Raw genomic sequence first — 57,671 nt, forward strand, 5'->3', positions numbered from 1 at the left:
AAAAAATTTGGCTGTGGTTTATATGATGAAGGCCAAAATACATAACGGACCGGAGCGAAAAGACAGAGAGAGCAGGCAGATTCCTGCAATATTTCAAATAGTAATTACACTTAATGGGATCGCAGCCACAGAGCTACAGCTTGCTTTGTTAATTTTTTGTGCTGAGTGGTATAAGTCACCTTGACGTACAAGCTCAGCCTGACAGCATAAGATGAGTTCTAACATGATGAAATTTGCATTAACGCCGCTGATGACAGGATGTGTTTTTTTAGCGACGAGCGGTTGCTCCAGCGTAATGAGCCATACAGGTGGCGATACCGGATATTATTCAGGCGCACGCGCTGATGTAAATATGATAAAAAGTGATGAAACCAGCTGGGCGATGACGCCGCTGCTGTTAATTGATTTGCCGTTCAGCGCAGTGCTGGATACGGTATTGCTGCCTTATGATTATTTTCGTAGCGGAAAAGTGACGACGCGGGATCGCGTCAAAGCCAGTGAAGAACACAATATTGCGTTGAGCAACGGTGTCGATATTGATCACATCCCGCCCATGACCACCACCGATCGCGGTCACAAGTCTTCGGCGCATAAAAAATAAGCGTAAAAAAACCGGCCAACATTATGGGACCGTTTCAAACCCTGGCCGGTTTACTAAAAGAGCTACTGAGCGTCGGTAACAAAAATCTGAGCGAATTCCCCACACTGGCGCATAAACGCCACTTTGCTGCCATCCGGTGAATACACGACCGCATCGGCGCAAGGCGTAATCTCCGTTCTCTGCGTTAACCGCTGCATTTCTCCGCTTTTAACATCAAGACGCATCACGCTGTTATCGCATACCAGTGCCAGCGATTTTCCATCAGGACTCCAGCTGAACGCAGACTGAACCCCCTGCCCGGTATGGCTGATTTGCACCGGTTCGCCCCCGTTCGGTGAAACCGTCCAGACCTGCACGACCCCGTTTTGGTCTTTCATCAGAAACGCAATCTGTTCGCCATCCGGCGATGTGCGTAGCCAGTGGCGTGGCTGGGTAGCGATGCCGTTTTCAGTAAAGGTGATGCGCCTTTGCTTTACGCCTGAAGGGGGAGCGGGCAACATTTCCGGCGTGCCCTGCAAAGGTTTATCACCCGACTGACGGTAATCCTGATCATGGTGTGGCAAATCCACCACATAGACTTCAGGATGCTTTTCGCCGCGGGCGGAAAGAGTATCGCCGATAAAGGCCAGTGCCCATCGCTGACGGCTGCCATCCGGTTTCAGATAGCCTTCATGCCCGATCCAGCCCTCTTCATAAGCCCGGTTGATTTCATCGCTGCCGGGCTGAGGACAGGGCGTGGTTTCGCTAACCAGAACGCTGAAATGGCTTCCATCGTATTCACGCGGGTGATGTTTTGGAGAAACTACCGGATAACCTGAAACAGCGACGCCAACATTACGCAGGTCGAGTGCCGGCGCACGTTCATGCAACACATGGTCATTATAGGTAAAACTCAGACGCGAACCGTCCGGGCTGAATACGTGAACATGTGAGCCACCGCGCAGGGCTCCGGCGGTAAAAGGGGCGGTGATGTCCATCGCATCCAGCGTCACGGCCTTTTCGCCTGCAGGCTCTGAAACGATGACACCGCGACGGTGATGAAAATCATACTGCCAGCTTTCATCCGGATTTTCCGGGCCATGAATAAACGCATAACGGGCAGGCAGATCCGGGCTGACGGTTACCACACCCACATGTGCGCCGTGATGTGCCTGATAAAGCACTTGTACCTCAGCCGTTTCGACATTCACCCGCTCAATGGTTGAGCCGGTAAAAGAACCACCATGCGGGCGCACGTCATACGCCAGCCACTGGCTGTCCGGCGTCCAGACGTTAATGTTAGTCAGCTGATGCCCGCGGGCATCAGAAGTTAATTGTTTTTCCATGGCCACGTGGCTCCTTCTGCCTTACAGGTTCAGACGTTCAGAACGAACTTCTCGATTGCAAACGCCACACCGTCTTCGGTGTTCGTTTTGGTGACGAACTGGCTGACGGCTTTTACGCTGTCCAGCGCATTTCCCATCGCAACGCCAATCCCGGCATATTCCAGCATCGCAATGTCATTTTCCTGGTCGCCGAGCGTCATCACACTCGCACGCGCAATACCCAGTTTTTCTGCCAGTGCCTTCACGCCTTCGCCTTTATTCACGCGCTTATCAAGGATTTCAAGGAAATACGGCGAGCTTTTCATGATGGTGTAGCGTTCTTTTGCCTCAGCAGGAAGCTGGCTGATAGCGCGGTCCAGCAGTTGCGGATCATCAATCATCATCACTTTCGGGAACGTGAGCGCCGGATCCATTTCCTCTGCCGGACAGAATTGCAGCGGAATGCCGGTGGTGTAGGATTCATGTACGCTGTATTTGCTGATATGGCGGTTAGCGGTAAACAGATCATTTTTTGTCAGGGCATGGAAATGCACACCAAGCTGACGGGCGAGCTGTTCGAAGTAATGATAATCATCAATTCTGAGGGCTATTTCGGCGATCACGCTGCCATCTTTGGCATTATGCACCAGCGCGCCATTATTGGTGATGCAATAACAACCGTCCTGCTGTAAATCCAGTTCCATCAGATAGCGCTGTACACCGATAAAAGGACGGCCGGTCGCCAGAACGATTTGCACACCTTTCGCCCGTGCTTCTGACAACGCTTTTTTAACGGCGGGTGTCACTTCATGCTGCGGATTGAGCAACGTCCCGTCCATATCAATTGCAATTAATTCAATAGCCATAGCATCCTCAGAGTTTAAGAAATCTTGCTCAATGCTAACGCGATTACCCGCTGTAAAGCCAGCCGGAATGCGGGGTGCGTCAGACGAAAAAAAAGTCCGAAACGGTTTCCCGGTTCGGACTTTTTATCAGCTCATGCCTTGATCAGATATCAATATTGGCCGCTTTCAGGGCGTTCTCTTCGATAAAGGCGCGACGCGGTTCAACCGCATCGCCCATCAGCGTGGTGAACAACTGGTCAGCCGCGATGGCATCTTTCACCGTCACACGTAACATGCGACGTTGCTCAGGATCCATGGTGGTTTCCCACAGCTGATCAGGGTTCATCTCGCCCAGACCTTTGTATCGCTGAATCGACAGGCCACGACGGGACTCTTTCACCAGCCATTCCAGGGCCTGCTCGAAGCTGGTCACTGGCTGACGGCGTTCGCCACGTTCGATGAAGGCATCTTCTTCGATCAGGCCGCGAAGCTGTTCGCCCAGTGCACAGATTTTGCGGTATTCGCCGCCCTGGATGAAGTCAGCATCCAGATCGTAATCCGTATCGACACCGTGCGTACGGATACGCAGAACCGGTTCGAACAGCTGATGTTCGCGGTTTTCACGCACGATCGCGCTGTAAGAACTGCCGTGCTGCTCTTTCTCATTGAGACGCGCGACCAGCGATTCCATCCAGGCCTGAACTTTCGCCTGATCAGTCAGATCAGACCCCGGCAGCGTTGGCTGATAGATCAGGTTATTCAGCAGAGCACGCGGATAACGACGTTCCATACGGCCAATCATTTTCTGCACGCTGTGATGTTCAGCCACCAGTTTCTCCAGCGGTTCACCCGCCAGGGCCGGTGCATGGGCGTTGGCATGTAACGTTGCCCCGTCCATCGCGATGGAAATCTGATACTGATCCATGGCTTCGTCATCTTTAATATACTGTTCCTGCTTACCTTTTTTCACTTTGTACAACGGCGGTTGTGCGATAAACACATGGCCACGTTCTACAATTTCAGGCATCTGACGGTAGAAGAAAGTCAGCAGCAGAGTACGGATGTGTGAACCATCGACGTCGGCATCGGTCATGATGATGATGCTGTGATAGCGCAGTTTGTCCGGATTGTATTCGTCACGACCAATGCCGCAACCGAGCGCAGTAATCAGTGTCGCGACTTCCTGCGAAGAGAGCATTTTGTCGAAGCGCGCTTTCTCTACGTTGAGGATTTTACCTTTCAACGGCAGAATCGCCTGGTTCTTACGGTTACGGCCTTGTTTTGCAGAGCCGCCCGCAGAGTCCCCTTCCACTAAGTACAGTTCGGAATGAGCCGGGTCACGTTCCTGACAATCCGCCAGTTTGCCTGGCAAGCCAGCCAGATCCAGCGCGCCTTTACGGCGGGTCATTTCACGCGCTTTGCGGGCCGCTTCACGGGCGCGCGCCGCATCAATGATTTTACCGACAACGATTTTGGCGTCTGACGGGTTTTCCATCAGGTAATCCACCAGCTTTTCGTTCATCAGCGTTTCAACAGCCGTTTTCACTTCTGAAGAAACCAGTTTGTCTTTGGTCTGTGAAGAGAACTTAGGATCAGGCACCTTAACAGAAACAACAGCAATCAGGCCTTCACGGGCATCGTCACCGGTGGCACTGATTTTGGATTTCTTGCTGTAACCTTCTTTATCCATGTAGGCGTTCAGGGTACGGGTCATCGCCGAACGGAAACCGGCTAAGTGAGTCCCGCCATCACGCTGTGGAATATTGTTGGTGAAGCAGTAAATGTTTTCCTGGAAACCGTCATTCCACTGCAATGCAATCTCAACACCAATATCGTCCTTCACCGTAGAGAAATAGAATACGGTCGGGTGGATTGGGGTTTTGTTCTTGTTCAGGTATTCCACGAAGGCTTTGATACCGCCCTCATAATGGAAATGATCATTCTTACCATCACGTTTATCCAGCAAACGGATTGCCACACCGGAGTTCAGGAATGACAGTTCACGCAGGCGTTTTGCCAGGATGTCATACTCGAATTCAGTGTGATTCGTGAAGGTCTGGAAACTCGGCCAGAAACGTACCGTGGTACCGGTTACGTCAGTATCGCCAATGACTTTCAGCGGATCCTGAGGCTCGCCATGCACATAAGTCTGGGTGTGCACTTTGCCTTCACGGCGGATAACCAGTTCCAGTTTTTCTGACAAGGCGTTAACGACGGAAACACCCACGCCATGCAGGCCGCCGGAGACTTTATACGAGTTATCGTCGAATTTACCGCCAGCATGAAGCACGGTCATGATGACCTGAGCAGCAGAAACGCCCTCTTCTTCATGAATGCCGGTCGGAATACCACGACCATCATCCTGTACGGAAACAGAGTTATCCGCATGGATCGTGACCTGAATCTCTTTACAGTGGCCCGCGAGGGCTTCGTCGATAGCGTTGTCCACAACCTCGAATACCATGTGGTGCAGACCAGTGCCGTCATCGGTATCGCCGATATACATGCCGGGGCGCTTACGCACCGCGTCCAGCCCTTTTAATACCTTGATACTTGAGGAGTCATAAGAATTCGACATCAACGTTTCTCGCTCATTTTTAGTCCTGTGATAGAACGGCTATTTTACCTTGTTCCACGCGGAACATCTTGCCCTTTTCACCCATCATATCGGTCACTTGCTCAGCGCTTATCGCACTGACAAAAACCTGTGCCCGGGTGGCTTTCAGGCGATCGGCCAGCAACCGACGTCGGTCGGCGTCCAGCTCGGAGGCAAAATCGTCAAGAAGATACAGGCAACGCCGCCCGCTCTGTCGGGTGAGGAACTCACCCTGCGCCAGTCTCAGCGCACACATCAGTAATTTCAGCTGCCCGCGGGACAGTAAATCTTCCACCGGCGTGCCGTCGGCACGAATGCGGAAATCCGCTTTATGCGGGCCTGATGCGGTATAGGTTAAGGCTCTGTCGCGTTCAAAATTACGCTCCAGCAACTCGCCGTACTCAGTTTCCTTGTCCCATCCACGCTGGAAAGAAAAACTGAGGGCAAATTCAGGCAGGAATTGCGCGCAGGTCGCGCTGATATCAGCTGCGATCGCGTCGCTGTAAGCCGCCCGCCATTCGCTAATGCGTTCGGCTAACGGGATCAGTTCCTGATCCCAGGCACGAATTTGCGCATAACGACTCACCTGTCGCAGCGCGGCGTTGCGCTGCTTGAGTAACCGTCGCAGGTTGCTCCAGGCGATAAAAAAACCGGGGTCGTGATGAAAACAACCCCAGTCAATAAACGCCCGCCGGTACTTCGGCCCGCCATTAAGCAGGGTAAAGCCTTCGGGTGTGATAAGTTGCATGGGCAGCATCTGGGCCAGTTCCGACACTTTGTGGCCGTCACTGCCATCAATGCGCACTTTACTGTCGCCCTGACGACTTTTGCTCAGGCCAATCGACAATTCGCGATCACCGCCGTCATCCACACGCGCATGGAGCACAAACTCCGGCTGCTCGTGACGGATAACACGTCCTGCCTGCAAACTGCGAAAAGCGCGGCCATGCCCCAGCGTATATACCGCTTCGAGCACACTGGTTTTACCGCTGCCATTGGGACCAACCAGAAAGTTAAAACCGGACGACGGATCCAAATCCGCCGCCTCGATGTTGCGGAAATCTTTTATCAGTAAGCGCGTTAAGGCCATCTACATCCATTCCAGGGCGTCATCGTCGCTGTCAGTTTGCGTGCGGACAGCGCACAGCAAGCGGAGCGTACTCAGGTACGTGAGCATTGCGAGCACTGCCCAAGCGCAAAATGACAAGTAAGACAGCCCGATCAGAGCCTCATTGGCATGACGACGTAGGCGGCCGACTGGCTCGCAGCGTCTTCGATCTGCACGCTGGAGACAGAGTCCGTCAGCAGCAGATTCACATCTTCGCACTTGAGGGCGTTGAGCACATCCAGTACGTAACTGACGTTGAAACCGATTTCCATTTCGGTGCCTTCATAGCCGACATCCAGAATTTCTTCTGCTTCTTCCTGTTCCGGGTTATTCGCGGTGATTTTCAGCTGGTTATGGCTGACATACAAACGCACGCCACGGAATTTTTCATTAGAAAGAATCGCTGCGCGGGCAAACGCCTGTTTCAGTAAATCACAGCCGGCTTGCAGCGTTTTGTCCGGATTCTTCGGCAATACGCGGCGATAATCCGGGAAGCGACCGTCAACCAGCTTAGAGGTAAAGATAAAATCGCCAACGTGAGCACGGATATTATTGCTGCCGATTTGCAGCTGCAATGTGGTGTCACCGCCGTCAAGCAGACGCACCAGTTCCATCACGCCTTTACGAGGCACGATCACCGAATGCGACGGCAGGGACTGGCCGATTGACATAGAACACACCGCCAGACGGTGACCGTCGGTCGCAACAGTACGCAGCTCTTCACCTTCGGTTTCAAACAGCATGCCGTTTAAATAATAACGAACGTCCTGATGTGCCATGGAGAACTGCGTGGCTTCGATCAGGCGTTTCAGCGTAGCCTGCGGCAGGGTGAATTCTACTTCGCTTTGCCAGTCATCCAGATTTGGGAAATCTGTGGCTGGCAGAGTCGACAGCGAGAAACGGCTGCGGCCTGATTTTACCAGCATGCGATCGCCGTCGAGAGCGACGGAAATTTCCGCGCCTTCCGGCAATCCACGGCAAATATCAAAGAATTTACGTGCCGGCACCGTGGTGGCGCCCGCTTCATGTGGCTGAGACAGCGCGACTTTCGCCACCATCTCCATTTCCAAATCCGTCCCGGTCAGCGACAGCGCGCCATCCGTTACCTGTAATAACAGGTTACCCAGAATAGGCAACGTTGGTCGTCCACCCAGCGGGCTACTGACCTGTTGCAGTGGTTTCAGCAAATGCTCACGTTCAACAATAAATTTCATAGCGCTAGGAAGATAATGTTCTGATTAAGTTGGAGAAATCTTCTTTGATGTCGTGACTTTCTTCACGTAACTGCTCGATTTTACGGCAGGCGTGCAACACCGTGGTATGGTCCCGACCACCGAACGCATCGCCGATTTCTGGCAGGCTGTGGTTGGTCAGCTCTTTCGCCAGCGCCATCGCCATCTGGCGTGGGCGGGCTACCGAACGGGAACGCCGTTTGGAAAGCAGGTCAGCGACCTTGATTTTATAATATTCGGCCACTGTTTTCTGAATATTATCGATAGTGACCAGCTTCTCCTGAAGCGCTAACAAATCGCGCAACGCTTCACGAACGAAGTCGATAGTGATCGCACGGCCGGTAAAGTTGGCGTTGGCAATCACGCGGTTCAGTGCGCCTTCAAGCTCACGCACATTAGAGCGCAGACGTTTAGCAATAAAGAAGGCGACTTCACCCGGCAGCCGGATATCGTTCTCGTCCGCCTTTTTCATCAGGATCGCCACGCGGGTCTCTAATTCCGGCGGCTCGATCGCCACCGTCAGTCCCCAGCCGAAACGCGATTTCAGACGATCTTCAACCCCGTTGATCTCTTTCGGATAACGATCCGAGGTCAGGATGATCTGCTGATTGCCTTCCAGCAGGGCATTAAAGGTGTGGAAAAACTCTTCCTGAGAACGTTCTTTATTAGCAAAGAACTGAATGTCATCGATGAGCAACGCATCGACAGAACGGTAGTACCGTTTGAACTCTTCGATGGCGTTGTTTTGCAGGGCTTTGACCATGTCCTGTACAAAACGCTCGGAATGCATGTACACCACTTTAGCATTGGCTTTACGCGCCATGATGCCGTTACCGACCGCATGCAATAAGTGGGTTTTACCCAGACCGGTGCCACCATAAAGGAAAAGCGGGTTGTACGCGCCTCCCGGATTATCTGCCACCTGACGCGCCGCCGCGCGGGCCAGCTGGTTAGATTTACCTTCTACGAAGTTATCAAAGGTATGTTTCGGGTTGACGTTAGAACGATAGGACAGCTCGGGCTGAGCCGGTGAGCTATCCCAGCTTGGACGGGAAGGTGCCAGACGCGGAATGGCAGGCGCAGCCTGGGAACTGACACTGGCGGCGACAGGCTGACTGACACGCTGGATCACCGGCTTGCTGCCGACTTCAAAACGCAGCAACGGTGCATCCGGGCCACAGAAATCATTAAGCAAGCCGTTAATATTGTTTAGGTATTTGTCACGAACCCAATCCAGGACAAAACGATTCGGGGCATACAGCGCCAACGTATTGTCGTTGAGTTCCGCCTGCAGGGGGCGTATCCACATACTGAATTCTGTGGCAGGTAGTTCATCCTGCAAACGGGCAAGACATTGCTGCCAAAGCGAAAGTGACACGGCGGACTCCACTCGAACAAGTATCAAAAAAGAAAAGGATCAGGATGTTTTTTAAATCATGATTTTTGGCACACGTTCCGCCCGTCAATGGGGGAAATTTCTCTTACCACCCTGTCAGTGGCGTAAAGTCACGTGCGAACCGCTTTTTGCGATTTTTGTCGAAAGCATCCCAGCCGGGATCGCGATCGGAATGGCGGATCATAACGCAATCCGGCACAGAGATCCTCCCCTTCCTGACAGTTTAGATCCTTTTTATCCACAGGCAGCAATCGGCAAGTGGGTAAGCTTAGCCGATCCTTTTTAAATTAGGCGATGTAATCATCACTCTGCTGAAAAAATAGGAGTCCGCTGAGCTAAATTTCAACACTCTGCGAGGAAGATCTCACGCCTGTGGATAAGGATCAGCCGAGGATCCTTGCGATTTATGGCAGAGTCCGTATAATCCTCAGCCCTACGTGTGAAGCCTGTGTTCCTGATGGTCATAACCAGATGGATATTGCGGTGTGACCACGGGCAATTCTGGTAAACACTTGAACCATTTCTGGCAATGTAAATTGACTCAGGACTGTACAGTTATTACAATCCCGCTTCTTTATATGTTGCGACAAAGGCACCGGTCGTTTTTTCGCCGAAATGTCTTCGCGTTTACTGATCAGTAATAATTTAAGTTTAGGTAGAAATCGCCATGAAACGCACTTTCCAACCGTCCGTATTGAAGCGCAACCGTAGCCACGGCTTCCGTGCTCGTATGGCCACCAAAAATGGTCGTCAGGTTCTGGCTCGCCGTCGTGCGAAAGGCCGTACCCGTCTGTCAGCTTCTAAGTAATAAAAGCTAACCTATTTAGTGGTTAAGCTCGCTTTTCCCAGGGAGTTACGTTTGTTAACTCCCCGTCATTTCACTTTCGTCTTCCAGCAGCCACAACGGGCTGGCACGCCGCAAATCACGATACTCGGCCGCCTGAACGAGCTGGGGCATCCCCGCATCGGTCTCACCGTCGCAAAAAAACACGTCAAACGCGCACATGAACGCAATCGGATCAAACGCCTCACCCGCGAAAGTTTCCGCTTGAATCAGCATACGCTGCCGTCGATGGATTTTGTGGTAGTAGCCAAAAAGGGTGTCGCCGATTTAGATAATCGCGCGCTGACGGAAGCGTTGGAGAAATTATGGCGTCGACATTGCCGACAGGCTCCCGCATCCTGATAAAGCTGATACGTGGTTATCAGTTATTCATCAGTCCGTTGCTCGGGCCACATTGCCGCTTTCGACCAACCTGCTCTCAATACGGTATTGAAGCAATTGGTCGTTTTGGCATGTTAAAAGGCAGTTGGTTGACTTTGAAACGCGTATTAAAATGCCATCCTTTGAACCCAGGTGGTGATGACCCCGTACCGCCGAAAACCGACAATAACAGAGAACACTAACGATGGATTCGCAACGCAATCTTTTCCTCATCGCTCTGCTGTTCGTGTCTTTCATGATCTGGCAGGCATGGCAAACGGACCACGCTCCGCAACCGGCCAACCAGACCACGCAACAGACTGCGAACACTGCAAACGGTGATGCTGCTAATCAGGCTGTTCCTGATAGCGGACAGGGCAAATTAATTACAGTTAACAGTGATGTGCTGTCATTAACGATCAACACCCGTGGTGGCGACATTGAGCAGGCTCTGCTGAAGGCTTACCCGACGTCTTTGGGTTCTGACCAGCCTTTCCAGTTATTAGAAACGACTCCTAATTTCCTCTATCAGGCACAAAGTGGCCTGACAGGCAAAAACGGTCCAGACAATCCGGCTAACGGCGAACGCCCTCTGTTCCAGGCGAGCTCCGATACCTTCACGATGGCTGAAGGTCAGTCTGAACTGCGCATTCCGATGACTTACACGGCGGCAAACGGTGCAATTTATACCAAAACCTTCGTGATCAAACGTGGCTCTTACGCGGTAAACGTTGAATACAATATCAACAACACCACGGCAACCCCGCTTGACCTGACTATGTTCGGTCAGCTGAAACAAACCACCGAATTGCCTAAGCACCGTGATACCGGCAGTAATAACTTTGCCCTTCACACTTTCCGCGGCGCGGCATATTCCTCAAGCGATGACAAATATCAGAAGTATGCGTTCGATAAGAGCGATGCACTGAATGTCACGACTCAGGGCGGTTGGGTTGCAATGTTGCAGCAGTACTTTGCAACGGCGTGGATCCCATCAGCGAAAGACACCAACACTTTCTTCACGACCACCAATAACGGTATTTCAACGATTGGCTTTAAAGGCACACCGTTTACCGTTGCACCGGGCGCACAGCAACAAGTTGCTTCGATCCTGTGGGTTGGCCCGGAAATTCAGGACAAGATGGCTGCAATCGCGCCACACCTTGACCTGACGGTTGACTACGGTTGGTTGTGGTTCATCTCTCAGCCACTGTTCAAGCTGTTGAAATTCATTCAAGGGTTTGTCGGTAACTGGGGCTTCTCGATCATCGTTATCACCTTTATTGTCCGCGGTATCATGTATCCCCTGACCCGCGCACAGTACACGTCGATGGCGAAAATGCGTATGTTGCAGCCTAAACTGGCCGCCATGCGTGAGCGTATCGGGGATGACAAACAGCGCATGAGTCAGGAAATGATGGCGCTGTATAAGTCCGAGAAAGTGAACCCGCTGGGGGGCTGTCTGCCGCTGGTTATTCAGATGCCAATCTTCCTGGCACTGTATTACATGCTGTCTGGTTCCATTGAATTGCGTCATGCGCCATTCATCCTGTGGATCCATGACCTGTCAGCACAAGACCCGTACTACATTCTGCCGGTTCTGATGGGTATCACGATGTTCTTCATCCAGAAGATGTCGCCGACCACCGTAACCGACCCGATGCAGCAGAAGATCATGACCTTCATGCCGGTCATCTTCACCGTGTTCTTCCTGTGGTTCCCGTCCGGTCTGGTGGTGTACTACATCGTCAGTAACCTGGTAACCATTCTCCAGCAACAGCTGATTTATCGCGGGCTGGAAAAACGTGGCCTGCACAGCCGCGACAAGAAAAAGTCATAAGTGAAAGTCAGGACGGGTTTCGTCCTGACAGCTAAACTTGATGATAAAAAACAAAGGCGATCATTTGATCGCCTTTTGCATATCCGTAAAAAGACCAAAAGAGATGAATATGAGCACCTCAGATACCATCATTGCCCAGGCAACGCCCCCCGGCCGCGGTGGTGTAGGCATTTTACGCGTTTCCGGCCGCGCGGCGCGTGATGTGGCACAGGCTGTCTTAGGCAAACTGCCCAAGCCGCGTTATGCCGATTATCTGCCGTTTCAGGATGCCGATGGCAGTACGCTGGATCAGGGCATCGCGCTGTGGTTCCCCGGCCCGAATTCCTTTACCGGTGAAGACGTACTTGAGCTGCAAGGTCACGGCGGGCCGGTGATCCTGGATTTGCTGCTTAAACGCATCATTGCGCTTGAAAATGTACGTATTGCGCGTCCGGGCGAATTCTCTGAACGTGCATTCCTCAATGATAAACTCGATCTGGCGCAGGCTGAGGCCATTGCTGACCTGATTGATGCCAGTTCTGAGCAGGCGGCACGTTCAGCCGTTAATTCATTACAGGGCGCTTTCTCGAACCGTATTCATCATCTGGTGGAAGCACTCACTCACCTGCGGATCTTTGTCGAAGCGGCTATTGACTTCCCCGACGAGGAAATCGACTTCCTGTCTGACGGCAAAATCGAAGCCAAACTCAATACGGTGATGGGCGATCTTGATGCGGTGCGTGCTGAAGCGCGTCAGGGCAGTCTGCTGCGTGAAGGAATGAAAGTGGTGATTGCCGGGCGTCCGAATGCCGGGAAATCCAGCCTGCTGAATGCACTGGCAGGTCGTGAAGCCGCGATCGTGACCGATATTGCCGGCACTACCCGTGACGTTTTACGCGAACACATTCACTTAGACGGCATGCCTTTGCATATTATCGACACCGCCGGGTTGCGCGAAGCCAGCGACGAAGTTGAGCGTATCGGTATCGAACGTGCATGGAATGAGATCGAACAAGCTGATTTGGTACTGTTTATGGTCGACGGCACCACAACGGCCGCCACGGAACCTGCACAAATCTGGCCTGAATTTATGGCCCGCCTGCCAGCCTCTTTGCCTATCGTGGTTGTGCGTAATAAAGCCGATATCACTGGCGAAGCGCTGGGGCAGACACAAGTGAATGGTCACTCACTTATTCGCCTTTCCGCCCGTACCGGTGACGGCGTTGACCTGCTGCGCGATCATCTGAAACAGGTGATGGGCTTTAATCACAATATGGAAGGTGGATTCCTTGCCCGTCGCCGTCACTTACAGGCGCTGGAACAGGCTGCACAGCATCTGGTTCAGGGTAAAGATCAGCTGCTTGGTGCATGGGCGGGGGAATTACTGGCAGAAGAACTGCGTCTGGCACAGCAATCGCTGAGTGAAATCACCGGTGAATTTACATCCGATGATTTGCTGGGCCGTATTTTCTCCAGTTTCTGCATCGGCAAATAATCTGTCATGCGCAATAAAAACCCGCATTTTAACATGCGGGTTTTTATTGGCTTCAGAAGGTCGGCCTTACCAGACTTTATAAATCCGCCCGTTCTGTGCACCTTCCACACTGCGGCGGTACGCTTTTGCCACACGTGCTGCCGGGGCCGCTTCAAAGCCAGGGAAGAACGGGCCATAGCCTGCAAGGGATTCTTCTACCACTGTCGGGCTGACGGCGTTAATACGCATCCCGCGTGGTAACTCAATCGATGCACCACGTACAAAGCCCTCGACTGCCGCATTCACCGTGGTGGCGTTGGCCCCCTGACGGATGGGCTCATCAGCAATAATCCCGCTGGTCAGCGTGATGGAACCACCATCATTGAGAAATGCCTGACCGATCAGCGCAATGCGTACCTGCCCGAGCAGTTTATCCTGTAAACCAATATTGAATTGTTCTGCAGTCATTTCTGTCAGCGGGCCGAAATGCAGGCTCCCTGTGGTTGTGATAATCGCATCGAGTTTACCCGTACGTTGGAAAAGCGTTTTTACGCTGTTTTCGTCGGTGATATCTACCTGAAAATCCCCCTGTGTTTTACCTGCCGTGATCACCTCATGCTCACCTGCAAACTCACGCACTACGGCTTTACCCAATGTACCCGTCCCGCCAATCACTAAAATTTTCATCACAGACTCCTCAATAATGTTTGTGGGTTCATCTTTCACCAAACTGAGGGTTAGATATAGACTCGAATTATTCGTTCTGTTCTAACTCAGGGTTTGTAATATGGATAAGCTGCGGAATATCGAAGTCTTTGTCAGCGTAGTAGAAACCGGAAATTTCAGCACCGCGGCAGAAAAACTGGGGATCTCCGCAGTGATGGTTGGCAAGCACATTCAGCAGTTAGAAAAGTATCTGAATGCCCGCCTGTTGCAACGCACCACCCGCAGGCAAAGCCTGACCGATGCCGGTGAAGTATTTTATGAGAATGGAAAACGGGTGCTGGAACAGATGAAATTTACGGAAAGCGCGATGGAAAGCCTGCAAAGCGTACCGACCGGGCTGCTGCGGGTCAGCGCGCCGGTGTCACTCGGCTCCAGCGTGGTAGCGCCGATGCTGGCCCGTTATCTGCAAAAACACCCTAAAATTAATGTGGAGCTGATACTGAGCAATGCCCGGGTGGATTTGCTCGCAGAGGGTTTTGACGCGGCGATTCGCATTGGCGAAACAGGTGATGACCGGCTGGTCGCGAAGCCGCTGGCCCCCTATGAAATGGTGATCTGTGCTTCTCCGGAATATTTGCAGCGTTTTGGTATGCCCGCTTCGCCTGAAGATTTGAAAACGCACCCGTGCCTGGTGCATACCGTCTGGAATCAGAGCGAAGGCTGGCATCTGGCGAATGCAGAGCACACCACGTCAGCGTGGCCTGTCCATAGCCGTTATGTATCAAACGACGGCCATGCATTACGCGCCGCTGCGCTGGAAGGCGCCGGTTTGCTGTTGCAGCCCAAAGTTCTTCTGGCCAGTGATATTGCCAGCGGAAAACTGATCCCTGTGCTTGAGTCTTTTATCCCGAAGCCACGTCCGGTACATCTGGTGTATCTGCCCGATTTCAGACCACGCGCCAAACTCACCAGCCTGATTAATTTTATGACTGAACACACCTTTTACTGAGGCACTGTTCAAAATAAAAAGCGGTGAGTGATCACTCACTCACCGCCTGATTTAACTTTCTGTAGCAAACGTGATCAGAGCTTAAAGCCTGCAACCACGGTCTCCAGCTGAACGGTCTGATCCTGCATCGCCTGTGCGGCAGCCGAAACCTGCTCAACCAGCGCGGCATTCTGCTGCGTCGCATTATCCAGCTGAGTGATCGCGACGTTAACCTGCTCAATGCCCAGACTTTGTTCCTGACTGGAAGACATGATTTCGTTCATCAGTGTCGCAACATTATTTACGCCGCCCATGACTTCATCCATCGTCGTCCCGGCGGTCGCCACCAGTTCGCTGCCGGTGGAGATATCTGCCACCGAATCCTCGATCAGTTTTTTGATTTCACGCGCCGAAGTGGCCGAGCGCTGTGCCAGACTGCGTACCTCGGATGCCACAACGGCGAAGCCACGCCCCTGTTCACCGGCACGCGCCGCTTCAACCGCCGCATTCAGCGCCAGAATGTTAGTCTGGAAAGCGATGCCGTCGATCACGCTGATGATATCGACGATTTTATGAGAAGAACGGGTGATCGAACCCATGGTCTCAACCACTTGTTTCACCACCTCCGAGCCCTTCTCAGCAACTGCAGAGGCATCACGCGCCAGCTGGTTAGCCCCTTCCGCATTGGCAGCGTTTTGTTTCACGGTGCTGGTCAGTTGTTCCATTGAGGCTGCCGTTTCGACAATCGAACTGGCCTGCTCTTCGGTTCGTGCTGACAAGTCCAGGTTACCGCTGGCAATCTGACGCGAGGCCGAGGTGATCGCCAGACTACTGTCGCCGACCTGACGCAGAATCGACTGCAGGAAAGACAGGAAACCGTTGAAATTCTGGTTGATCTGATTGAACTCAGGGCTTCGGCTTTCCGGCAAACGACGGGTTAAGTCGGCACCGCCGGCGGAAAGCTGGGCGATATTTCTATTCAATGCTGCCAGCTGGCGCATGAAAATTTTAATTGCGGCGATCAGAACGATCAGTAACAACAAGACCATCGGGATTTGAACCAGTCCGAGGCTCGCCAGAATGCTGTGGCTGCGCGCCAGTAACTGGCTGGTCGGCATATCGGTGGCGATAAACCAGGGTCCCTGAATGTTACTCATGAATAGGGTGTGCGACGTGCCGTCATTGTCGTAGTCAGCGATCAGACTCGCCTGTCCGTTGATCTGATCCAGACTTTTGCGGATCTGCATCGCCAGTGGAGAAGTCTCACCCAGTGAAGCCAGTTTCGGCAATTTTTCATCGGTAGAATGGCTGGTACCGACAATTGTGCCGTCTTTTTCCACGATATAAATTTTCGCATGAACCTTTTTCTCCATCTCCGTCACCAGTTGGTTAAAGAAACCCAGTGTGACGTCAATGGTTGCGACACCCCATTGTTTATCGCCTTTGTAAATCGGCATCGCACAGTTAGTCCGCGGCTGCGTGCTGGCGTCATCGAAATAAGCAGGCGCCCAGACACACTGGCCCTTTTCACCTTTTGAAGCCGCCAGATACCACGACTGATCGAAATAGTTGGGAGATTCAGCGCTGTTCCAGAAGGTATTGACCGTCAGCTGATTATTATTATTACGGGCAAAGAAAGTGCTGAATTTGATTTTGGCCGGATCGCGTTGATTCGGCAGTGGCCAGATCCCGCCGCCAAATACCGCAGCGTCACCGTACTGATCAACCAGTGCCGGAAGTAAACGATCGATACTGTCGCTGTCCATTTGTGCGACAGTCTGGGTAATGGTCCGTACCTGAGACTCAACTTTATTCAAGCGGTCATTAATTGCCACTGCAACGTCATCCACCTGATTAGCCACCAGATTACTTTCTGTCTGCTTCAGCTGGGGAGCGATATACACCTGGATCACGATAAGCGTAACGATGACCAGCGCAATAAAAAACAAGCTGATCAATGCGATAAAGCGGGATTGCGTTGTTTTTAACATTTTTGGGCACTCACAGGCAAAGCAGCGAGATCGCTGCTTAATTAGTAACGGCATTTTCTGACGTTTCTTTATGTTGCTATAGTAGATATATCTGGCGTGAGAAGGGTATGCGTAAAAAACCAGAACATCATTCCAATGATATTCTTTCTCAATAAGGGACTTAGGCTGTGATGGCTTTCACTTTATGATGATGAAATATTGTCGGAAAAGGGAAAAAAGTGTGCAGTGCTGCGGGTTTTAAGCGGTTTTTAATGATTTCTCTTAATGTTATTCTTTAGCACAATTGAGAAAATGCGGTCGAACCATTAATCATGGAGTGAACAATGGCGTGCCATTTTGCAAGATGGGCAATGACGGATGCAGAACCGGATACACACCGGTTGCCCAAAGAGATCATATTATTCGCCAGACACCTTTCCGAAAAACAGCGCAAGCGTTTCTTAAACGGCCGCGTTCTGCTGGCTGAAATGATTTTCTATCTTTACGGCATCGCTGAGCTTCCCAACGTTATTACGCTGCCGAGCGGTCGTCCAAGTTTTGAATCCCCTGATCTGCCGGATTTCAGTCTGGCGTATGCCGGAAGTACCGTCGGTGTTTTAATCAGCAGCGAAGGAAAAGTCGGCCTCGATCTCGAAATCATTCATGCCCGCAGTGCGCTGGTGAATCCGCAACAGCAATTACAGCTTTCTGCCGTGGAGAAAACCTGGATTGCCATGCAATCGGATCCGGTGGAATCCTCGCTTCAACTGTGGTGTATCCGCCAGAGTATGCTGAAAATGTCCGGCCTGAACGATCAGAGCCCGCTTACGCTCAGCCTGAATCCTGCTTCGGGTCGTTTGCGGTCTACCATAACGCCCGAGGCGCAGGTGATGAGTGACATTGAAGGCTCAATTACCTGGGCCTGTGCGCAATCTCCCTCAATTATCCGTTTGCAATGCTGGCGTTATGAACCTGAAAACGGCTTTACCCGCACGCAAACCCTGTCAGTCGATCAGCAATCTGAATCACCACACTTCATGAAGTTCATCAGCCTGCCACCCGCTAAATAAAACTACACGTTTGTTTACGCCAGTTGTGATGTTTTCGTTTATGGTTACAGGCAATTCCTTTCGAAAAGTCACCCATAACAGGAGTTACCCATGTCAGCTCAACCACTGAAGTTTGTCACACTGTTAGGCAGTCTTCGTAAAGCGTCTTATAACGGAATGGTCGCCCGTACTTTGCCGAAAGTGGCACCAGAGGGCATCAGTATTGAGGCGTTGCCTTCCATCGGTACACTGCCGCTTTATGATGCAGATATTCAGCAGGAAGAGGGTTTTCCGGCCGATATAGAAGCCATAGCAGAGCAAATCCGTCAGGCTGACGGCGTGATCATTGTGACGCCGGAATATAACTATTCTGTGCCAGGCGGCCTTAAAAATGCCATCGACTGGATTTCCCGTTTGCCGAATCAGCCACTGGCGGGTAAACCGGTGCTGATCCAGACCAGCTCAATGGGCCCGGTCGGCGGCGCACGTTGCCAGTATCACCTGCGTCAGATTCTGGTGTTCCTGGATGCGATGGTGATGAATAAACCTGAATTTATGGGCGGCGTGATCCAGAACAAAGTGGATGAGCAGATTGGTGAAGTGATTGATCAGGGCACGCTCGATTTCCTGCGCGGTCAGCTTACGGCATTTGCCGACTATACGCGTCGCGTCAGCAAGTAATCTACAGCCTCAGAAATGCAAACAGCCCGCAAAATTGCAGGCTGTTTTTTTTGCCGTCACGAAAATCAATGTCCGTCAACAAATGCGATTTTCAGCACAAACAGCAGGGCGACAACGACCACACACGGACTGATTTCTTTCCAGCGACCGGTACCCAGTTTCATTACCACGTAAGAGATGAAACCCAGCGCGATACCTTCGGTGATCGAGAAGCTGAACGGCATCATCACCGCCGTCACGAATGCCGGAACGGCTTCGGTCAGATCATCCCATGAAACGCGTGCGAGACTGGAGGTCATCAGCACGCCCACATAAATCAGGGCACCGGCAGCCGCGTATTCCGGCACCATACCTGCGAGCGGAGAAATGAAGATAACCAGCAGGAACAGCAAACCGGTGACGACTGCCGTCAGACCGGTACGCCCCCCGACAGAAACGCCGGAAGTGCTTTCAATGTAAGCGCCAACCGAAGAGGTGCCGATAAAAGCGCCTGCGACAGACGAGATGCTGTCGACATACAAGGCCTGTTTCATCTGCGGGAATTTACCTTGCGCATCCGCCAGACCCGCTTTGTCCGTCACACCGATGAGCGTGCCGGAGGAGTCAAACAGGTTCACCAGCATGAAGGAGAAAATGACGCCTGCCAGTCCGATATTCAGCGCACCTTTCAAATCCACCTGGCCGACGACCGTAGTGATGCTCGGCGGCATCGACCAGAAACCGGTGTAATGCACGTCGCCGATCATCAGACCAATGACTGTCGTGACAATAATCGACACCAGTACCGAGGCGTGAAAATTGCGCGATGCCAGCACGGCAATAATGAAGAAGCCCAACACGCCGAGCAGCACGTTGTGTGAGGTCAGGTTTCCGATGGTCACGATGGTGTCAGGGTTCGGGACGATAATACCGGCGTTTTTCAGCCCCATCATGCCAATAAACAGCCCGATACCGGCGGTGATACCCACGCGCAGACTGACCGGGATGTTTGCAATCATCCAGTAACGGATGCGGAAAATGGTCAGCAGCAGCAAACCCACGGCACCCCAGAAAATCGCGCCCATCCCGATCTGCCAGGAAACGCCCATCGCGCCCACCACCACAAAAGCAAAAAACGCATTCAGGCCCATCGCTGGCGCCAGTGCCACCGGTAAGTTGGCGATAACACCCATCAGGATGCTGCCGAACGCAGCGATCAGACAGGTGGTCACAAAGACGGCCTGTTTATCCATGCCCGCGACGCCGAGAATTTGCGGGTTCACGAAAACAATGTAGACCATGGTCAGAAAGGTGGTTAAACCGGCGATAGTTTCGGTGCGTACGGTGGTGCCGTGCTGCGTCAGTTTAAACAGACGTTCGGCCAGTCCTTTACCCGCAGTCGCATTGCTCTGTGGTGTGCTCATTGGTGAGTTCCAAAATAGGGGAAAACAATCGGGGGGTATCCTAAGGATTTTAGCCCTAAAGCGCCAGCACTGGATGTATGGGATTAAATCTATCGTTGGGGTAGAGTGCCTGAATGCTTACCAATAGATGAAGTGTTCACAGGGAGAAAGTATGTCACAGGTTGAATGCGTCTTTTTTGATTGCGACGGTACGCTGGTAGACAGTGAATTATTGTGCTGCGAAGCCTATGTTGAGATGTTCGCGCATTTTGGCGTGACGGTTTCATTCGACGAAATGTATAGGAAATACAAGGGCGTTAAACTTTACGAAATCGTGGCTATCGTCAATAAAGAACACGGTATCGATGTGCCGAAAGAAGAGATGGAAGTGGTGTTCCGCCAGCATGTTGCGCGGCTTTTCGACAGCAAACTTGAGCCGGTTGTCGGCGCGCATGAGTTACTCGAACAAATTACCGTGCCGATGTGCGTTGTCTCCAACGGCCCGGTCACCAAAATGCAGCACTCTCTCGGGCTGACCGGCCTGCTCCCTTTTATGGGTGATAAACTGTTCAGCGGCTACGATTTGCAGCGCTGGAAACCTGATCCTGCCGTATTGTACAAAGCCGCAGAAGTCATGAAAGTGCCGGTTGAAAACTGCATTCTGGTGGAAGACTCCGTGGCGGGTGCCCAGGCCGGGATCACTGCCGGTATTCCGGTCTTTTATTACTGCGCCGATCCGCATAATCCTCCGCTCGATCACCCGCTGGTCATCACTTTTCACGACATGAACGAACTGCCGGAGATCTGGCGTCAGATGGGATATAAGATCACGCGCTGAAAGGCTTATTCAGACATTGCATAAAGCTTGCGTGGGTGGTCAGTCCGAGCAGTTGCGCACTCTCGCAACCGTTCAGTGCATCAGCAAGATGGCTGAACATTTTTAATTCCTGCCGCCCTCTTGCATTCACACATACCACCAGGACGTTCTGTACCCGCTGACTTTCAATCAGCAGCGGGTTTTGCAGATGCACAAAAATGCCGATAAAGGGCTGCTCGCGCTGTCCCGAACAGTGCGGCACAGCCAGATGATTGATGATCAGGTTTTCGCCCTGCGCTTCCCGCGCCACAATAAGCTCTGCCTCGGCGATTGTCAGCGCGTCACGACGGACGAGATGCTGGCAGATTTCGCCGATCACTGTTTGCCAGTTATCCTGCGGCGCATTCGCATAGGTAAAAGACAGGTGTTGCGGAAAACACACGGCGCTGTGCTGGTACAGCATCAGTCCAGCCAGCCTGATGCGCAGTTGCTCCAGTTCACGCTGTCCCACCAGTTCACTGACCGACCATACCGCCGTCGCATTCTCCATCGCCGGATATTGACGGTGATTATTGAGTACCAGCGCAACAGGCTGATGAAGCAGGCTGGCAAGTAGCTGTTCCGGATGCGTGGCGATAATCACATTCACACCGCTGATCTCCCGCTCGATAATTTCTTTATTAAGCGTCGCCATAGACAAATATTCACTGTAAACCACCAGATTCAGCACGGCAGATTGCGTCCGTTCCAGCGCACAGGCGAAATATAATCCTGCCCAGTCGTCATCATAAAACTCGATCTTCAGGCTCTGATTCAATTCGCGTACAAAAGACAAACTGAGGTCAAATGCCTGAGGATAGGTCGTTTTGATTTTACGAAAATCATGCAACGGCGCGACAGGCAGAATCGTCGGGCAGGCCACCGAGCGCTTAATATGGTCGGTCAGCTGACCAACCAGTTCCTCATCGATAAGCCCCGGCAACGGCGTTGCGACGCGCGTTAACACCGTGCGGATAGCCTCGGGTGTAATGCCGGAAAGCTTGTGCCGCAAGGGTTGCAGAATCTTCACCACCGAAAGATGGGTTGCGGGCAGATATTCCACCGCCAGCCCCAGCGCCGCCAGAAAGAGCGGCGTACCGAAAGGATAATCCAGTGTGGTTAACAGTGAGCGGGCAGACACAATGCGCGCACTGAAGGCATGCGCGCAATGTTCGCCACAACAGGCGGGGTTGCGGATAATCAGGTTCGCCAGCAATAAAACTTTTTGCCGGCCGTCGAGCAGAAGCGAATGACCATGTTTTGGCCGTGAGCCTATCAGCGGCTGCGTTCGGGATTTCTTGCGCACTGCGCTGATGAGATCGATGACGGCGGATTTACTCAGACGGAGTTTATCAGCCAGTGCTCCCAGTGGCAGACAGGCATTAAAGATCAGAGCCAGAAAGAGCGCGTCCTCCGCATTCCCCAGCAGACGCTCTATGTCACGCCCTTCTTCGACTAAAAGCTGATAACCCTCTGCGCCGGAGATAATTTTACCGGCTGCGCCCAGCCGGTAATTAATGTAGTCAATATCCCGCAACAGGGTACGCACGGAAATACGTGCGCACCTTGCCAGTGCCTGACCGCTGATCCGCTGGTGGCTGAGCGCGGATAAAATCTCTTTCTGTCGTGGATTCAACATCCCTGAGTTCTCCACAGCCCGTCAGCCGATAAATTGCGTCACCTGCTGATGAACGTCCTGTCCGTAATGATTTACCAGTGAAACGACCAGACGGATCAGCATGTTATAATCCGCAGCACAAATCACTGAGGCGTTTGCATGCAGATAGCGTGTCGGCAGACACAATGCAATCACCGGCCTTCCGCCGCCCATAACGTTATAACGCCCGCCATCCGTTGCGCCGGTTTTGAGTGTGCAAAACTGCAAATCAATACCCATTTCTGCTGCGGTATTCTTCACAAGCTGCGTTAATTTACGGTGAGCAATGTAACGCTTATCGAATAAAGAAATGGCTGGCCCTGCGCCGAGTTTCAGGGGAAAGGCGACAGGACAGAGGCCCGGTGTATCACCCGCCACCAGGGTGTCTATCACAATCGCGATATCAGGTTTCACGGCTTCCGCTGACGTCTGCGCACCGCGCAACCCAACTTCCTCCTGCACCGTCGCCACGGCATAAAGCTGGATATCCGGGTTCTGGCACTGGCGGAAAATCTCCGCCACTACGGCGCAGCCCGCACGGTTATCCAATGCTTTTGCCATAATGCCGACATCACCAAACGTGCTGAAGAAGGGCTCAGGGCAAATAAAATCTCCCACCGCCACGCCACGCTCTCTGACCTGTTCTGCCGACGCCGCGCCAATATCAATGAACATTTTTTCTATTTTCACGGGATGGCATTTATCTTCCTCCGTCAGTGCATGAGGTGAGACCGAGCCGATAATGCCGGGGATTTTTTCCCCGCTGGCGGTTTTTATTTCCACACGCTGATTGAGCATACTCTGGTTCCACCACGAACCGACGGTATCAAAGTAAATGAAGCCTTCCGCATTGATATGCTTAACAATAAATCCCACTTCGTCCATGTGCGCAATCAGCGCGATTTTCGGGCCACGGCTGCCTTTGCGGGCGATAAAACTTCCCAAACCGTCAAAGGTGATTTCCTCTGCATGAGGTTTAACCGCCTGATACAGGATTTCACGGATTTCCTGTTCGTCACCGCTGACACCGGAAGCCAGCGTCAATTTTTCCAGTAAACCGTCTTTTAAAATGTCAGATCGCATCAGCAGTTGTCCTTAACGTCTGGCGTTTCATCCACCAGTTTTTGAAAATAACGATGAAGGCCACGTTGAGCAGCAGCCCGATACCCAGCACCAGATAGAAGCTGTACCACGGCGACATCAGGCCAATAAGCGGATCGAAAACCCCAAGTCCGGGTGCCAGCCGCCGGAGACCAAAGACCATCACCAGCATTCCGGCAATGCCGCCGCTCAGCGTGTTGGCGGTGATCATCGGCAGAGGAGCCGCAAGTGCATAGGGAATAGCCGGTTCGGTGGCTACCGTGGCGCCTACCACCAGCGTGCTGACCGCAGCACCCCGCTCCTGTTCGGTAAACAGACGAGGGGCGAGAAATGTCGCCAGTGCGGCAGACATCGGCGGCATCAGCGCGACCACACCGACAATGGCATACCAGTCATAAATGCCTTTATCGAGCAGTGAAAAACAGAAAAACCACGCTGTTTTGTTGACCGGCCCGCCCATGTCAAACGCCAGCATCGCGCCGACCAGACAGGCTGCGCCGAGTTTCATCGACATCGGGATGGTATTGAGCAGATGCAGCAGGAGTTCCATCATGCCGGCCATGACGGGCCCGATCAGGTAGTAAGTCAGCAGGCCAAACAGCGCCAATGTCACGAACGGGATCAGCATTGAGCCGAGCAATGGCTGAAGTGAATTTCCAAGTCGGACTTTACGCAATGCACGGACGAAATAGCCGATGCTTAACCCGAGGACCACCGCGCCGAGAAAACCTGCGCCGGAACTGGTGCCCAGCATCGCGCTGTCATTGGCCAGATAACTGACCAGGAAGGCCGGGGCAAACGCCGGTTTATCGCCTACCGAACTGGCAATGTACGCACCCATTACCGGGATCATGAATTTGAACCCCAGATAACCGATGGATTCCACAATCCAGGTAAAGGATGGCGAAACGTCATTGCCCTGCGCAATATATGGCAACCCCATCTGCACCAGCATATTGGCCAGCGCCACCAGCAATCCCCCGCCGATCACAAACGGTAAAGCTGCTGAGACACCCGCCATCAGATGATTCATGATGCTGTCGGCTTTCACCGGCTGCTGACCAAGCCTGACGCCGGATGCCTCCTTCATTAACATTGCTTTTTCTTCCAGCGTGTTGAAGACAAGCGGAATGTTTTTCAGCGCGTCAGAAATTTTCATTTCCAGTACGCGTTTTCCGGCAAAGCGACGGCGATCGTCTTCACTGAGGGTTCTGCCCAGCGCCAGAATGACAAAATCTGCGGCCTCAATCTCCTGTGCGGTCAGTGTATTTTCCACGCCGCTGGCGCCCTGCGTTTCAACTTTAATATCGTGTCCCAGCGAACGGGCTTTTCTTTCCAGTGCCTCAGCCACCATATAAGTATGCGCAATACCCGCCGGGCAGTTGGTCACGGCGACCAGTTTCCAATTGTTTTCCATTGCCGACGTCCTGTCAGGAAATAGCGTTGAAAATCAGCTCAACAATGCCGTGTTCATCACGGGTTTTGAGTGCTGCGATAAAATCAGGATTGACCATTTTCCGACACAGTTTAGACAGTAACAACGTGTCGGCGTCTGAACCATTTTCGGGGATCATCAGACACAGCCAGCAGGAAACCGGCTCATCATCTGAGGCATTCCATGTGACCGGATGCGCAGTTCTGGCTACCAGAATACCGGGGGATGTGACACAGGCAGAACGGGTATGCGGCAGCGCGACGCCGTCACCAAATCCAGTAGAGCCATGTAATTCACGCACGGTGAGTGCCTGCGCAAAAATTTTAGGATTGTTAATTTTTCCAAGGCCAGCGGCCATTTCGGCCAGCTCATGGAGGATTTCAGCCTGTGTACGGCCGCGAAGGGAAAGGTTTATCGCCTGAGAAGAGAAAAGCGTCATGATGAAAACATCCATGTGAGAACAGGGTTTTCAGTATAAACAAAGCGCAGTGGGCGAATGATCGCCAATATGTCACGTCAGGAATGACATATTGGCAATGAATCAGTTTTCAGAGGCGGACGGATCGTAAGCCTGCATCCGCTTTTCCAGCTCAGTCAGGGAGCGCAGGCCATCGGCCAGTGGCAAGGTTTTATCATTAAAGATTTCCAGTGACCACGGGCCCGTGAAACCTTTACGGTTCAGCGTGCTGACGAAATCTACCAGCGGTAAATCACCCTGGCCGGGATAACAGCGGTAACTGCGGCTCCACTGCTGCACGTTCATGTCCTTAAACGGCGCATCGGCCAGTTGCAGGAAACTGATTTTTTCCAGCGGCACTTCATCCAGACGGTCCAGATTGTCACCCACCGCTAAAATATGAAAACTGTCGAGCACAATACCCAGCGCCGGGCTATTCACCTCGCGCACCCGATCCCACGCCTGACGGTAGCGGTTGATATGCTTCCCCCATGCCAGTGCTTCATAGCCAATGCGGATAGCATACGGCTGCGCCATTGCGGCCAGCGCCGCGAGATCGGCAATCTGTACCTCGCGCTCCGGCGAACTGGCGGGATCAGTATTGCTGCACACCAGTAAATGGTCGCATCCCAGTTCGCTCATCAGATCGAACTGACGGCGTGCGCTGGCAAGTTTTTCAACCCGCTTCTCCGCAGGCACCCCTTCGAAATCACGGAAAGGTTGCAGCAGGAAAATGCGCAGGCCGAGGGAATCGGCCAGGTTACGGATAGCCGCCGGTTTGACCGGACTTTTAAGTAAATCATCTTCGAATATCTCTACACCATCAAACCCTGCCGCCGCAATAGCAGTGAGTTTTTCTGGCAAAGTTCCTGGTACTGAAACTGTCGCAATAGAATGTAACCGGGTTGTTGCAGGCAAAATGGCGTCCTTTAATTCAGGCTTCGATACTTACAGTAGTGAACCCTCATGCCACGTTCGTCAAGTGCGGCGAAGTTGTATGAACGCACAGATTGTATCTGGACGAAGCAATGGTTAATCTCTGTGGCGAGAATGGGGTTAATGAAGAGGATAAGACGCTGAGCAGCCAAAATTCCCCGGCGCCGGGACGTAAAAATGATCCGATAGGGCTCAGGCAGCGCATTTTCGACAGTGCTCTGGCTGAATTCGCTGAATCCGGTCTGATGGGCGCGCGCATGGAAAACATTGCCTCCAATGCCCGTACTACGAAACGTATGGTGGTCTATCACTATAAGACCAAAGAAGCCCTGTATATGCTGGTGCTGGAGCACGTTTATCGCGGTATTCGTCAGCATGAACTGGAACTGGACTTATCTTCCCTGCCACCGGCGGAAGCGATCGTTAAACTGGTGGAAGCCAGCTTTGATTTCCATGTCTCTCATCCGGAATTCATCCGTATTGTGTCCACGGAAAACATGCTGCGTGGCCGGTTTATCCGCCAGTCCACCAGCATCCGTGAAATTAACAAAACGGCATTAACGCTGCTGGAAGATATCCTTGAACGTGGTAAACAAAGCCATCTGTTTAAGGATGATGCGCAGGCGCGTGACGTTCACCGCCTCATCAGCAGCCTGTGTGTGCACCAGGTCGCTAACCAATATACGTTCGGCGCTTTGTTTGAAAATCCGGATGAAGGGGATTTACAGACCGCCCATTATCGCCAGCTGGCTGTCATGGTTGCCCTGCGATATGTGATGAAATAATTGTGTTGATCGGACGCTGGTATCGATCTGAAAGCAAAAAGGCCTCGTCTGAGGCCTTTTTTGTGCGGCAATCTCAGCAAACCGTTATTCTTTCGGCGCGTCTTTGCCGTCTGTCAGTAATTTATCCAGTGCGTCGCCGCCGACATGACGGAAATCCTGACCTTTCACGAAGTAGAAAATGAACTCGCAAATGTTCTGGCAGCGGTCACCGATACGCTCGATAGAACGGGCGCAGAACAGCGCGGTCAGCACGCTTGGAATCGTCCGCGGATCTTCCATCATGTAAGTCATCAGCTGGCGCACGATGCCTTCATATTCCTGATCCACTTTTTTGTCTTCACGGTAAATACGCACCGCTTCGTCAAGATCCATACGTGCAAAAGCATCCAGCACATCATGCAGCATCTCTACGGTATGACGCCCCAGCGATTCCAGGCTGACCAGCAACGGCTGGTGCAAATGTGAGAATTTTTCCAGCGCCGTGCGGCAGATTTTATCGGCCACATCACCGATACGCTCGAGTTCAGAAATGGTTTTGATAATCGCCATCACCAGACGTAAATCGCTGGCGGTTGGCTGGCGCTTGGCAATGATGCGCACACAAGCTTCGTCGATCGCCACTTCCATCAGGTTAACTTTGTCATCGCCTTTGATAACGCGTTGCGCCAGTTCGGCATCCTGATTGTGCATCGCAGTGATGGCATCAGTCAGTTGTTGCTCAACCAGGCCACCCATCGCCAGAACCTGTGTGCGGATGTGCTCAAGCTCTGCATTAAACTGGCCAGAAATGTGTTTGTTTAAGTTCAGGTTATCCATTCTTTTTACCTCAACCGTAGCGGCCAGTAATGTAATCTTCAGTCTGTTTGCGCGCTGGTGAAGTGAACAGCGAGTCAGTGTCGCTGTATTCGATCAGTTCGCCCAGATACATAAACGCAGTGCGATCTGAACAACGCGCAGCCTGCTGCATGTTGTGAGTCACAATCACCACGGTGTAATCAGATTTTAGCTCGGTGATCAGTTCTTCGATACGACCGGTAGAAATTGGATCGAGCGCGGAGCAAGGTTCATCGAGCAATAAAACGTCAGGGCGGATCGCAATACCACGCGCGATACACAGACGCTGTTGCTGACCGCCGGACAGGCTATAACCGCTCTGGTGCAGCTTGTCTTTGGATTCATTCCACAGCGCGGCTTTAGTCAGCGCCCATTGCACGCGCTCATCCATGTCCGTGCGGGACAACTTCTCAAACAGGCGGACACCAAACGCAATGTTGTCATAAATTGACATCGGAAACGGCGTCGGTTTCTGGAAGACCATGCCAACTTTGGCACGCAGCAGCGCGATATCTTGCTTATCAACCAGTATGTTTTCGCCATCAAGCAGGATTTCACCTTCAGCATGCTGTTCCGGATACAACTGGTACATTTTGTTAAACGTACGCAGCAGCGTGGATTTGCCACAACCTGAAGGGCCGATGAATGCCGTGACTTCGTTCTTAGCAATATCCAGGGAAATATTTTTCAGCGCGTGGAATTTGCCGTAATAAAAGTTCAGATCACGAACCTGAATTTTGCTGTTGGATGCGTCAGTCATTCGACTCATTAAGACATCTCTCTTTTTCGTGCGCCGCATGGCGACGCCGGGTAAACAGTGACAGCAGCCGTTATCGCCTGCCATCAATAATGAATTAACTTATTGCTTTTTCGGGGCAAAAATCACACGCGCCAGGATGTTCAGTAACAGCACACAAACCGTAATCAGCAGCACGCCCGCCCAGGCCAGTTGTTGCCATTCGCCGAACGGGCTCATCGCAAACTTAAAGATGGTGACCGGCAGGTTAGCAATCGGCTGCATCATGTCGGTGCTCCAGAACTGATTGGAGAGCGAGGTGAACAGCAGCGGCGCGGTTTCACCGGCAATACGGGCAATCGCCAACAGTATCCCGGTAATAATGCCGGAAACAGAGGCTTTCAGCGTGATGGCTGAGATCATTTTCCACTTCGGCGTACCCAGCGCATAAGCCGCTTCACGCAGGCTGTCCGGCACCAGTTTCAGCATATTTTCCGTGGTGCGGATAACAATCGGGATCTGTAACAGCGCCAGCGCCAGCACACCCGCCCATCCGGAGAAATGCCCCATTTTTGCCACCATGATGGTGTACACAAACAAGCCCACCACAATCGATGGCGCAGAGAGCAGGATGTCGTTAATAAAACGGATGAATTCCGCCAGCCAGGATTTACGACCATATTCGGCGAGATAAATCCCGGCCATGACGCCCAGTGGCGTACCAATCAACGTGGCCCATAAAATCAGTAATCCGCTGCCTGCAATGGCATTAGCCAGACCACCGCCTGCCGTATTCGGTGGCGGGGTGTTCTGCGTGAACAGCGCCAGCGACATTCCGTCAACACCTTTAACGATAGTGGTGAACAGGATCCACACCAGCCAGAACAGGCCAAACGCCATGGTCAGCATGGAGATCATCAGTGCCAGACGGTTTTTCTGACGGCGCCACGCCTGACGTTTTCGACGCGATTCCAGCAGCGCCGGGGTACTTTGCATGTCGAGTGTCGTCATCTTAACGGCCCTCTTTCTTAGCCAGACGCAGGATCATCATTTTCGACAGCGCCAGAACAATAAAGGTAATGACGAACAGGATCAGTCCCAGTTCCATCAGTGCAGAGGTGTGCAATCCGGCTTCCGCTTCGGCAAATTCGTTCGCCAGTGCGGAGGTAATACTGTTGCCCGGCGCGTACAGCGATGCGCTGTCGAGCTGGTAGGTGTTACCGATAATGAAGGTCACCGCCATGGTCTCGCCAAGTGCGCGTCCCAGGCCTAACATCACGCCACCAATCACACCATTTTTGGTGAACGGCAGCACGATGCGCCAGATCACCTCCCATGTGGTGCAACCAATGCCGTAAGCAGATTCTTTCATCATCACCGGCGTTTGTTCGAATACATCACGCATAACGGAAGCTATGTACGGGATGATCATAATGGCGAGAATGACACCTGCCGCCAGAATACCGATACCGAAACCCGGGCCAGCAAACAGTTCGCCAACAATCGGGATACCGGAAAGCACGTCGCCCACTGGCGTCTGGAAATATTGCGCAAACAGCGGGGCGAAAACGAACAGACCCCACATGCCATAAACAATACTGGGGATAGCCGCCAGCAGTTCAATAGCAATCCCCAGCGGGCGCTTCATCCAGTTAGGTGCAAGCTCGGTGAGAAATAATGCGATGCCAAAGCTCACCGGAACAGCAATCAGCAGGGCAATAATGGAGGTTACAACCGTGCCATAAATCGGCACCAGTGCACCAAATTGTTGGTTCGGCGCATCCCAGGTTTTCGTCCACAGGAAGGATAATCCGAACTTTTCAATGCTCGGCAGAGAAGCAATAAACAGCGAGACGATAATGCCGCCCAGCATAAATAGCACTATCAGCGCTGCCAGTTTAACCAGCGCGCCGAAGATGATGTCACCGTTTTTGCCAGGTGCCTTGATAGCCGGCTTGTATTCAGCCATACCACTCTCTTTTAATTCAGATTTAATTCCCTCCCCGGCCGGAGAGGGAATGAAGCAGAGTTACTATACCCAAAATAATTGGAGTTGCACCAAGGCAGCAAGCAAGTGAATCCCGATGAGCTTACTCAAGTAAGTGATTCGGGTGAACGAGCGCAGCTAACGCCGGTGCAGCTTCAGGTATGACGGGTATTCCTAGTACAGTGCTTTACCGCTGCTGTCTTTGATGTTGGTCTTCCATGCTGCACGGATCTGCTCTACAACAGAGGCTGGCAGTGCGGCATAGTCCAAATCAGTTGTCAGTTTGGTGCCATTTTTGTAGGCCCAGTCGAAGAACTTCAGCACTTCTGCGCCCTTCGCTGCATCTTGCTGATCTTTGTAAACCAGGATGAAAGTGGTGGAGCTGATTGGCCACGCATTATCACCTTTCTGATTGGTCAGGTCCTGAGCGAAGGTTTTGCTCCAGTCAGCGCCTTTAGCAGCTGCACTGAAGGAGGCTTCCGTCGGGCTGATAGCTTTGCCGTCTGCATCGACCAGCTTGGTATAAGCCAGGTTATTTTGCTTAGCATAAGCATATTCAACGTAACCGATTGAACCTGGCAGACGCTGTACGAATGCGGCCACACCGTCATTGCCTTTGCCACCGAGACCCGTTGGCCAGTTCACCGTTGAACCTGCACCGATTTTGTCTTTCCACTCGCTGTTGACTTTCGCCAGATAGCTGGTGAATACGAACGAAGTACCGGAACCGTCAGCACGACGCACCACTGCGATGTTGGTGTCTGGCAATTTCACACCCGGGTTCAGCTTAGTGATCGCTGCGTCGTTCCACTTTTTGATTTTACCGAGGTAAATGTCACCCAGCGTTGCGCCATCGAGTGTCAGCTGACCAGATTTGATGCCAGGGATGTTAACAGCCAGCACCACGCCACCGATCACGGTAGGGAACTGGAACAGGCCATTTTTATTCAGATCTTCTTCTTTCATCGGTGCATCAGATGCGCCGAAATCAACGGTCTTGGCGATGATTTGTTTTACACCGCCGGAAGAACCGATGCCCTGGTAGTTCACCTGAGTACCGGTTGCTTTCTGATATGCGTCAGCCCACTTAGCATAGACAGGTGCGGGGAAGGTGCCGCCAGCGCCAGTCAGGTTAGTGGCAGCGAAAGCAGACATTGCTGTGAGGGAGAAAGTCGCTGCTACAAAACCGGCGACGGTGTTACGCATCAATTTCATGTTCCACTCCTGGTGGTTTTAAACTTCCCGACTGATGTCGACGTTAATTAAAGTGTTTGGCACAGGAGGAAAATAGGACAGTTTAGTGACAGTAAAATGTACGTTATATGACAGTTTTATGACACCGTTCACAATTCGAACCACCCGGGCAATATGAAGGTGTTTTAAGCGGGAAAAGCCGGTTATTACACCGGCAGATAATGAAAAACAGGTAAATTAACGCCCTTTTTTCTTACGACCAGGCTGGGCAAAACGCTTGCGGGATGCAGAATTAGCTTCAGGTTTTTCGGTATTTTTTGTTTTTGTGGCAGCCGGTTTTGTGACAACCGCTTTTTTAGCCTGAGTATGCTTTGCCTGCGTTTTTTTCGCCGGTTTATCTTCAGACGAGGAGTTTTCAATCAGCCTGAATAACTCGATCAATTCATCATCGGTTAAATCCCGCCATTCTCCCGGTGGAACACCTTTCAGGTTGATGTTCATAATACGCACGCGCTCAAGCTTAGTGACTTCATAACCGAAGTGCTTACACATACGGCGGATCTGTCGGTTAAGCCCCTGTACCAGCGTAATACGAAACACCATGGGTGCTTCTTTCTTTACTTTGCATTTCTTGGTCACCGTGCCAAGCATCGGCACGCCAGCGCCCATACCTGCAATAAATTCGTCAGTGATCGGTTTATTAACGGTCACGATGTACTCTTTTTCGTGATCATTACCGGCACGCAGGATTTTATTGACCAGATCGCCATGGTTAGTCAGTAAAATCAGCCCCTGGGAATCTTTATCCAGACGGCCAATCGGGAAGACACGCTTGCTGTGATTGACGAAATCACGGATATTGTCCCGCTCCCCCTCTTCCATCGTGGTGATAATACCTACCGGCTTGTTCAGCGCGATAAGCACCAGATCTTCTTCATCACGTGGCTCGATAAGCTGACCGTTAACTTTCACCACGTCTGTGGCAAACACCTGAGCCCCCACTGCGGCACGCCTGCCGTTGATGAAAACATTTCCCTGTTCGATGTAACGATCGGCATCGCGGCGTGAGCAGATACCGCTCTCGCTAATGTATTTGTTAAGACGAATGGAGGAATTGGTCAGCATTCAGCGGGGTACCTTCAGAAAAACGCGAACTATACCTTATCCGGGGCGGGTTACGAAGCCTGAGAGGGGAGAATCGTGATCGGCTGCCGGGAAAGTGGGGAATCAGGCAAAAACATTCTGAAAATAGAAAAGCGCCCCGGGAGGCGCTTATATATCGCATAGCTGAAACCGGACAGTCTTATTCGACAGTCACAGATTTCGCCAGGTTACGTGGCTGGTCAACGTCGGTACCTTTAATCAGGGCAACGTAGTAGGACAGCAACTGTAGCGGAACGGTATAGAAAATAGGTGCGACAATTTCCTCAACGTGTGGCAGCTGGATAATCTTCATGCCTTCACTGTCGGTAAAACCGGCATCCTGATCGGCAAAGACATACAGCAAACCGCCACGGGCGCGCACTTCTTCGATATTCGATTTCAGTTTTTCCAGCAATTCGTTATTTGGTGCCACCACGATCACCGGCATATCTGCGTCAATCAGCGCCAGCGGACCATGCTTCAGCTCACCCGCCGCATAGGCTTCCGCGTGAATATAAGAAATCTCTTTCAGCTTCAGCGCACCTTCCATCGCAATCGGATACTGATCACCACGGCCAAGGAACAGAGCGTGATGTTTATCAGAAAAACCTTCGGCCAGCGTTTCGATGGTTTTATCCAGCGACAACATTTGTTCGATACGCGCAGGCAACGCCTGGAGCGCGTGAACAATATCGTGCTCAACTTGCGGATTCATCCCTTTCAGGCGCCCCATACGCGCCACCAGCATCAGCAGAACGGTCAGTTGTGTGGTGAACGCTTTGGTTGATGCCACGCCGATTTCAGTGCCTGCTTTGGTCATCAGCGCCAGATCGGATTCACGCACCAGTGAAGAACCGGCTACGTTACACACTGCCAGAGAACCGAGATAACCCAGCTCTTTCGACAAACGCAGCGCGGCCAGCGTATCTGCCGTTTCACCAGACTGAGACAGTGTAATGATCAGGCTGCCCGGACGAACGGCAGATTTGCGATAGCGAAACTCTGAAGCGATCTCAACATCACAAGGCATGCCAGCCAGTGACTCAAACCAGTAACGCGCCACCATTCCCGAGTTATATGACGTGCCACAGGCGATAATCTGCACATGTTGAACACGCGATAAGATTTCGTCCGCTTTTTCGCCCAGCTCGCTGAGGTTCACTTCACCGTGGCTGAAACGCCCTTCCAGGGTGTTTTTGATTGCCAGCGGCTGTTCGTAGATCTCTTTTTGCATATAGTGACGGTATACGCCTTTATCACCGGCGTCGTACTGCACTTTAGATTCAATTTCTTCACGCTCAACGGCATGGCCGGTTTTATCATAAACGCTGACAGAACGGCGTTTAATTTCAGCCACATCCCCTTCTTCAAGGAACAGGAAGCGACGGGTCACAGGTAACAGTGCCAACTGGTCGGAAGCAATGAAGTTTTCCCCAACGCCACGACCAATCACCAGCGGGCTACCGGAACGGGCGGCCACCAGGACAGACGGGTCGCGCCTGTCCATCACCACAGTACCGTAAGCGCCACGCAGTTGCGGGATCACACGCTGTACGACTTCCAGCAGCGTACCGCCCTGAAGTTGTTCCCAATGCACCAGATGTGCGATCACTTCAGTATCCGTTTCAGAATCAAAACGGTAGCCGCGTTCAGTCAGTAATTCACGCAGAGGTTCGTGGTTTTCGATAATACCGTTATGCACGACGGCAATGTAATCAGATACATGCGGGTGAGCATTCGCTTCAGAAGGTTCGCCATGAGTGGCCCATCGCGTGTGAGCAATACCGGTGCCGCCCTGCAAAGGATGTTCGTCCAGTGCATCAGCCAGCATCTGGACTTTACCCAGACGACGTAAGCGGCCCATTTTTCCCGCAGCATCAATGACAGCCAGCCCGGCGGAGTCATAACCGCGGTATTCGAGACGACGTAAACCTTCCAACAGAATTTCAGCAATATCGCGTTGCGCTACTGCGCCTACAATTCCACACATCAGTTTTATTCCTATTGAAGGTCTTTTCGGGACCTTTTTTGATGCCTGACCTGATTTATCCACAAGCCCCGTTTTCCGGTGTACTTGCGGTTCCCCGAGCCTTGTAGAGAGTGGGGAATTATTATGAACAGCTTATTTTTTCTTTACCGGTTTCTGCCAGTCTGGTTTATGTAACTGAGGCACCCGGCTTAACACTAAACCCTTGTCCGGCACGTCGCGGGTGACCGTTGTACCGGCGGCGATGGTCACGTTATTCCCCACTGTCACGGGCGCGACCAGTTGAGAATCTGAACCCACAAAGACATCGTTACCGATGATGGTCTTATGCTTGTTTACACCGTCGTAGTTACAGGTGATGGTACCCGCGCCGATATTAACGTTATCCCCTATATCAGCATCACCAAGATAGGAGAGATGGCCCGCTTTTGAGCCTTTGCCGAGACGCGCTTTTTTGATTTCAACGAAATTGCCAACATGCGCACCTTCTGCCAGTTCAGCGCCGGGACGCAGACGGGCAAAAGGCCCGACCGTACAGCCGCTTTCCAGCACTGCATCTTCGAATACGCTGTACGGACTGACTTCGCAATCGTCGCCGATAACGCAATTTTTCAGCACACAGCCTGCGCCGATCTTGACGCGGTCACCCAGTTTTACGTGACCTTCGATAATGACATTGGTATCTATCAGTACGTCGATACCATGCGACAGTTCGCCACGCAGATCAAACCGCGCCGGATCCATCAGCATTACGCCTTCAAGCAACAGACGTTCTGCCTGTTCACTCTGATATACGCGTTCAAGACGGGACAGTTGCAGGCGGTTATTCACACCATCCACCTCACTGTTACGCGCCGGATGCACCGTCGCGATGATATGTCCTTCGGCGTGCGCCATCGCAATAATGTCAGTGATGTAGTATTCACCCTGCGCATTGTTGTTGCTCAGTTGGCTGAGCCAGCGTTTTAATGACGCGCCATTGGCGACCAGGATGCCGGTGTTAATTTCACGGATTTTCAGCTGTTCTTCGCTGGCATCTTTTTGCTCAATGATGCCGGTAACGATGCCATTCTCACGAACGATACGCCCATAGCCAGTGGGATCATCCAGCACCACCGTCAGTAAACCTATGCCACCTTCCGGTTTGGCTTGCAGTAAATTATTCAGCGTATCGACGGAAATCAGCGGAACATCGCCGTACAGCATCAGGATATCTTCGTCATCGGCAAAATAAGGCGCCGCCTGCTGCATCGCATGACCGGTCCCCAGTTGCTCTGCCTGCAATACCCAGTTCAGATCACTGCCCGCCAGATTTTTCTTCAATAAATCGCCACCGTGACCATAGACCAGATGCACGTTGCGGGCGCCGACCTGCGTAGCCGCATCAATAACGTGCTGGACCATTGGCTTGCCCGCCAAGGAATGAAGAACTTTTGGAAGGTTGGAATACATGCGTGTTCCCTTGCCCGCGGCAAGGATCACCACACTCAGTGTGCTGTTCGACATAGGTAACCTGACAAATCCAATTTGAGTGACAAATGTAATCCGTTCAATGGACGGATTACTACATATTTCGCTTCAAAAACCACCCGAAAGCCGCAGCCAGCAAGGGTTGAACACGACATAGACTACAGCAAAAAAACGGAGGGTAAAGCGTCCACTAATCGTCCAAGTATTCCACTAAAATCGAAAATTAACCTTGGGGAAATGACTGAAAATACGCTTTTTTAAAAACAAAAAAAAAGCGACCCGAAGGTCGCTTTTTAAACTGATTTAGTTACATCGCTTTTCTGGTTAGTTCGATAACGCGAAGTTTCGCGATCGCCTTAGCCAGTTCCGCTGACGCCTGAGCGTAATCAACGTCGCCGTGAGAACCACTAATGTGTTCTTCCGCTTTGCGCTTAGCTTCAAGCGCTCGCGCTTCGTCGAGGTCTTGCCCACGGATTGCAGTATCAGCCAACACGGTCGTTGCATTCGGTTGCACCTCAAGGATGCCGCCGGAAAGATAGATATACTCTTCTTCACCGTGTTCTTTAACAATGCGCACCATGCCAGGCTTGATGGCGGTGAGCAGCGGAGCATGCCCCGGGAAAATACCCAGTTCGCCTTCGCTACCCGTCACCTGGATCTTTTGTACCATGCCGGCAAACATACGTTTTTCCGCACTGACAACATCCAGATGGTAAGCTTTTTCAGCCATGTCATCCTCTCTCACAACAAGCTAGCGTTACAGTTTCTTGGCTTTTTCCACTGCTTCATCAATGGTGCCAACCATGTAGAACGCTTGTTCCGGCAGGTGATCGTAGTCGCCGTCCATAATGCCTTTGAAACCACGAATGGTATCTTTCAGCGATACGAACTTGCCCGGAGAACCGGTAAAGACTTCGGCCACGAAGAATGGCTGGGACAGGAAGCGCTGAATTTTACGCGCACGGGATACAACCAGTTTGTCATCTTCTGACAACTCGTCCATACCCAGGATCGCGATGATGTCTTTCAGTTCCTGGTAACGTTGCAGAATAGACTGCACGCCACGAGCCACATCGTAGTGTTCCTGACCAACAACCAGTGGATCCAGCTGACGGCTGGTGGAATCCAGTGGGTCAACCGCCGGGTAAATACCCAGTGACGCGATCTGACGACTCAGAACCACGGTCGCATCTAAGTGAGCGAAGGTGGTAGCAGGTGATGGGTCAGTCAAGTCATCCGCAGGAACGTAAACGGCCTGTACGGAGGTGATGGAACCACTTTTGGTAGAGGTGATACGTTCTTGCAGAGCGCCCATCTCTTCCGCCAGCGTTGGCTGATAACCTACCGCCGATGGCATACGGCCCAGAAGTGCGGACACTTCAGTACCGGCCAGGGTGTAACGGTAAATGTTGTCAACGAACAGCAGTACGTCACGACCTTCATCACGGAATTTCTCCGCCATAGTCAGGCCGGTCAGTGCAACACGCAGACGGTTACCTGGTGGCTCATTCATCTGACCATACACCAGGGAAACTTTGTCGATAACGTTGGAGTCAGTCATTTCGTGGTAGAAGTCATTACCCTCACGAGTACGCTCACCCACGCCTGCAAACACAGAATAACCGGAGTGCTCGATCGCGATGTTACGGATCAGCTCCATCATGTTTACAGTTTTACCTACACCCGCACCACCGAACAGACCGACTTTACCGCCCTTAGCGAACGGACACATCAGGTCCATAACTTTGATACCGGTTTCCAGCAATTCCTGAGAGTTTGCCAGCTCTTCATAAGAAGGCGCAGCACGGTGAATCGCACGACGTTCTTCTTCGCCGATTGCACCTTTCATGTCGATTGGTTCACCCAATACGTTCATGATACGACCCAGAGTCGCTTTACCCACCGGTACTTCAATTGGGTGTTCCAGGTTGTTCACTTTCAGACCGCGACGCAGGCCGTCTGAGGTACCCATTGCGATACAACGAACAACGCCGCCGCCTAACTGTTGCTGTACTTCCAGCACCAGTTTGGAGGTACCGTTTTCTACCTCAAGAGCATTGTACACGTTCGGTACTGCATCCTGAGGGAACTCGACGTCCACCACGGCGCCGATTACCTGGATAATCTTTCCAGTAGCCATCTTGAATCCTCTACGTAATTCGTAAACCTAGCTTAAACCGCGGAGGCTCCCCCGACGATCTCGGTGAGTTCCTGAGTGATGCTGGCCTGACGAGCTTTGTTGTATACCAACTGCAGCTCTTTGATCAGGCTGCCGCCGTTATCGGTTGCGGCTTTCATCGCTACCATTCGCGCGGCCTGTTCGCTGGCCAGGTTTTCTACGACGCCCTGATAAACCTGGGATTCCACATAGCGACGCAGGAGAGTATCCAGCAGTGCTTTAGGGTCCGGCTCATACAGGTAATCCCAGGATTTTTTCGCCAGTTCGCCGTCTTCTGCAGGTGGCAGAGGCAACAACTGAACGATACGTGGTTCCTGGGACATGGTATTGACGAACTTATTGCTAACAACGCATAACTTGTCTAAACGACCTTCGTCGAAAGCCTGCAACATCACTTTCACCGGCCCGATCAGTTCTGACAGAGAAGGGTTATCCCCCATGCCAGTCACCTGAGCAACAACGTTGCCCCCAACGGAGCCGAAGAAAGAAGCTGCTTTGGAACCGATCAGTGCGAGATCAACTTCAACACCTTTTTCGGACCAGCCTTTCATCTCTGACAGCAGTTTCTTGAACAGGTTAATGTTCAGACCACCACAAAGACCACGGTCGGTAGACACCACCAGATACCCGACGCGCTTAATTTCACGCTCATCCAGGTACGGGTGCTTGTATTCCAGATTCCCAAGCGCAAGGTGACCAATCACTTCACGAATGGTTTCTGCATAAGGACGGCTGGCCGCCATGCGATCCTGCGTTTTACGCATTTTGGAGGCGGCGACCATTTCCATCGCTTTAGTGATCTTTTGCGTGTTTTGCACGCTGCTGATCTTACTACGTATCTCTTTTCCGCCGGCCATCTCTGCTTCTCCTCATTACCAAACGGCCTGCTGCTTATCTGCCAGAGGCAGGGCAGCAAGGCCGCGAGGTGTTACCAGGACTGGGTTGCTTTGAAGGTATCAAGGATATTTTTGAATTTACCCTCGATCTCATCGTTATACGCACCAGTTTGGTTGATTTGCTGCAGAAGCTCGCCGTGCTCACGGTCGGCGTAAGCCAACAGTGCCGCTTCGAAGCTACCGACTTTAGACAACTCAACGTCTTCCAGATAACCACGTTCTGCTGCGAAGATAATCAGAGACTGCGCAACGATTGACATCGGAGCGTATTGTTTCTGTTTCAGCAGCTCAGTCACTTTCTGACCGTGGTTCAGCTGTTTACGGGTTGCCTCATCCAGATCTGAAGCGAACTGCGAGAACGCAGCCAGCTCACGATACTGTGCCAGAGCGGTACGAATACCACCGGACAGTTTCTTCATGATCTTAGTCTGAGCAGCACCACCCACACGGGATACCGAAATACCCGGGTTAACCGCAGGACGAATACCGGCGTTGAACAGGTTAGATTCCAGGAAGATCTGACCATCAGTAATCGAAATTACGTTGGTCGGAACGAATGCGGAAACGTCACCCGCTTGCGTTTCGATGATTGGAAGCGCAGTCAGGGAACCCGTTTTGCCTTTCACTTCACCCTTGGTGAATGCTTCAACATACTCGGCGTTTACACGCGCAGCACGTTCCAGCAGACGGGAGTGGAGATAGAAAACGTCGCCTGGGTAAGCTTCACGACCTGGTGGACGACGAAGCAACAGGGAGATCTGACGGTAAGCAACAGCCTGTTTAGACAGGTCATCATAAACGATCAGTGCGTCTTCACCGCGGTCACGGAAGTATTCACCCATTGCGCAACCGGAGTACGGTGCCAGGTATTGCAGTGCAGCAGATTCTGATGCAGTTGCAACAACAACGATGGTGTTTGCCAGTGCGCCGTGCTCTTCCAGTTTACGAACCACGTTAGAAATAGTGGACGCTTTCTGGCCGATAGCCACATAGATACATTTGATGCCGGAATCACGCTGGTTAATGATCGCATCGATCGCCAGAGCGGTTTTACCGGTTTGACGGTCGCCGATGACCAGTTCACGTTGACCACGACCGATTGGGATCATGGCATCAACGGACTTATAACCTGTCTGCACAGGTTCATCGACGGACTGACGTTCGATAACGCCAGGTGCGATCGCTTCAACAGCTGAGAAGCCGTCGTGCTCTACCGGACCTTTACCATCAATTGGCGCACCCAGGGTGTTAACAACGCGACCTAACAGGCCACGGCCAACAGGAACTTCCAGGATACGGCCAGTACATTTTACTTTCATACCTTCGGCGAGGTCAGCGTAAGGGCCCATTACAACGGCACCTACAGAGTCGCGCTCCAGGTTCAGGGCGATAGCGTAACGGTTACCCGGCAACGCAATCATTTCGCCTTGCATGACATCGGCTAAGCCGTGCACGCGGATGATCCCGTCACTGACGGAAACGATAGTACCTTCATTGTGAGCTTCGCTCACCACATTGAACTGAGCAATGCGCTGCTTGATCAGTTCGCTGATTTCGGTGGAATTCAGTTGCATGCTCCAGTCCCCTTAAGACTGCAAGACGTCTGCCAGGCGTTCCAGACGACTGCGAACGCTGCCATCAATCACCATATCACCTGCACGGATTACGACACCGGCAAGAACAGACTTGTCAATTTTGCAATTCAGCTTAACTTTGCGAGACAGACGTTTTTCCATCGCAGCGGCAATTTTTGCCTGCTGTTCTTCCGTAAGCGGATTTGCTGAAGTTACTTCAACTTCAGCAACAGCCTCAAGAGAGGCGCGCAGTTCAATAAACTGCTCCAGTACTTGCGGTAGAACGCGTAAACGTCCATTTTCAGCCATCACCTTAATCAGGTTTTGGCCTGCGTCGTCGAGTTCGTCACCACATACGGCAATAAACGTTTTAGACAAAGTTTCAGGCGCGCTAGCACCGGAAAGCAGTTCTTCGATTTGTTCATTGCGCGTGACTTCAGCCGTGAACGCTAACATGGACTGCCAGCGGTCTAAGCTTTGGTGCTCAACGGCAAAGTCAAAAGCTGCTTTGGCGTAGGGGCGAGCTACAGTTACAAATTCAGACATCAGCCCCTCCCTCCTTACAGTTCAGCGACCAGTTTATCAACGATGTCGCTGTTAGCAGCTTCATCCACGGAACGTTCGATGATCTTCTCGGCGCCAGCAATGGCCAAAATCCCGACTTGCTTACGCAACTCTTCACGGGCGCGTTGGCGTTCGGCGTCAATCTCTGCCTTGGCTTGCGTCACGATCTTGTTACGTTCCTGCTCGGCTTCAGCTTTTGCTTCGTCGACGATTTGGGCTTTACGCTTGTTCGCCTGATCGATGATTACCTGAGCTTCAGCTTTGGCTTTCTTCAGTTGGTCGGTCGCATCGGCTTGCGCTAAGTCCAGCTCTTTTTTTGCGCGTTCTGCGGAAGATAAACCTTCAGAAATTTCTTTCTGACGTTTTTCGATGGCAGCCATAATTGGCGGCCATACGTACTTCATGCAGAACACGACAAACAGGACGAACGCGATAGCCTGGCCGAGGATTGTTGCGTTAAGATTCACAGCACAATGCCTCTTTCAAAGTGAATTATTTGATGTAGTTCGATTAACAGTGAGCAAGCTCAATGTTAGGCGACAGCAAACATCACGTACAGACCCAGACCAACCGCAATCATTGGGATTGCATCGACCAGACCCATAACGATAAAGAACTGTGTACGCAACAGAGGGATCAGGTCAGGCTGACGTGCAGCACCTTCCAAGAATTTACCACCCAAGATGCCGATACCGATTGCAGCACCGATTGCCGCCAGGCCCATCATCACAGCGGCAGCCATGTACAGCAGATCCATACTCAGGTTTTCCATGACAGTCTCCAGTTTGTTTCAGTTAAAACGCAGTAGTGTTGAAAGAAAATCAGTGTTTTTCAGATGCCATCGAGAGATAGACGATCGTCAGAACCATGAAAATAAAGGCTTGCAGCGTAATGATCAGGATGTGGAAAATGGCCCAAGGCACATTCAGGATCCACTGTGACCACCACGGCAACAGGCCAGCAATAAGGATGAAGATCAACTCACCCGCATACATATTGCCAAACAGTCGCAGACCCAGTGAAACTGGTTTAGACAGCAGGCTGACACCTTCAAGAATCAGGTTAATCGGAATGAAAACCGGATGATTGAATGGCTGCATTGTCAGTTCTTTGATGAAACCGCCAAAGCCTTTCATCTTAATGCTATAGAAAAGAATCAGAATGAATACGCCAAGCGCCATGGACAACGTGATGTTCACGTCAGCCGTTGGAACCACACGCAACGCAGGCAGACCAAGCAATTTTTCACCGATAGTCGGCAGCAAATCAATTGGCAGCAAATCCATCAGGTTCATCATAAACACCCAGACGAAGACGGTCAGCGCGAGAGGTGCAATCACTTTGCTCTTGCCGTGATACATGTCACGCACGCTGCTGTCGACGAAACCAACGACCAGTTCAACTGCGGTTTGCAGCTTCCCCGGGACACCGCTGGTGGCGTTTTTGGCTACGCGATGGAAAATAACCAGAAAGAGTACTCCGAGGAACACGGAGAAAAACATCGAATCGATGTTAATCGACCAGAATCCCGTCCCGATCTGAAGCTGAGTCAGATGGTGACTGATATACTCTTGTGGAGTAGAGATTTCTCCTGATGCAGACATGATGCCTCTTACCCTTTAGTAGTTAAGTACGGTAACTGTTAATGACGGCCGGTGCCAAAATCTGAGTCATCAACACCGATAAATAGGCCAACCCCAACGGAGCAAAAGCCGCTTTAAACAGGCCAAGTGCGATAATCATTAAGATCACCGTAGCCAGCACCTTCAGCGCTTCTCCAATTGCAAAGGACCAGGCAACCCGTCCAGAGACCGTTGTTTGCGCCTGATGACGCCATGCAAACAGCATGAACAGTATATTTGGTAACCAAGCGGCCAACCCACCCATAAGAGCCGATAGGGTCCATTCCAGGCTTTTTAAACCAAATACTGCACTGAGCAGAACAAAGGTCAATAACTGCAGTATCAATAGCTTTCTGGCAACCTTCACACTCTGTGTACTGTGTAAAATACCGGATACAGACATGACGTTTGTTCTCTCCGTATCGAGTACCTAGCTGGAGGTATACTGAATGCCGTATATCACTGCCTTTACTGTTTTGAGTCAAGCAGCAAAAACCGAGCAAATTATACGGGGCACAGGAACGAATTCAATGGATAAGTAGCGAAAAGGTGAACAATTATTTAAATTTTCCTCTTCATCACTATTTTGCCAACCAAACTATAGCTGAATTTGCCCTTTTTACTTTGGTTCGGTTATTTCATCACCCGACAAAGAAGCGTGCACTGGATCACATAATTAACGCTAATCCCTTTATATACCCAGCATGCTTTCAATGTCTTTAGCTAAACAGGCTTTTTAAAAGCCATATAAATCAAATTGTTAATGAAATACTGCTCGAATATCAAACTTATTTAAAAATAGGCTCGATTTATTTACACAACAACCCAACAAATAACAACATTTTCATTACAAATTGAATATCAGCAGCTTGATGCCCGTTCAATTTCAAAAGTGACTATTACGCTCCGGATTAAAATAAAAACATCTCAGAAATGCTATCAGGGTGTAAAAAAGCGGTGTTTGGGTGTTCTTCCCTGCTATATAATTAGCCTGCTCATTTTAACTAAGTTAACACATGTTTTTTTTAAATCTTTTTTGATAAATCGCAACTTTAGTTTGCGCTAAGAATTATCAGATGACGTTCGCCGTCAAGTTCGGGTACCTGCAGCTTAATGACTGACTTCAGAGTAATCCCTGCCGGCAGCGCAGCAAGTTCATCATCAGGACGTACACCCTTTAAGGCATAAAAATGCCCCTCACCTTTCACGGGCAGATGGTGACACCAGGAAAGCATATCCTGCATTGATGCGAAAGCACGGCTTATCACCCCATCAAAAGGTGGATTCGGCACAAATTCTTCCACACGACTTTGTATAGGCTCGATATTTTTCAGCCCCAGCTCATGCTGAACCTGACGCAAAAAACGCACGCGCTTACCCAGGCTGTCCAGCAACGTAAAGTGTGAATCAGGGCGAACAATGGCCAGAGGGATCCCCGGTAAACCCGGGCCGGTGCCAACGTCAATGAAACGGCTACCTTGCAAATGCTCGTTCACCACAATGCTGTCCATAATATGACGTACCAGCATCTGCATCGGGTCACGGACAGATGTCAGGTTGTAGGCTTTGTTCCACTTATGCAGCAGTTCAACATAGCCAATCAGTTGTTGTTTTTGCTGATCGGGTAACGCTATTCCTGCCGCAGCAAGCAGCGAGTCGAGTTTATTATGCACGGTGAATCCTCAGACAGAATCGATATGCCGGGAACAACCCGGTTTAAAAATGATAAAACATACAGAATGATGGGAAAAGTAAGAATCGACCGCCGCTTCGGGATACCAAGGGCGGTCATCAGAGCAGTCGTTTATGCGCTGCGGCGCAGCAAACCTTGTTTTTTAAGCCAGATCAGCAAAATTGAGATTGCAGCCGGCGTAATACCGGAGATCCGTGAGGCCTGACCAATGGAGGTTGGCTTGTGATCGTTAAGTTTGGCGATCACTTCATTTGAAAGGCCATTCACCTGCCGGTAATCAAGATCGACAGGCAGCACCGTATTTTCGTTACGCTGCTGTTTTTCGATCTCTTCCTGCTGACGGGCAATATAACCTTCATATTTTATCTGAATTTCCACTTGTTCTGCCGCCTGCACATCCGGAACAGAAGGAGCGAACGGGGAAAGTCGGGTGATTAATTCATAGGTCATTTCAGGACGACGCAGCAGCTCTTCCGCACTGGCTTCTTTAGAAAGCGGGGCAGAAAGATGCGCGTTGATTTCATCAACCTGGGCATGATGAGGGTTCACCCAGATACCCCGCAAACGCTGACGCTCCTGCTCGATCATTTCCAACTTTTCGTTGAAGCGTGCCCAGCGGGCATCGTCAACCAGGCCTAACTCACGGCCCTTTTCTGTCAAACGTAAATCAGCATTGTCTTCGCGCAGCATCAGTCGATATTCAGCACGTGACGTAAACATACGGTACGGTTCTTTAGTGCCAAGCGTACACAGATCGTCAACCAGCACACCGAGGTAAGCCTGATCACGACGTGGTGCCCAGCCGTCTTCTTCACTGGCGCAACGGGCGGCATTCATACCGGCGAGTAAGCCCTGCGCAGCGGCTTCTTCGTAACCCGTCGTACCGTTGATTTGTCCGGCAAAGAACAGACCCGCGATAAATTTACTTTCCAGCGTTGGTTTCAAATCACGCGGATCGAAGAAATCGTATTCAATGGCATAGCCGGGACGAACGATCACCGCATTTTCCATCCCCTGCATTGAGCGGACGATCTGCATCTGTACATCAAATGGCAGGCTGGTTGAAATCCCGTTCGGATACACTTCGTTGCTGGTCAGTCCTTCCGGTTCCAGGAAGATCTGATGCGAATTGCGATCGGCAAAACGCATGACTTTATCTTCGATCGACGGGCAGTAACGCGGGCCGATCCCTTCGATGATCCCGGCATACATCGGGCTGCGATCCAGGTTGTTGCGGATCACATCATGGGTTTTTTCGTTGGTATACGTCATGTAACACGGGATCTGGCGCGGATGCTGCGACACATTACCCATGAACGAGAATACCGGCGCCGGATTATCACCGTGTTGTTGTGCCAGTACGCTGAAATCAATGGTACGGGCATCGATACGCGGTGGTGTACCGGTTTTGAGACGGTTAACGCGCAGAGGTAGCTCTCGCAGTCTCTGAGACAAAGAAATTGCAGGAGGATCCCCTGCACGGCCTCCGCTGTAGTTTTCCAGACCGATGTGGATCTTTCCATCCAGGAAAGTGCCGACAGTCAGTACAACCGATTTAGCGCGGAATTTCAGCCCCATTTTGGTCACAGCACCAACGACACGATCGTTTTCAACGATCAGGTCTTCAACAGGTTGCTGGAAGATCATCAGGTTTGGCTGGTTTTCCAAAGCGGTACGGACAGCCTGGCGGTACAGAACACGGTCAGCCTGAGCACGGGTCGCTCTGACAGCAGGGCCTTTGCTCGCGTTTAGTATCCTAAACTGAATGCCGGCATGATCGATGGCCGTGGCCATCAGACCACCCAGTGCGTCGACTTCTTTAACCAGATGTCCTTTCCCGATCCCGCCAATAGCAGGGTTACACGACATTTGTCCCAGCGTGTCGATATTGTGGGTGAGTAATAAGGTCTGACGTCCCATGCGTGCAGAAGCCATTGCAGCTTCAGTACCTGCATGGCCACCACCTATGATGATGACGTCAAATTGATCCGGATAAAACATGCGACTGCACCTCGGCGTTCAAGCGAACTTTCTTTGTATGGCGTTGGGAGGAGGGATTCTACTCAAGTTTTGAGCTTCCACAAGCCCCCGGGGATCTTCACTAATTAAAAGAAGATCTTTTTTATTTAAAGATCTCTTATTAATACTTCTATTAGGATCGCGATCCTCTGTGCATAAGTCTTTTTTGTTTATTAAGATCAGCATGCTAAGAAGGATCGAATGCTGTGAATGATCGGTGATCCTGGACAGTATAAGCTGGGATCAGAAGTGAGAGTTATACACAGCATGAAAAGCGTACAGGGGTTGTTAGAGGGATAACTACGGGTTTTACCCTGCTTTTAAGCCTAGTTATCCACATCTGATCGCCTGAAATTTACACTTATTTGATCAAATTAATCCAGTTGATCACCCAAACCTCAGCGGGATCTTCAGGAATTTCGTATTGCGTCACGTCGATCTCAAGGCGATCACCGATCCTTTTTGCCCCTAATGACGTCAGTTTGTTATCCAGGGAATTGATCGCGCCACAGAAAGTGTCATATTCACTGCTGCCCAATCCTAAGGCACCAAAGCGAACTTTAGACAGATCCGGTTGCTGCTCTTCCAACTGCTCCATAAACGGTTGCAAGTTGTCGGGCAGTTCACCTGCGCCGTGAGTTGAACACACAACCAGCCAGATCCCTTCCTGCGGGACTTCATACAGCTCCGGGCCATGAAATAATTGGGTGGAAAAACCGGCTTCTTCCAGTTTCTCTGCCACATGTTCTGCAACATATTCGGCGCTGCCAAGCGTACTGCCACTGATCAGGGTAATGTCAGACATAATGCTCTCACCCGGGAAAAGGAGACTATTGTACGCTGTGAATGAGCTGGGATCTACCTGTGGATAATAGGGGTATAGAAATCAGATGTCAGGGCTGGATGGTGCGTGTGATGGGGTTCTGCAGAGAGATCAGGGTCTCGGTTGATTGGATCTCATCAATTGTTTGGATCTTGTTGATAAGTACATGCTGAAGGGAATCAATCGAACGACACATGATCTTGATGAAAATACTGTAATGCCCGGTGGTGTAATAGGCTTCAACCACTTCTTCTATATTCTCAAGCTTTTTCAGGGCAGAGGGGTAATCCTTGGCACTTTTTAAAATGATGCCAATAAAACAGCATACGTCGTAACCCAGCTGTTTGGGATTGACGGTAATATGCGCACCGGTAATGATGCCTGCATGCTTCATTTTCTCTACGCGTACGTGGATCGTCCCCGGACTGACTGTAAACAATTTTGCCAGTTCGGCATAAGGCGTACGGGCATTGTCCATCAGGGCGTTGAGGATCCCGCGATCAAGCTCATCGAGCTGGTAAATTTCAGTCATGGTCATCTTTCTCTTGTGGGCTTAATTTCTCTGCCAGCGTCGCTGTACGCGGCTTTTAACCCCGGTATCAAAGCGCCAGATATGATCGAAAATTCGCAGGATGCCGGGCTTACCATAGTGTGACATTGCCAGGGCATGAAAGCGGTGATGTTTTTCGCGCTGCAGTGACCTGACCTTCATTTGTACTTCATCTGGCAACCGCTGGGCGATAAAGTCCGAGATCACCACGGCATCGGCATCTTCCCACTGCGGAGAAGCAAGTTTATCCAGTGTGGCATTCAGGCAGGCTGCCAGATCGGTACCGCCGCGAAAATGTTGTCCCAGAAAGCGCAGCGCCTGATCCAGGCCACCGTTAGAGGTCAGTTCATAATGGATCACTTCACTGGCAAATAACATGATGTAACATCGGCGGTTATCCGCCAGAGCGATCTTCAGTAATGCCAGACAGAATGCTTTGGCGCACTGTTCGTTAAAGCCGCCCATGGAACCGGACGTATCGACGCAGACCACAAAAGGCCCGCGCGGTTGCGGTTCCTGTTGCTGATAGACCACCGGCCGTTTGACCACTTTCTCACGCCAGACATCCCCTTGCAGGCGATATGTCATCAAACGCTTTTCCAGCAAACGACGATAGAATTCATATTCCAGCTCAGGCAGCCCCAGCGTCACCAGCTCCGTCGGCATGAGGCGCAAAATATCATCGCTCTGATGAATGCCGTTCACTTCTTCCGGCACTGTCGCGGGTTCGCGCACCATCAGCCGGTGCGTTTCCATTTTTGCATCTTCATGTGGACTGGTTTTGGCCGTCTGGCTGCGGCCCAGTTGTTCGGCCAGATGCATCAGTTCAGGCTGCTGCTGAAGGAAAGCGCCAAACCGTGCCAGTGACTGAATATCACCCCGCAGCCGCTTCCCTTTACTCATGTCCCACAAACGTCCGGCTGCAGTGTCGTTCTCGGCTAATAAAGGGGATAACTCGCTGCTGAGCTGCAGACGTTGCAGCAATTCTTCCTGCAATTGCTCCTGTTCCTGTTCGAGCAACTGATGATGAACGTTCACCGTCTGGAAGGTCAGGTTCAGGCGCCAGCGCTGAAGGAATAAAGTATGAAAGATATTGCCGGTTTTTGACGTACGCGAAGCTTCATTATTTTCCTGTAAGGTACGGGCTTCTGTAGCAAATGGAGAACTGAGTTGCACCAGTTCATCGATGAGGGAAGCGAGACCGGACTGAAAAGACGTGGCATCAAGCTGCTGACAGTGCTGGTAAAGGTAGAATTCTTTGGCCAGCTCATGAGGAACCGGCGTTTCGTGGATCCTCTGGCGCAGGCGCAATTTCCATTCCGGAAGATCCCGGGTTAATGCACGCTTCAGACGGGGAAATTTCTCGAAGAAAACGACCAGTGCAGGCGCCGCCAGCAAGCCGACAATCAGTTCTTCAATCAGTTCGGCTTCGCTGATCGCCAGCAGCAGATCCAGTGACTCGAGACTGAACATGATCAGTGACCGCTGAATGTCTGTTGCTGATGACGCAACTGTTCAGCCACCTGCAGCAGGCTGGCTTCAATTTTTGCCATCCATTCAGCCGGAACAAACAGGCAGTTTTGCTGCTGGCTGAATTCATGCCTCTGCTGCGCCAGTTTTGCGGTCAGGTCATTGAGCGTATTTTTCATTTCGTCGGGAACAGCAATATGCGCATGACCGGGCAGTGTCAGTGGTGTGCTCTGACGGCTCACATCCAGCACCAGAATTTGCTGTTTGTCATCGATTTCCAAATCCACGGTTTGTACAAAACCAATCCCGTTGAGTTTGGCTTTCATTACGCCCCCTTTATTTAGCCATTCTTCCAGGATGCTGCGTTCGAATAATAAGTGTGTGACTTTTATTTCATGCAGGTGCAAAGGCGTTTGCAATAACAAGGTCAGATTGGGGGTATTGAGTGATTCTGGCAGGCTGTATTGTGGCTTGCGGCTGAAAATCCCGGCTTTCTTACTCAGTTTGATTGACTGACGCGTGCTCTGTTGTTGCTGATGTTGCATCCACTGCTGATTAAGCTGCTGGATTTTCATCAGCAATGCCTGCTGCTGATAAGCCTGCTCAGTAATGAGTTGCTCAATCTGAGTGTGCAGGAGGTTATACGTATTGAGATCATGCCATAAACAATCTTTCAGCAGGATCAGATCCACCGGGGTAATCGCTTTTCTGCCACTGAAAAATGCACAGGCCTGCAACAGGCGCAGGGCTTTTTTCCAGCGACGGTCAGAAACATAAGGCGCAGTATCCAGGGCATCAAGGCGCTGGCGCAGCTGGAAGATCAGCTCAAAGCAACTGTCTGAAAGATTGACTTTGTCGATCTCCGGCTGCCATTGTTGGTATTCTTCATCACTGATACTCAGAGACTCTGCCACCGGATTAGTGTTTTCATTGTTACGGCTGGTCAGCAGTGAGCGAAAATTTTGCTTATCCTGCACTTTATCCAGCCACAGACGGATCAGCATGCGGTCATACAGTGCCTCAAGACCACCATCAGCTTCGGGTAATTCGTTGGAAGCGCTGACCAGCAGACGTAAAGGTATTGCTTCTTCACGCTCGCCATTACGGAACCGGCGCTCGTTGATGGCGGTCAGAAGCGTGTTGAGAATGGCGGGACCGGCTTTCCAGATTTCATCAAGGAAGACAATTTCAGCTTCCGGCAAATAACCTTCGGTCAGACGCAGATAGCGGCCCTCATCTTTCAGGGCCTGAATTGATAGCGGACCAAAGACTTCTTCCGGCGTGGAAAAGCGTGTCATAAGATATTCAAAAGCGCGGGCATGGCGGAACGCGAATTTCAGGCGACGGGCGATCAGACTTTTTGCAATGCCCGGCGGCCCCAGCAGGAAAACGCTTTCGCCGCACAGGGCGGCCAAAAGGCAAAGTCGTATGGCATCCTGCCGTTCGTACAGGCCATGTTCTAATGCGTTGGCAAGACGGGCTATCCGTTCTGCCAAAAGGGGAAATTGCGCCATACTGTCTCTTTCGGTATCCATTAAGTTATTGAATAGTGTACTGGCTGGTGACGATATTCCACGTTTATTTTTATCGTTATAGCTTGTTGATTACTAAAAATTTTCTATTATCAAAAATGCGACCTCGTTCATAAGAACGCCGGTTTCACTGCGCATTTAAGGGTAGGCAATCTGATTTATTCGTGCATACTGTGCGCCTTTTAGTGGGCATCATAAGTCTGAGCGCACACATCGCTTACGGATGTTCGAGCAAAAAAGAAACGAAATATGAGCACTGAACATAAACGGTCACTCCCAGCAGTAACCCTGGCCGCCATTGGTGTGGTCTATGGCGACATTGGTACCAGTCCTCTCTATACCTTAAGAGAGTGTTTTTCTGGTCATTATGGTTTTAACGTTGAACCCAGCGTCGTTTTTGGCTTTCTTTCTCTGATTTTTTGGATGTTAATCCTCATTGTTTCGCTCAAGTACCTCACTTATGTGATGCGGGCGGACAACGCAGGCGAAGGGGGTATTCTGACGCTGATGTCTCTGGCAGGCAGAAACACGTCGGCGCGAACCACTGCCGTTCTGGTCATTCTCGGCCTGATCGGGGGAAGCTTCTTCTATGGTGAAGTGGTGATCACTCCGGCTATTTCAGTACTTTCCGCAATGGAAGGTCTGGAAATCGCAGCCCCTTCGCTCGATCCTTATATCGTTCCTCTTTCTATTACTGTTCTGACGCTGCTTTTCATTATTCAGAAGCATGGTACCGGCATTGTGGGCAAACTGTTTGCACCGGTAATGTTGCTGTGGTTCCTGACGCTGGCGGTGCTTGGCGTCAACAGTATTATGCAGAATCCTGAAGTGCTACGCGCCATGAACCCTATGTGGGCAGTTAACTTCTTTATCGAGCATAAGTCGTTCTCCTTCCTGGCGCTCGGTGCAGTGGTTCTGTCGATTACCGGTGTTGAAGCGTTATATGCCGATATGGGCCACTTCGGGAAATTCCCTATCCGTCTGGCCTGGTTCACCGTGGTACTGCCTTCTCTGGTGCTGAACTATTTCGGTCAGGGCGCATTATTGCTGAAAAACCCGGAATCGATTAAGAACCCGTTCTTCCTGCTGGCGCCTGACTGGGCATTAATCCCGTTACTGATTCTGGCAACACTCGCGACCATTATCGCCTCCCAGGCAGTTATTTCGGGCGTGTTTTCCCTGACCCGCCAGGCTGTACGTTTGGGCTATTTACCGCCAATGCGCATTATCCATACGTCAGAAATGGAAGCTGGCCAGATTTACATTCCGGCTATCAACTGGCTGCTTTATTTTGCGGTGGTTATTGTTATCGCCAGCTTCGAGCATTCGAGCAATCTGGCGGCGGCTTATGGTATTGCCGTGACCGGTACGATGGTGCTGACCAGCATACTTTCCTGTACGGTTGCGCTCAAAAACTGGCACTGGAAACCCTTCCTGGTCGGACTTTTACTGATCGGTCTGCTGTTTATGGATATCCCGCTGTTCGCGGCGAATGCCACCAAACTGTTCTCCGGTGGCTGGTTGCCACTGACGCTGGGTTTGTGCATGTTCATCGTGATGACCACCTGGAAGAGCGAACGCTTCCGCCTTATGCGCCGTATGAACGAGCATGGGAATTCCCTGGAGGCGATGATCGCCTCTCTGGAAAAATCTCCGCCGGTGCGTGTTCCGGGAACGGCTGTGTATATGTCTCGTGCCATCAACGTCATTCCGTTTGCATTGCTGCACAACCTCAAACACAACAAAGTATTGCATGAGCGCGTGGTACTGCTGACGCTGCGCACGGAAGATGCGCCTTATGTGCATAATGTCCGGCGTGTCACCATCGAGCAGCTGTCACCGACGTTCTGGCGTGTAGTAGCCAGTTACGGGTTTAAAGAAACGCCGAACGTGGAAGAAGTATTCCATCGCTGTGGTCTGGAAGGATTACCGTGCCGGATGATGGAAACGTCATTCTTCATGTCGCATGAATCGCTGATCCTGACCAAGCGCCCGTGGTATCTGTACTTCCGTGGGAAACTCTTTATGGCGCTCAGCCGTAATGCCCTGCGTGCGCCCGATCAGTTTGAAATTCCGCCTAACCGGGTGATCGAACTCGGCACGCAGGTGGAAATCTGATCCCCATTTCTGCCGCTCAAAGGGTACCTTCGGGTGCCCTGTTTTATTTCTGCTCCTGCCTTTCTTAAACGATAACTCAAATTTCCACGTTGTTTCCGAATCAGTCAGCGAAACGTTTCGACGCTGATCACAATTCCATCACTAGCTCGTTGCCATGTCCGCTAATCTTTATAAACTCTTCAATGAGCGAAACGTTTCGCTGTAGGAGTTCACAATGAAGAAGTCACCGCTGTTAAATGCCGAAATCTCACATGTTATTGCCCGGTTAGGCCACACCGATCAGCTGGTTATTGGCGATGCCGGTCTTCCGGTGCCAGCAGCTTGCCAACGCATCGATCTGGCATTAACCCAGGGAGTCCCCACCTTTTTACAAGTCTTAGAGGTAGTGACACACGAGATGCAGGTTGAGCGGGCTATCCTCGCCGAGGAAATCCAGACTAAAAATCCTCAACTCCATGAAGCGTTGCTCGCCCAATTGACACAACTCGAACAACACCAGGGAAACACCATTGCTTTGGATTACGTCAGCCATGAGGCATTCAAAGCGCAAAGCGAAAAAAGTCGGGCTGTGATCCGCAGCGGGGAATGTTCGCCTTATGCGAACATTATTCTGTGTGCCGGCGTAACCTTCTGAGGCTTTTATGCAACCTTTGCTGCAACTGACAGGCATTGATAAAGCCTTTCCCGGCGTGAAAGCCCTTTCCGGCGCGGCGCTCAGCGTCTATCCGGGACGAGTGATGGCGTTGGTGGGGGAAAACGGCGCGGGCAAGTCCACCATGATGAAAGTGCTGACCGGCATCTATCAAAAAGATGCCGGCTCAGTACGTTTTCTGGGTAAGGAAGCGACGTTCAACGGTCCGAAAGCATCGCAGGAAGCCGGGATCGGGATTATCCATCAGGAATTAAATCTGATCCCTCAACTGACTATTGCTGAAAACATCTTCCTTGGCCGTGAGTTTGTAAACGGTTTTGGCCGTATCAACTGGAAGAAGATGTATGCCGAAGCCGATAAACTGCTGGCGCGCCTGAATCTGCGTTACAAAAGTGACCGGCTGGTGGGGGATTTATCCATCGGCGACCAGCAAATGGTCGAAATAGCTAAAGTGCTTAGCTTTGAATCCAAAGTCATCATTATGGATGAGCCGACCGATGCCCTGACCGATACTGAAACCGCTTCTTTATTTAGCGTTATACGCGAACTGAAAGCTGCCGGCTGTGGCGTGGTGTATATCTCACACCGCATGAAAGAAATCTTCGAAATCTGCGACGACGTGACGGTATTTCGTGACGGGCAGTTCATTGCAGAGCGTCCGGTCAGCGAACTGGAAGAAGACACGTTGATTGAAATGATGGTGGGCCGCCGTCTGGAGGAACAATACCCGCGTATTAATCATGAACGCGGTGCGCTGCGCCTGCAGGTGCGTGATATCAGCGGACCGGGAGTGAACAACATCAGCTTTGAACTGTACAGCGGCGAAATCCTGGGGATTTCCGGTTTGATGGGTGCCGGCCGTACCGAACTGATGAAAATTCTCTACGGCGCGCTACCGCGTAAAAGTGGTTATGTGGCGCTAGATGGCCGCGAAGTGGTGACTCACTCTCCGCAAGACGGGTTGGCAAACGGTATTGTTTACATTTCTGAAGACCGTAAGCGCGATGGTTTGGTGCTCGGTATGTCTGTGAAAGAAAACATGTCACTGACCGCGTTGCGCTATTTCAGTCACACCGGCGGGAGCCTTAAGCATGCCGACGAACAGCAGGCTGTCGGCGATTTCATCCGCCTTTTCAATATCAAAACACCGTCAATGATGCAGACCATCGGCCTGCTGTCCGGCGGTAATCAACAAAAAGTGGCGATTGCCCGTGGATTAATGACGCGGCCGAAAGTTCTGATCCTCGACGAACCGACGCGCGGCGTTGACGTTGGTGCTAAAAAAGAAATTTACCAGCTTATAAACCAGTTCAAGCGCGAAGGGCTGAGCATCATTTTGGTTTCCTCAGAAATGCCGGAAGTGATTGGCATGAGTGACCGGGTTTTGGTGATGCATGAAGGTCATTTAAGCGGTGAATTCCCGATAGAACAGGCTACGCAAGAAGTGTTGATGGCAGCTGCTGTCGGCAAGCAATACGGCGTGACGCAGGAGTAATCAGATATGAGTTCTCAGACATTGCCAGCCAAAAAGCGCTGGATCAGTAAAGAGTGGTTGCTGGAGCAAAAGTCTCTGATTGCGCTGCTGGTGTTGATTGCCGTGGTTTCTTCCATGAGCCCGAATTTCTTTACGGTTAACAACCTGTTTAACATCCTTCAGCAGACGTCCGTCAACGCCATTATGGCGGTGGGTATGACGCTGGTGATCCTGACGTCCGGTATCGATTTATCCGTCGGCTCTTTGCTGGCGCTGACCGGTGCTGTTGCCGCCTCGATTGTCGGACTGGAAGTGAATGCGCTGGTTGCTGTGGGGGCTGCGCTGGTGCTGGGTGCCGCTGTGGGTGGCGTCACCGGTATGATTGTGGCCAAAGGTAAGGTTCAGGCGTTTATCGCCACGCTGGTCATGATGTTGCTGCTGCGCGGTATCACAATGGTGTATACCAACGGCAGCCCGATCAGTACCGGTTTTAATGATGTCGCTGATGTATTTGGCTGGTTTGGTATCGGTCGCCCGCTGGGTATCCCGACGCCCGTCTGGCTGATGGCTGTGGTGTTTATTGCGGCGTGGTACATGCTGCATCACACCCGGCTAGGGCGTTATATCTACGCGCTGGGCGGTAACGAATCCGCTACGCGTCTGTCAGGTATCAGCGTCGATAAAGTTAAAATTATCGTCTATTCCCTGTGTGGGTTGTTAGCCGCTCTGGCCAGTATCATTGAAGTGGCGCGATTATCCTCTGCGCAGCCGAACGCGGGTACAGGTTATGAGCTGGATGCGATTGCCGCTGTGGTATTAGGGGGAACCAGCCTGTCCGGGGGAAAAGGACGCATTGTTGGAACGCTGATCGGTGCATTGATCCTTGGCTTCCTGAATAACGGTTTGAACTTATTAGGTGTTTCTTCCTACTACCAGATGATCGTAAAAGCAGTTGTCATCCTGCTGGCGGTTCTGGTGGATAACAAAAGCAACAAATAACCTCTCCTACAGGACTTATGACCATGAATATGAAAAAACTGGCTGTCTGGGTTTCCGCTGCAGCGATCACCGCTTCTTTCAGTGCTAACGTTCTGGCGAAAGATACCATTGCGCTGGTGGTTTCCACGCTGAACAACCCGTTCTTCGTCTCCATGAAAGACGGTGCGCAGAAAGAGGCGGACAAACTGGGTTATAACCTGGTGGTTCTTGACTCTCAGAATAACCCGGCGAAAGAACTGGCAAACGTACAGGATCTGACGGTTCGTGGCACTAAGCTGATGCTGATCAACCCGACTGATTCTGATGCGGTAGGCAATGCCGTTGCGATGGCAAACCAGGCGAAAATCCCGGTGATCACCCTTGACCGTCAGGCTACTAAGGGGGTTGTGGCCAGCCACGTTGCATCGGATAACGCCTTCGGTGGTAAAATGGCCGGTGATTACATTGCCAAGAAACTGGGTGAAAACGCTAAAGTCATTGAACTCGAAGGGATCGCCGGGACGTCTGTTGCCCGTGAACGTGGTAAAGGTTTTGCTCAGGCTGCTGAAAAACACCATTTCCAGATCCTCGCCAGCCAGCCTGCTGACTTCGACCGCACCAAGGGCCTGAACGT

The 57,671-nt window shown here is 51.5% G+C and carries 53 protein-coding genes (1 of these 53 running past the window's edge); 16 read left to right on the top strand and 37 right to left on the bottom strand.

Annotated features, from left to right (window positions below; translation table 11 throughout):
* Positions 1–223: 223 nt before the first annotated feature.
* A complete protein-coding gene (locus tag ACOZIO_RS15405) occupies positions 224–601 on the top strand; it encodes a YceK/YidQ family lipoprotein (protein WP_129954078.1) in 378 nt (125 codons plus the stop codon).
* 62 nt (positions 602–663) lie between these two features.
* On the opposite strand, the gene ACOZIO_RS15410 is transcribed toward ACOZIO_RS15405, so the two are convergent.
* The 6 genes from ACOZIO_RS15410 to dnaA all read right to left on the bottom strand — a co-directional run bounded on the left by ACOZIO_RS15410 (position 664) and on the right by dnaA (position 9,064).
* Positions 664–1,926 carry a DUF3748 domain-containing protein gene (locus ACOZIO_RS15410; protein WP_129954080.1) on the bottom strand — a complete coding sequence of 421 codons (1,263 nt, stop codon included), beginning with the start codon at positions 1,924–1,926 and terminating at the stop codon, positions 664–666.
* 29 nt (positions 1,927–1,955) lie between these two features.
* Positions 1,956–2,771 (bottom strand): sugar-phosphatase, encoded by an 816-nt coding sequence (gene yidA, locus ACOZIO_RS15415; RefSeq protein WP_129954082.1) that lies wholly within the window; start codon positions 2,769–2,771, stop codon positions 1,956–1,958.
* Positions 2,772–2,913: 142 nt separating this feature from the next.
* Positions 2,914–5,328, bottom strand: a complete 2,415-nt coding sequence (gyrB, locus tag ACOZIO_RS15420; RefSeq protein WP_129954084.1) for a DNA topoisomerase (ATP-hydrolyzing) subunit B — start codon at positions 5,326–5,328, stop codon at positions 2,914–2,916.
* 19 nt (positions 5,329–5,347) lie between these two features.
* Positions 5,348–6,436 (bottom strand): DNA replication/repair protein RecF, encoded by a 1,089-nt coding sequence (gene recF / locus ACOZIO_RS15425; protein WP_129954086.1) that lies wholly within the window; start codon positions 6,434–6,436, stop codon positions 5,348–5,350.
* A 131-nt stretch (positions 6,437–6,567) separates the two neighbouring features.
* Entirely contained in the window at positions 6,568–7,668 is a 1,101-nt protein-coding gene (gene dnaN / locus ACOZIO_RS15430; RefSeq protein ID WP_129954088.1) for a DNA polymerase III subunit beta, read from the bottom strand.
* Between the two features lie 4 nt (positions 7,669–7,672).
* Positions 7,673–9,064 (bottom strand): chromosomal replication initiator protein DnaA, encoded by a 1,392-nt coding sequence (gene dnaA, locus ACOZIO_RS15435; RefSeq protein ID WP_129954089.1) that lies wholly within the window; start codon positions 9,062–9,064, stop codon positions 7,673–7,675.
* Between the two features lie 685 nt (positions 9,065–9,749).
* On the opposite strand from dnaA, the gene rpmH reads away from it, so the two are divergent.
* The 5 genes from rpmH to mnmE all read left to right on the top strand — a co-directional run bounded on the left by rpmH (position 9,750) and on the right by mnmE (position 13,600).
* Positions 9,750–9,890: a 50S ribosomal protein L34 gene (rpmH, locus tag ACOZIO_RS15440; RefSeq protein ID WP_009637487.1), complete on the top strand. Its 141-nt coding sequence runs from the start codon at positions 9,750–9,752 to the stop codon at positions 9,888–9,890.
* A gap of 18 nt (positions 9,891–9,908) precedes the next feature.
* A complete protein-coding gene (gene rnpA / locus ACOZIO_RS15445) occupies positions 9,909–10,268 on the top strand; it encodes a ribonuclease P protein component (protein ID WP_071823635.1) in 360 nt (119 codons plus the stop codon).
* Positions 10,232–10,489 (top strand): membrane protein insertion efficiency factor YidD, encoded by a 258-nt coding sequence (yidD, locus tag ACOZIO_RS15450; RefSeq protein ID WP_095924029.1) that lies wholly within the window; start codon positions 10,232–10,234, stop codon positions 10,487–10,489. Before rnpA ends, yidD begins: the two co-directional genes overlap by 37 nt.
* 2 nt (positions 10,490–10,491) lie before the next feature.
* Positions 10,492–12,126: a membrane protein insertase YidC gene (gene yidC / locus ACOZIO_RS15455; RefSeq protein WP_129954093.1), complete on the top strand. Its 1,635-nt coding sequence runs from the start codon at positions 10,492–10,494 to the stop codon at positions 12,124–12,126.
* Between the two features lie 109 nt (positions 12,127–12,235).
* Positions 12,236–13,600 (top strand): tRNA uridine-5-carboxymethylaminomethyl(34) synthesis GTPase MnmE, encoded by a 1,365-nt coding sequence (mnmE, locus tag ACOZIO_RS15460; protein WP_129954095.1) that lies wholly within the window; start codon positions 12,236–12,238, stop codon positions 13,598–13,600.
* Between the two features lie 66 nt (positions 13,601–13,666).
* On the opposite strand, the gene ACOZIO_RS15465 is transcribed toward mnmE, so the two are convergent.
* The gene (locus ACOZIO_RS15465; protein ID WP_421595474.1) at positions 13,667–14,266 is read right to left on the bottom strand and encodes a short chain dehydrogenase; all 600 of its coding nucleotides are present in this window, start codon (positions 14,264–14,266) and stop codon (positions 13,667–13,669) included.
* Between the two features lie 100 nt (positions 14,267–14,366).
* Here ACOZIO_RS15465 and ACOZIO_RS15470 point away from each other — a divergent pair, with 100 nt between their 5' ends.
* Positions 14,367–15,254 (top strand): LysR substrate-binding domain-containing protein, encoded by an 888-nt coding sequence (locus tag ACOZIO_RS15470; RefSeq protein ID WP_217138543.1) that lies wholly within the window; start codon positions 14,367–14,369, stop codon positions 15,252–15,254.
* Between the two features lie 74 nt (positions 15,255–15,328).
* Here the strand turns inward: ACOZIO_RS15470 and ACOZIO_RS15475 are convergent, their stop codons facing one another.
* Positions 15,329–17,224, bottom strand: coding sequence for a methyl-accepting chemotaxis protein (locus tag ACOZIO_RS15475; protein WP_217138544.1), 1,896 nt, complete (start codon positions 17,222–17,224; stop codon positions 15,329–15,331).
* A gap of 323 nt (positions 17,225–17,547) precedes the next feature.
* On the opposite strand from ACOZIO_RS15475, the gene ACOZIO_RS15480 reads away from it, so the two are divergent.
* Positions 17,548–18,273 (top strand): 4'-phosphopantetheinyl transferase family protein, encoded by a 726-nt coding sequence (locus ACOZIO_RS15480; RefSeq protein ID WP_129954103.1) that lies wholly within the window; start codon positions 17,548–17,550, stop codon positions 18,271–18,273.
* A 90-nt stretch (positions 18,274–18,363) separates the two neighbouring features.
* Positions 18,364–18,933, top strand: a complete 570-nt coding sequence (locus ACOZIO_RS15485) for an NADPH-dependent FMN reductase (RefSeq protein WP_129954105.1) — start codon at positions 18,364–18,366, stop codon at positions 18,931–18,933.
* Between the two features lie 65 nt (positions 18,934–18,998).
* Here ACOZIO_RS15485 and ACOZIO_RS15490 read toward each other — a convergent pair whose 3' ends face one another.
* A complete protein-coding gene (locus tag ACOZIO_RS15490) occupies positions 18,999–20,336 on the bottom strand; it encodes an NCS2 family permease (RefSeq protein WP_047609954.1) in 1,338 nt (445 codons plus the stop codon).
* A gap of 151 nt (positions 20,337–20,487) precedes the next feature.
* Between ACOZIO_RS15490 and yieH the strand changes: the two genes are divergently transcribed.
* Complete coding sequence (yieH, locus tag ACOZIO_RS15495; RefSeq protein WP_129954107.1) at positions 20,488–21,153, top strand: 6-phosphogluconate phosphatase; 666 nt, start codon at positions 20,488–20,490, stop codon at positions 21,151–21,153.
* On the opposite strand, the gene ACOZIO_RS15500 is transcribed toward yieH, so the two are convergent.
* The 5 genes from ACOZIO_RS15500 to ACOZIO_RS15520 all read right to left on the bottom strand — a co-directional run bounded on the left by ACOZIO_RS15500 (position 21,143) and on the right by ACOZIO_RS15520 (position 26,685).
* Positions 21,143–22,810 (bottom strand): PTS sugar transporter subunit IIA, encoded by a 1,668-nt coding sequence (locus ACOZIO_RS15500; protein ID WP_421595475.1) that lies wholly within the window; start codon positions 22,808–22,810, stop codon positions 21,143–21,145. The genes yieH and ACOZIO_RS15500 overlap by 11 nt on opposite strands.
* 21 nt (positions 22,811–22,831) lie before the next feature.
* Complete coding sequence (locus ACOZIO_RS15505; protein WP_421595476.1) at positions 22,832–23,911, bottom strand: peptidase; 1,080 nt, start codon at positions 23,909–23,911, stop codon at positions 22,832–22,834.
* On the bottom strand, positions 23,901–25,346 hold the full coding sequence (locus ACOZIO_RS15510; protein WP_421595477.1) for a PTS fructose-like transporter subunit IIBC: 1,446 nt from the start codon (positions 25,344–25,346) through the stop codon (positions 23,901–23,903). The genes ACOZIO_RS15505 and ACOZIO_RS15510 overlap by 11 nt, the downstream gene beginning before the upstream one ends.
* 13 nt (positions 25,347–25,359) lie before the next feature.
* Positions 25,360–25,803: a fructose PTS transporter subunit IIA gene (locus ACOZIO_RS15515; RefSeq protein ID WP_217220955.1), complete on the bottom strand. Its 444-nt coding sequence runs from the start codon at positions 25,801–25,803 to the stop codon at positions 25,360–25,362.
* Between the two features lie 102 nt (positions 25,804–25,905).
* On the bottom strand, positions 25,906–26,685 hold the full coding sequence (locus tag ACOZIO_RS15520) for a sugar phosphate isomerase/epimerase family protein (RefSeq protein WP_238483487.1): 780 nt from the start codon (positions 26,683–26,685) through the stop codon (positions 25,906–25,908).
* A gap of 164 nt (positions 26,686–26,849) precedes the next feature.
* On the opposite strand from ACOZIO_RS15520, the gene ACOZIO_RS15525 reads away from it, so the two are divergent.
* A complete protein-coding gene (locus ACOZIO_RS15525) occupies positions 26,850–27,542 on the top strand; it encodes a TetR family transcriptional regulator (protein ID WP_129954119.1) in 693 nt (230 codons plus the stop codon).
* An 84-nt stretch (positions 27,543–27,626) separates the two neighbouring features.
* Here ACOZIO_RS15525 and phoU read toward each other — a convergent pair whose 3' ends face one another.
* From phoU to ravA, 23 genes are all read right to left on the bottom strand, one after another.
* Entirely contained in the window at positions 27,627–28,358 is a 732-nt protein-coding gene (gene phoU, locus ACOZIO_RS15530) for a phosphate signaling complex protein PhoU (RefSeq protein WP_112290873.1), read from the bottom strand.
* Between the two features lie 10 nt (positions 28,359–28,368).
* Complete coding sequence (gene pstB, locus ACOZIO_RS15535) at positions 28,369–29,136, bottom strand: phosphate ABC transporter ATP-binding protein PstB (protein ID WP_013577692.1); 768 nt, start codon at positions 29,134–29,136, stop codon at positions 28,369–28,371.
* Between the two features lie 99 nt (positions 29,137–29,235).
* A complete protein-coding gene (gene pstA, locus ACOZIO_RS15540; protein WP_129991556.1) occupies positions 29,236–30,123 on the bottom strand; it encodes a phosphate ABC transporter permease PstA in 888 nt (295 codons plus the stop codon).
* Between the two features lies 1 nt (position 30,124).
* Positions 30,125–31,081, bottom strand: coding sequence for a phosphate ABC transporter permease PstC (gene pstC / locus ACOZIO_RS15545; RefSeq protein WP_129954123.1), 957 nt, complete (start codon positions 31,079–31,081; stop codon positions 30,125–30,127).
* 192 nt (positions 31,082–31,273) lie between these two features.
* Complete coding sequence (gene pstS / locus ACOZIO_RS15550) at positions 31,274–32,314, bottom strand: phosphate ABC transporter substrate-binding protein PstS (protein ID WP_421595478.1); 1,041 nt, start codon at positions 32,312–32,314, stop codon at positions 31,274–31,276.
* 216 nt (positions 32,315–32,530) lie between these two features.
* Positions 32,531–33,418, bottom strand: coding sequence for a 23S rRNA pseudouridine(2604) synthase RluF (rluF, locus tag ACOZIO_RS15555; RefSeq protein WP_217158937.1), 888 nt, complete (start codon positions 33,416–33,418; stop codon positions 32,531–32,533).
* 178 nt (positions 33,419–33,596) lie between these two features.
* Complete coding sequence (glmS, locus tag ACOZIO_RS15560; protein WP_217220958.1) at positions 33,597–35,426, bottom strand: glutamine--fructose-6-phosphate transaminase (isomerizing); 1,830 nt, start codon at positions 35,424–35,426, stop codon at positions 33,597–33,599.
* A gap of 132 nt (positions 35,427–35,558) precedes the next feature.
* A complete protein-coding gene (glmU, locus tag ACOZIO_RS15565; RefSeq protein WP_129954131.1) occupies positions 35,559–36,929 on the bottom strand; it encodes a bifunctional UDP-N-acetylglucosamine diphosphorylase/glucosamine-1-phosphate N-acetyltransferase GlmU in 1,371 nt (456 codons plus the stop codon).
* A gap of 271 nt (positions 36,930–37,200) precedes the next feature.
* Positions 37,201–37,623, bottom strand: coding sequence for a F0F1 ATP synthase subunit epsilon (locus ACOZIO_RS15570; RefSeq protein ID WP_101077831.1), 423 nt, complete (start codon positions 37,621–37,623; stop codon positions 37,201–37,203).
* A gap of 27 nt (positions 37,624–37,650) precedes the next feature.
* On the bottom strand, positions 37,651–39,033 hold the full coding sequence (gene atpD, locus ACOZIO_RS15575) for a F0F1 ATP synthase subunit beta (protein WP_013577684.1): 1,383 nt from the start codon (positions 39,031–39,033) through the stop codon (positions 37,651–37,653).
* Between the two features lie 32 nt (positions 39,034–39,065).
* On the bottom strand, positions 39,066–39,929 hold the full coding sequence (gene atpG / locus ACOZIO_RS15580; protein WP_013577683.1) for a F0F1 ATP synthase subunit gamma: 864 nt from the start codon (positions 39,927–39,929) through the stop codon (positions 39,066–39,068).
* A gap of 71 nt (positions 39,930–40,000) precedes the next feature.
* On the bottom strand, positions 40,001–41,542 hold the full coding sequence (gene atpA, locus ACOZIO_RS15585; RefSeq protein WP_013577682.1) for a F0F1 ATP synthase subunit alpha: 1,542 nt from the start codon (positions 41,540–41,542) through the stop codon (positions 40,001–40,003).
* A gap of 12 nt (positions 41,543–41,554) precedes the next feature.
* A complete protein-coding gene (gene atpH / locus ACOZIO_RS15590; protein ID WP_015699277.1) occupies positions 41,555–42,088 on the bottom strand; it encodes a F0F1 ATP synthase subunit delta in 534 nt (177 codons plus the stop codon).
* 14 nt (positions 42,089–42,102) lie between these two features.
* Complete coding sequence (atpF, locus tag ACOZIO_RS15595; RefSeq protein WP_120133800.1) at positions 42,103–42,573, bottom strand: F0F1 ATP synthase subunit B; 471 nt, start codon at positions 42,571–42,573, stop codon at positions 42,103–42,105.
* 65 nt (positions 42,574–42,638) lie between these two features.
* Positions 42,639–42,878, bottom strand: coding sequence for a F0F1 ATP synthase subunit C (atpE, locus tag ACOZIO_RS15600; RefSeq protein ID WP_004093904.1), 240 nt, complete (start codon positions 42,876–42,878; stop codon positions 42,639–42,641).
* Positions 42,879–42,927: 49 nt separating this feature from the next.
* Entirely contained in the window at positions 42,928–43,710 is a 783-nt protein-coding gene (gene atpB, locus ACOZIO_RS15605) for a F0F1 ATP synthase subunit A (protein ID WP_129954133.1), read from the bottom strand.
* 22 nt (positions 43,711–43,732) lie between these two features.
* Positions 43,733–44,131, bottom strand: a complete 399-nt coding sequence (atpI, locus tag ACOZIO_RS15610; RefSeq protein ID WP_129954135.1) for a F0F1 ATP synthase subunit I — start codon at positions 44,129–44,131, stop codon at positions 43,733–43,735.
* Positions 44,132–44,780: 649 nt separating this feature from the next.
* Positions 44,781–45,401, bottom strand: a complete 621-nt coding sequence (gene rsmG / locus ACOZIO_RS15615) for a 16S rRNA (guanine(527)-N(7))-methyltransferase RsmG (protein WP_129954138.1) — start codon at positions 45,399–45,401, stop codon at positions 44,781–44,783.
* Between the two features lie 131 nt (positions 45,402–45,532).
* Positions 45,533–47,422, bottom strand: coding sequence for a tRNA uridine-5-carboxymethylaminomethyl(34) synthesis enzyme MnmG (mnmG, locus tag ACOZIO_RS15620; protein ID WP_129991559.1), 1,890 nt, complete (start codon positions 47,420–47,422; stop codon positions 45,533–45,535).
* A gap of 379 nt (positions 47,423–47,801) precedes the next feature.
* Positions 47,802–48,245 (bottom strand): FMN-binding protein MioC, encoded by a 444-nt coding sequence (gene mioC / locus ACOZIO_RS15625; RefSeq protein WP_217138554.1) that lies wholly within the window; start codon positions 48,243–48,245, stop codon positions 47,802–47,804.
* An 88-nt stretch (positions 48,246–48,333) separates the two neighbouring features.
* Positions 48,334–48,795, bottom strand: coding sequence for a transcriptional regulator AsnC (gene asnC, locus ACOZIO_RS15630; RefSeq protein WP_421595479.1), 462 nt, complete (start codon positions 48,793–48,795; stop codon positions 48,334–48,336).
* A 21-nt stretch (positions 48,796–48,816) separates the two neighbouring features.
* The gene (viaA, locus tag ACOZIO_RS15635) at positions 48,817–50,286 is read right to left on the bottom strand and encodes an ATPase RavA stimulator ViaA (protein ID WP_421595480.1); all 1,470 of its coding nucleotides are present in this window, start codon (positions 50,284–50,286) and stop codon (positions 48,817–48,819) included.
* A gap of 2 nt (positions 50,287–50,288) precedes the next feature.
* Complete coding sequence (gene ravA, locus ACOZIO_RS15640; protein WP_421595481.1) at positions 50,289–51,797, bottom strand: ATPase RavA; 1,509 nt, start codon at positions 51,795–51,797, stop codon at positions 50,289–50,291.
* Between the two features lie 267 nt (positions 51,798–52,064).
* Between ravA and kup the strand changes: the two genes are divergently transcribed.
* The 5 genes from kup to rbsB form a co-directional block, all read left to right on the top strand.
* On the top strand, positions 52,065–53,933 hold the full coding sequence (kup, locus tag ACOZIO_RS15645) for a low affinity potassium transporter Kup (protein WP_129954150.1): 1,869 nt from the start codon (positions 52,065–52,067) through the stop codon (positions 53,931–53,933).
* A gap of 214 nt (positions 53,934–54,147) precedes the next feature.
* Positions 54,148–54,567, top strand: coding sequence for a D-ribose pyranase (gene rbsD / locus ACOZIO_RS15650; protein WP_129954152.1), 420 nt, complete (start codon positions 54,148–54,150; stop codon positions 54,565–54,567).
* Positions 54,568–54,574: 7 nt separating this feature from the next.
* A complete protein-coding gene (rbsA, locus tag ACOZIO_RS15655) occupies positions 54,575–56,080 on the top strand; it encodes a ribose ABC transporter ATP-binding protein RbsA (RefSeq protein ID WP_421595482.1) in 1,506 nt (501 codons plus the stop codon).
* A 6-nt stretch (positions 56,081–56,086) separates the two neighbouring features.
* Positions 56,087–57,058 carry a ribose ABC transporter permease gene (gene rbsC / locus ACOZIO_RS15660; RefSeq protein WP_129954156.1) on the top strand — a complete coding sequence of 324 codons (972 nt, stop codon included), beginning with the start codon at positions 56,087–56,089 and terminating at the stop codon, positions 57,056–57,058.
* A gap of 23 nt (positions 57,059–57,081) precedes the next feature.
* Positions 57,082–57,671: the 5' portion of a ribose ABC transporter substrate-binding protein RbsB gene (gene rbsB / locus ACOZIO_RS15665; protein ID WP_129954158.1), read on the top strand. 301 nt of this gene lie beyond the right edge of the window; the window shows 590 of its 891 coding nt (coding positions 1–590); its start codon is at positions 57,082–57,084; the stop codon falls past the right edge of the window.

It is taken from the genome of Rahnella sp. PD4, from assembly GCF_049199325.1.
Taxonomy (GTDB): domain Bacteria; phylum Pseudomonadota; class Gammaproteobacteria; order Enterobacterales; family Enterobacteriaceae; genus Rahnella; species Rahnella perminowiae.

Coding starts and splice junctions, on each gene's coding strand:
- atpA (WP_013577682.1), bottom strand. CDS start 41,542: ATGCAACTGAATTCCACCGAAATCAGCGAACTGATCAAGCAGCGCATT.
- yieH (WP_129954107.1), top strand. CDS start 20,488: ATGTCACAGGTTGAATGCGTCTTTTTTGATTGCGACGGTACGCTGGTA.
- ACOZIO_RS15510 (WP_421595477.1), bottom strand. CDS start 25,346: ATGGAAAACAATTGGAAACTGGTCGCCGTGACCAACTGCCCGGCGGGT.
- glmU (WP_129954131.1), bottom strand. CDS start 36,929: ATGTCGAACAGCACACTGAGTGTGGTGATCCTTGCCGCGGGCAAGGGA.
- rpmH (WP_009637487.1), top strand. CDS start 9,750: ATGAAACGCACTTTCCAACCGTCCGTATTGAAGCGCAACCGTAGCCAC.
- ACOZIO_RS15485 (WP_129954105.1), top strand. CDS start 18,364: ATGTCAGCTCAACCACTGAAGTTTGTCACACTGTTAGGCAGTCTTCGT.
- pstA (WP_129991556.1), bottom strand. CDS start 30,123: ATGACGACACTCGACATGCAAAGTACCCCGGCGCTGCTGGAATCGCGT.
- rbsD (WP_129954152.1), top strand. CDS start 54,148: ATGAAGAAGTCACCGCTGTTAAATGCCGAAATCTCACATGTTATTGCC.
- atpB (WP_129954133.1), bottom strand. CDS start 43,710: ATGTCTGCATCAGGAGAAATCTCTACTCCACAAGAGTATATCAGTCAC.
- atpE (WP_004093904.1), bottom strand. CDS start 42,878: ATGGAAAACCTGAGTATGGATCTGCTGTACATGGCTGCCGCTGTGATG.
- asnC (WP_421595479.1), bottom strand. CDS start 48,795: ATGACTGAAATTTACCAGCTCGATGAGCTTGATCGCGGGATCCTCAAC.
- ACOZIO_RS15505 (WP_421595476.1), bottom strand. CDS start 23,911: ATGCGATCTGACATTTTAAAAGACGGTTTACTGGAAAAATTGACGCTG.
- ACOZIO_RS15405 (WP_129954078.1), top strand. CDS start 224: ATGATGAAATTTGCATTAACGCCGCTGATGACAGGATGTGTTTTTTTA.
- atpG (WP_013577683.1), bottom strand. CDS start 39,929: ATGGCCGGCGGAAAAGAGATACGTAGTAAGATCAGCAGCGTGCAAAAC.
- atpI (WP_129954135.1), bottom strand. CDS start 44,131: ATGTCTGTATCCGGTATTTTACACAGTACACAGAGTGTGAAGGTTGCC.
- ravA (WP_421595481.1), bottom strand. CDS start 51,797: ATGGCGCAATTTCCCCTTTTGGCAGAACGGATAGCCCGTCTTGCCAAC.
- yidD (WP_095924029.1), top strand. CDS start 10,232: ATGGCGTCGACATTGCCGACAGGCTCCCGCATCCTGATAAAGCTGATA.
- dnaN (WP_129954088.1), bottom strand. CDS start 7,668: ATGAAATTTATTGTTGAACGTGAGCATTTGCTGAAACCACTGCAACAG.
- ACOZIO_RS15465 (WP_421595474.1), bottom strand. CDS start 14,266: ATGAAAATTTTAGTGATTGGCGGGACGGGTACATTGGGTAAAGCCGTA.
- ACOZIO_RS15500 (WP_421595475.1), bottom strand. CDS start 22,810: ATGTTGAATCCACGACAGAAAGAGATTTTATCCGCGCTCAGCCACCAG.
- mioC (WP_217138554.1), bottom strand. CDS start 48,245: ATGTCTGACATTACCCTGATCAGTGGCAGTACGCTTGGCAGCGCCGAA.
- mnmG (WP_129991559.1), bottom strand. CDS start 47,422: ATGTTTTATCCGGATCAATTTGACGTCATCATCATAGGTGGTGGCCAT.
- yidA (WP_129954082.1), bottom strand. CDS start 2,771: ATGGCTATTGAATTAATTGCAATTGATATGGACGGGACGTTGCTCAAT.
- phoU (WP_112290873.1), bottom strand. CDS start 28,358: ATGGATAACCTGAACTTAAACAAACACATTTCTGGCCAGTTTAATGCA.
- pstB (WP_013577692.1), bottom strand. CDS start 29,136: ATGACTGACGCATCCAACAGCAAAATTCAGGTTCGTGATCTGAACTTT.
- gyrB (WP_129954084.1), bottom strand. CDS start 5,328: ATGTCGAATTCTTATGACTCCTCAAGTATCAAGGTATTAAAAGGGCTG.
- ACOZIO_RS15410 (WP_129954080.1), bottom strand. CDS start 1,926: ATGGAAAAACAATTAACTTCTGATGCCCGCGGGCATCAGCTGACTAAC.
- kup (WP_129954150.1), top strand. CDS start 52,065: ATGAGCACTGAACATAAACGGTCACTCCCAGCAGTAACCCTGGCCGCC.
- rbsA (WP_421595482.1), top strand. CDS start 54,575: ATGCAACCTTTGCTGCAACTGACAGGCATTGATAAAGCCTTTCCCGGC.
- ACOZIO_RS15470 (WP_217138543.1), top strand. CDS start 14,367: ATGGATAAGCTGCGGAATATCGAAGTCTTTGTCAGCGTAGTAGAAACC.
- viaA (WP_421595480.1), bottom strand. CDS start 50,286: ATGTTCAGTCTCGAGTCACTGGATCTGCTGCTGGCGATCAGCGAAGCC.
- atpD (WP_013577684.1), bottom strand. CDS start 39,033: ATGGCTACTGGAAAGATTATCCAGGTAATCGGCGCCGTGGTGGACGTC.
- glmS (WP_217220958.1), bottom strand. CDS start 35,426: ATGTGTGGAATTGTAGGCGCAGTAGCGCAACGCGATATTGCTGAAATT.
- pstS (WP_421595478.1), bottom strand. CDS start 32,314: ATGAAATTGATGCGTAACACCGTCGCCGGTTTTGTAGCAGCGACTTTC.
- rluF (WP_217158937.1), bottom strand. CDS start 33,418: ATGCTGACCAATTCCTCCATTCGTCTTAACAAATACATTAGCGAGAGC.
- pstC (WP_129954123.1), bottom strand. CDS start 31,081: ATGGCTGAATACAAGCCGGCTATCAAGGCACCTGGCAAAAACGGTGAC.
- ACOZIO_RS15480 (WP_129954103.1), top strand. CDS start 17,548: ATGGCGTGCCATTTTGCAAGATGGGCAATGACGGATGCAGAACCGGAT.
- ACOZIO_RS15570 (WP_101077831.1), bottom strand. CDS start 37,623: ATGGCTGAAAAAGCTTACCATCTGGATGTTGTCAGTGCGGAAAAACGT.
- ACOZIO_RS15525 (WP_129954119.1), top strand. CDS start 26,850: ATGGTTAATCTCTGTGGCGAGAATGGGGTTAATGAAGAGGATAAGACG.
- recF (WP_129954086.1), bottom strand. CDS start 6,436: ATGGCCTTAACGCGCTTACTGATAAAAGATTTCCGCAACATCGAGGCG.
- ACOZIO_RS15515 (WP_217220955.1), bottom strand. CDS start 25,803: ATGACGCTTTTCTCTTCTCAGGCGATAAACCTTTCCCTTCGCGGCCGT.
- mnmE (WP_129954095.1), top strand. CDS start 12,236: ATGAGCACCTCAGATACCATCATTGCCCAGGCAACGCCCCCCGGCCGC.
- atpH (WP_015699277.1), bottom strand. CDS start 42,088: ATGTCTGAATTTGTAACTGTAGCTCGCCCCTACGCCAAAGCAGCTTTT.
- ACOZIO_RS15490 (WP_047609954.1), bottom strand. CDS start 20,336: ATGAGCACACCACAGAGCAATGCGACTGCGGGTAAAGGACTGGCCGAA.
- rbsC (WP_129954156.1), top strand. CDS start 56,087: ATGAGTTCTCAGACATTGCCAGCCAAAAAGCGCTGGATCAGTAAAGAG.
- yidC (WP_129954093.1), top strand. CDS start 10,492: ATGGATTCGCAACGCAATCTTTTCCTCATCGCTCTGCTGTTCGTGTCT.
- ACOZIO_RS15475 (WP_217138544.1), bottom strand. CDS start 17,224: ATGTTAAAAACAACGCAATCCCGCTTTATCGCATTGATCAGCTTGTTT.